General features: G+C 69.6%; 61 protein-coding genes and 1 pseudogene (1 of these 62 running past the window's edge). 29 read left to right on the top strand and 33 right to left on the bottom strand.

Features of this window, described 5'->3' with window-relative positions; translation table 11 throughout:
* Nucleotides 1-968, top strand: partial view of an AMP-dependent synthetase/ligase gene (locus H7F49_RS13005; protein ID WP_185684029.1) — the 3' portion only. 838 nt of this gene lie to the left of the window's left edge; only the last 968 of its 1,806 coding nucleotides appear in the window; the start codon falls outside the window, past its left edge; its stop codon occupies nt 966-968.
* 163 nt (nt 969-1,131) lie between these two features.
* Here the strand turns inward: H7F49_RS13005 and H7F49_RS13000 are convergent, their stop codons facing one another.
* From H7F49_RS13000 to H7F49_RS12990, 3 genes are all read right to left on the bottom strand, one after another.
* The gene (locus H7F49_RS13000) at nt 1,132-1,659 is read right to left on the bottom strand and encodes a hypothetical protein (protein WP_185684028.1); all 528 of its coding nucleotides are present in this window, start codon (nt 1,657-1,659) and stop codon (nt 1,132-1,134) included.
* Between the two features lie 293 nt (nt 1,660-1,952).
* Nucleotides 1,953-2,948, bottom strand: a complete 996-nt coding sequence (gene thiS / locus H7F49_RS12995; RefSeq protein WP_185684027.1) for a sulfur carrier protein ThiS — start codon at nt 2,946-2,948, stop codon at nt 1,953-1,955.
* Between the two features lie 18 nt (nt 2,949-2,966).
* A complete protein-coding gene (locus H7F49_RS12990; RefSeq protein WP_185684026.1) occupies nt 2,967-3,338 on the bottom strand; it encodes a MerC domain-containing protein in 372 nt (123 codons plus the stop codon).
* Between the two features lie 231 nt (nt 3,339-3,569).
* Between H7F49_RS12990 and H7F49_RS12985 the strand changes: the two genes are divergently transcribed.
* From H7F49_RS12985 to H7F49_RS12960, 6 genes are all read left to right on the top strand, one after another.
* On the top strand, nt 3,570-4,643 hold the full coding sequence (locus H7F49_RS12985; protein ID WP_185684025.1) for a COX15/CtaA family protein: 1,074 nt from the start codon (nt 3,570-3,572) through the stop codon (nt 4,641-4,643).
* Between the two features lie 5 nt (nt 4,644-4,648).
* Nucleotides 4,649-4,966: a divalent-cation tolerance protein CutA gene (cutA, locus tag H7F49_RS12980; protein ID WP_185684024.1), complete on the top strand. Its 318-nt coding sequence runs from the start codon at nt 4,649-4,651 to the stop codon at nt 4,964-4,966.
* Between the two features lie 182 nt (nt 4,967-5,148).
* Nucleotides 5,149-5,628 (top strand): 50S ribosomal protein L13, encoded by a 480-nt coding sequence (gene rplM / locus H7F49_RS12975; RefSeq protein WP_185684023.1) that lies wholly within the window; start codon nt 5,149-5,151, stop codon nt 5,626-5,628.
* Nucleotides 5,628-6,161 carry a 30S ribosomal protein S9 gene (gene rpsI, locus H7F49_RS12970; protein WP_185684022.1) on the top strand — a complete coding sequence of 178 codons (534 nt, stop codon included), beginning with the start codon at nt 5,628-5,630 and terminating at the stop codon, nt 6,159-6,161. Before rplM ends, rpsI begins: the two co-directional genes overlap by 1 nt.
* A gap of 118 nt (nt 6,162-6,279) precedes the next feature.
* Nucleotides 6,280-6,768, top strand: a complete 489-nt coding sequence (locus H7F49_RS12965; protein ID WP_185684021.1) for a GNAT family N-acetyltransferase — start codon at nt 6,280-6,282, stop codon at nt 6,766-6,768.
* 59 nt (nt 6,769-6,827) lie between these two features.
* Nucleotides 6,828-7,478, top strand: coding sequence for an HPP family protein (locus tag H7F49_RS12960; RefSeq protein WP_185684020.1), 651 nt, complete (start codon nt 6,828-6,830; stop codon nt 7,476-7,478).
* 9 nt (nt 7,479-7,487) lie between these two features.
* Here H7F49_RS12960 and H7F49_RS12955 read toward each other — a convergent pair whose 3' ends face one another.
* The 4 genes from H7F49_RS12955 to H7F49_RS12940 all read right to left on the bottom strand — a co-directional run bounded on the left by H7F49_RS12955 (nt 7,488) and on the right by H7F49_RS12940 (nt 11,144).
* Nucleotides 7,488-8,345 carry a metallophosphoesterase family protein gene (locus tag H7F49_RS12955; RefSeq protein WP_185684019.1) on the bottom strand — a complete coding sequence of 286 codons (858 nt, stop codon included), beginning with the start codon at nt 8,343-8,345 and terminating at the stop codon, nt 7,488-7,490.
* Nucleotides 8,342-9,199: a diacylglycerol kinase family protein gene (locus H7F49_RS12950; RefSeq protein ID WP_185684018.1), complete on the bottom strand. Its 858-nt coding sequence runs from the start codon at nt 9,197-9,199 to the stop codon at nt 8,342-8,344. Before H7F49_RS12950 ends, H7F49_RS12955 begins: the two co-directional genes overlap by 4 nt.
* A 61-nt stretch (nt 9,200-9,260) precedes the next feature.
* A complete protein-coding gene (locus tag H7F49_RS12945) occupies nt 9,261-9,527 on the bottom strand; it encodes a hypothetical protein (RefSeq protein WP_185684017.1) in 267 nt (88 codons plus the stop codon).
* 93 nt (nt 9,528-9,620) lie between these two features.
* On the bottom strand, nt 9,621-11,144 hold the full coding sequence (locus H7F49_RS12940; RefSeq protein WP_185684016.1) for a fumarate hydratase: 1,524 nt from the start codon (nt 11,142-11,144) through the stop codon (nt 9,621-9,623).
* Nucleotides 11,145-11,463: 319 nt separating this feature from the next.
* Between H7F49_RS12940 and H7F49_RS12935 the strand changes: the two genes are divergently transcribed.
* The 4 genes from H7F49_RS12935 to H7F49_RS12920 all read left to right on the top strand — a co-directional run bounded on the left by H7F49_RS12935 (nt 11,464) and on the right by H7F49_RS12920 (nt 14,477).
* Nucleotides 11,464-12,063, top strand: a complete 600-nt coding sequence (locus tag H7F49_RS12935; RefSeq protein ID WP_185684015.1) for a protein-L-isoaspartate O-methyltransferase family protein — start codon at nt 11,464-11,466, stop codon at nt 12,061-12,063.
* The gene (locus tag H7F49_RS12930; protein WP_185684014.1) at nt 12,063-13,529 is read left to right on the top strand and encodes a TolC family outer membrane protein; all 1,467 of its coding nucleotides are present in this window, start codon (nt 12,063-12,065) and stop codon (nt 13,527-13,529) included. Before H7F49_RS12935 ends, H7F49_RS12930 begins: the two co-directional genes overlap by 1 nt.
* A gap of 78 nt (nt 13,530-13,607) precedes the next feature.
* Nucleotides 13,608-14,063, top strand: coding sequence for a DUF2497 domain-containing protein (locus H7F49_RS12925; RefSeq protein ID WP_185684013.1), 456 nt, complete (start codon nt 13,608-13,610; stop codon nt 14,061-14,063).
* Between the two features lie 6 nt (nt 14,064-14,069).
* On the top strand, nt 14,070-14,477 hold the full coding sequence (locus H7F49_RS12920) for a (2Fe-2S) ferredoxin domain-containing protein (protein ID WP_235982140.1): 408 nt from the start codon (nt 14,070-14,072) through the stop codon (nt 14,475-14,477).
* A 65-nt stretch (nt 14,478-14,542) separates the two neighbouring features.
* Here the strand turns inward: H7F49_RS12920 and H7F49_RS12915 are convergent, their stop codons facing one another.
* Nucleotides 14,543-15,742, bottom strand: a complete 1,200-nt coding sequence (locus H7F49_RS12915; protein ID WP_185684012.1) for a M20 metallopeptidase family protein — start codon at nt 15,740-15,742, stop codon at nt 14,543-14,545.
* 82 nt (nt 15,743-15,824) lie between these two features.
* Nucleotides 15,825-16,751: a CDP-alcohol phosphatidyltransferase family protein gene (locus H7F49_RS12910; protein WP_185684011.1), complete on the bottom strand. Its 927-nt coding sequence runs from the start codon at nt 16,749-16,751 to the stop codon at nt 15,825-15,827.
* A gap of 370 nt (nt 16,752-17,121) precedes the next feature.
* Here H7F49_RS12910 and H7F49_RS12905 point away from each other — a divergent pair, with 370 nt between their 5' ends.
* Together H7F49_RS12905 and H7F49_RS12900 are read left to right on the top strand one after the other, a co-directional pair.
* Nucleotides 17,122-18,222 carry an inositol-3-phosphate synthase gene (locus H7F49_RS12905; RefSeq protein WP_185684010.1) on the top strand — a complete coding sequence of 367 codons (1,101 nt, stop codon included), beginning with the start codon at nt 17,122-17,124 and terminating at the stop codon, nt 18,220-18,222.
* A 34-nt stretch (nt 18,223-18,256) separates the two neighbouring features.
* Nucleotides 18,257-19,003 (top strand): phosphocholine cytidylyltransferase family protein, encoded by a 747-nt coding sequence (locus tag H7F49_RS12900; RefSeq protein ID WP_185684009.1) that lies wholly within the window; start codon nt 18,257-18,259, stop codon nt 19,001-19,003.
* Between the two features lie 43 nt (nt 19,004-19,046).
* Here the strand turns inward: H7F49_RS12900 and H7F49_RS12895 are convergent, their stop codons facing one another.
* Nucleotides 19,047-19,541, bottom strand: coding sequence for a DUF2141 domain-containing protein (locus tag H7F49_RS12895; RefSeq protein WP_185684008.1), 495 nt, complete (start codon nt 19,539-19,541; stop codon nt 19,047-19,049).
* Between the two features lie 202 nt (nt 19,542-19,743).
* Between H7F49_RS12895 and rpe the strand changes: the two genes are divergently transcribed.
* A complete protein-coding gene (gene rpe, locus H7F49_RS12890) occupies nt 19,744-20,406 on the top strand; it encodes a ribulose-phosphate 3-epimerase (protein ID WP_185684007.1) in 663 nt (220 codons plus the stop codon).
* A gap of 3 nt (nt 20,407-20,409) precedes the next feature.
* Nucleotides 20,410-22,308, top strand: coding sequence for a heparinase II/III family protein (locus H7F49_RS12885; protein WP_185684006.1), 1,899 nt, complete (start codon nt 20,410-20,412; stop codon nt 22,306-22,308).
* Between the two features lie 214 nt (nt 22,309-22,522).
* Here the strand turns inward: H7F49_RS12885 and H7F49_RS12880 are convergent, their stop codons facing one another.
* Genes H7F49_RS12880 through H7F49_RS12860 form a run of 5 tightly spaced genes read right to left on the bottom strand, consistent with a single transcriptional unit; the run spans nt 22,523 to nt 25,871 of the window.
* Nucleotides 22,523-23,644, bottom strand: coding sequence for a GNAT family N-acetyltransferase (locus H7F49_RS12880; protein WP_185684034.1), 1,122 nt, complete (start codon nt 23,642-23,644; stop codon nt 22,523-22,525).
* A gap of 35 nt (nt 23,645-23,679) precedes the next feature.
* Nucleotides 23,680-24,381, bottom strand: coding sequence for a glycerophosphodiester phosphodiesterase family protein (locus H7F49_RS12875; RefSeq protein WP_235982139.1), 702 nt, complete (start codon nt 24,379-24,381; stop codon nt 23,680-23,682).
* A gap of 43 nt (nt 24,382-24,424) precedes the next feature.
* Nucleotides 24,425-24,910: a RidA family protein gene (locus H7F49_RS12870; protein WP_185684004.1), complete on the bottom strand. Its 486-nt coding sequence runs from the start codon at nt 24,908-24,910 to the stop codon at nt 24,425-24,427.
* Entirely contained in the window at nt 24,907-25,551 is a 645-nt protein-coding gene (locus H7F49_RS12865) for an HAD family hydrolase (RefSeq protein ID WP_185684003.1), read from the bottom strand. Before H7F49_RS12865 ends, H7F49_RS12870 begins: the two co-directional genes overlap by 4 nt.
* The gene (locus tag H7F49_RS12860) at nt 25,548-25,871 is read right to left on the bottom strand and encodes a DUF3572 family protein (protein WP_407940308.1); all 324 of its coding nucleotides are present in this window, start codon (nt 25,869-25,871) and stop codon (nt 25,548-25,550) included. The genes H7F49_RS12865 and H7F49_RS12860 overlap by 4 nt, the downstream gene beginning before the upstream one ends.
* A 24-nt stretch (nt 25,872-25,895) precedes the next feature.
* On the opposite strand from H7F49_RS12860, the gene H7F49_RS12855 reads away from it, so the two are divergent.
* The 4 genes from H7F49_RS12855 (at nt 25,896) to H7F49_RS12840 (ending at nt 29,019) form a co-directional block, all read left to right on the top strand.
* Nucleotides 25,896-26,273, top strand: a complete 378-nt coding sequence (locus H7F49_RS12855; protein ID WP_185684002.1) for a response regulator — start codon at nt 25,896-25,898, stop codon at nt 26,271-26,273.
* An 85-nt stretch (nt 26,274-26,358) separates the two neighbouring features.
* Entirely contained in the window at nt 26,359-26,598 is a 240-nt protein-coding gene (locus tag H7F49_RS12850; RefSeq protein WP_185684001.1) for an acyl carrier protein, read from the top strand.
* Between the two features lie 180 nt (nt 26,599-26,778).
* Complete coding sequence (spt, locus tag H7F49_RS12845) at nt 26,779-27,978, top strand: serine palmitoyltransferase (protein ID WP_185684000.1); 1,200 nt, start codon at nt 26,779-26,781, stop codon at nt 27,976-27,978.
* A 168-nt stretch (nt 27,979-28,146) separates the two neighbouring features.
* Complete coding sequence (locus H7F49_RS12840) at nt 28,147-29,019, top strand: MipA/OmpV family protein (RefSeq protein WP_185683999.1); 873 nt, start codon at nt 28,147-28,149, stop codon at nt 29,017-29,019.
* 21 nt (nt 29,020-29,040) lie between these two features.
* Here the strand turns inward: H7F49_RS12840 and H7F49_RS12835 are convergent, their stop codons facing one another.
* Together H7F49_RS12835 and H7F49_RS12830 are read right to left on the bottom strand one after the other, a co-directional pair.
* Nucleotides 29,041-29,493, bottom strand: coding sequence for a cytochrome c (locus tag H7F49_RS12835; RefSeq protein ID WP_185683998.1), 453 nt, complete (start codon nt 29,491-29,493; stop codon nt 29,041-29,043).
* Between the two features lie 90 nt (nt 29,494-29,583).
* A complete protein-coding gene (locus H7F49_RS12830) occupies nt 29,584-30,234 on the bottom strand; it encodes a YqaA family protein (RefSeq protein ID WP_185683997.1) in 651 nt (216 codons plus the stop codon).
* A gap of 215 nt (nt 30,235-30,449) precedes the next feature.
* Between H7F49_RS12830 and H7F49_RS12825 the strand changes: the two genes are divergently transcribed.
* The 4 genes and pseudogenes from H7F49_RS12825 (at nt 30,450) to H7F49_RS12810 (ending at nt 33,144) form a co-directional block, all read left to right on the top strand.
* On the top strand, nt 30,450-30,959 hold the full coding sequence (locus H7F49_RS12825; RefSeq protein ID WP_185683996.1) for a hypothetical protein: 510 nt from the start codon (nt 30,450-30,452) through the stop codon (nt 30,957-30,959).
* Between the two features lie 31 nt (nt 30,960-30,990).
* Nucleotides 30,991-31,455: pseudogene (locus tag H7F49_RS12820) on the top strand (terminase large subunit domain-containing protein); the annotation flags it as partial.
* Between the two features lie 76 nt (nt 31,456-31,531).
* Nucleotides 31,532-31,870: a DUF2793 domain-containing protein gene (locus H7F49_RS12815; RefSeq protein WP_328806731.1), complete on the top strand. Its 339-nt coding sequence runs from the start codon at nt 31,532-31,534 to the stop codon at nt 31,868-31,870.
* 173 nt (nt 31,871-32,043) lie between these two features.
* Nucleotides 32,044-33,144, top strand: coding sequence for an OmpA family protein (locus H7F49_RS12810; RefSeq protein ID WP_185683995.1), 1,101 nt, complete (start codon nt 32,044-32,046; stop codon nt 33,142-33,144).
* Between the two features lie 66 nt (nt 33,145-33,210).
* Here the strand turns inward: H7F49_RS12810 and queC are convergent, their stop codons facing one another.
* The 6 genes from queC to H7F49_RS19905 all read right to left on the bottom strand — a co-directional run bounded on the left by queC (nt 33,211) and on the right by H7F49_RS19905 (nt 38,429).
* Nucleotides 33,211-33,906, bottom strand: coding sequence for a 7-cyano-7-deazaguanine synthase QueC (gene queC / locus H7F49_RS12805; RefSeq protein ID WP_185683994.1), 696 nt, complete (start codon nt 33,904-33,906; stop codon nt 33,211-33,213).
* A 9-nt stretch (nt 33,907-33,915) separates the two neighbouring features.
* Nucleotides 33,916-34,326 (bottom strand): DUF3617 domain-containing protein, encoded by a 411-nt coding sequence (locus tag H7F49_RS12800; protein ID WP_235982138.1) that lies wholly within the window; start codon nt 34,324-34,326, stop codon nt 33,916-33,918.
* Between the two features lie 129 nt (nt 34,327-34,455).
* The gene (hslO, locus tag H7F49_RS12795) at nt 34,456-35,361 is read right to left on the bottom strand and encodes an Hsp33 family molecular chaperone HslO (RefSeq protein WP_235982137.1); all 906 of its coding nucleotides are present in this window, start codon (nt 35,359-35,361) and stop codon (nt 34,456-34,458) included.
* A 5-nt stretch (nt 35,362-35,366) separates the two neighbouring features.
* On the bottom strand, nt 35,367-36,296 hold the full coding sequence (gene argF / locus H7F49_RS12790; protein WP_185683992.1) for an ornithine carbamoyltransferase: 930 nt from the start codon (nt 36,294-36,296) through the stop codon (nt 35,367-35,369).
* Complete coding sequence (locus H7F49_RS12785; protein WP_185683991.1) at nt 36,293-37,483, bottom strand: aspartate aminotransferase family protein; 1,191 nt, start codon at nt 37,481-37,483, stop codon at nt 36,293-36,295. Before H7F49_RS12785 ends, argF begins: the two co-directional genes overlap by 4 nt.
* 169 nt (nt 37,484-37,652) lie before the next feature.
* A complete protein-coding gene (locus tag H7F49_RS19905; RefSeq protein WP_185683990.1) occupies nt 37,653-38,429 on the bottom strand; it encodes a cold-shock protein in 777 nt (258 codons plus the stop codon).
* 236 nt (nt 38,430-38,665) lie between these two features.
* Between H7F49_RS19905 and H7F49_RS12775 the strand changes: the two genes are divergently transcribed.
* The 4 genes from H7F49_RS12775 to H7F49_RS12760 are packed head-to-tail and all read left to right on the top strand — an operon-like array spanning nt 38,666 to nt 41,257.
* A complete protein-coding gene (locus tag H7F49_RS12775; RefSeq protein WP_185683989.1) occupies nt 38,666-39,466 on the top strand; it encodes a TerC family protein in 801 nt (266 codons plus the stop codon).
* Nucleotides 39,467-39,476: 10 nt separating this feature from the next.
* Nucleotides 39,477-39,920, top strand: coding sequence for a TIGR01244 family sulfur transferase (locus tag H7F49_RS12770; RefSeq protein ID WP_185683988.1), 444 nt, complete (start codon nt 39,477-39,479; stop codon nt 39,918-39,920).
* Between the two features lie 15 nt (nt 39,921-39,935).
* Nucleotides 39,936-40,379, top strand: a complete 444-nt coding sequence (locus tag H7F49_RS12765) for a hypothetical protein (RefSeq protein ID WP_328806730.1) — start codon at nt 39,936-39,938, stop codon at nt 40,377-40,379.
* Nucleotides 40,376-41,257 carry a sterol desaturase family protein gene (locus H7F49_RS12760; protein WP_185683986.1) on the top strand — a complete coding sequence of 294 codons (882 nt, stop codon included), beginning with the start codon at nt 40,376-40,378 and terminating at the stop codon, nt 41,255-41,257. The genes H7F49_RS12765 and H7F49_RS12760 overlap by 4 nt, the downstream gene beginning before the upstream one ends.
* Here the strand turns inward: H7F49_RS12760 and H7F49_RS12755 are convergent.
* From H7F49_RS12755 to H7F49_RS12710, 10 genes are all read right to left on the bottom strand, one after another.
* On the bottom strand, nt 41,254-41,670 hold the full coding sequence (locus H7F49_RS12755) for a hypothetical protein (protein ID WP_185683985.1): 417 nt from the start codon (nt 41,668-41,670) through the stop codon (nt 41,254-41,256). The genes H7F49_RS12760 and H7F49_RS12755 overlap by 4 nt on opposite strands.
* A gap of 156 nt (nt 41,671-41,826) precedes the next feature.
* Nucleotides 41,827-43,323, bottom strand: a complete 1,497-nt coding sequence (locus tag H7F49_RS12750) for an ammonium transporter (protein ID WP_185683984.1) — start codon at nt 43,321-43,323, stop codon at nt 41,827-41,829.
* Nucleotides 43,324-43,352: 29 nt separating this feature from the next.
* Nucleotides 43,353-43,691, bottom strand: coding sequence for a P-II family nitrogen regulator (locus tag H7F49_RS12745; RefSeq protein ID WP_185680705.1), 339 nt, complete (start codon nt 43,689-43,691; stop codon nt 43,353-43,355).
* Between the two features lie 169 nt (nt 43,692-43,860).
* The gene (locus H7F49_RS12740) at nt 43,861-44,577 is read right to left on the bottom strand and encodes an endonuclease/exonuclease/phosphatase family protein (protein WP_185683983.1); all 717 of its coding nucleotides are present in this window, start codon (nt 44,575-44,577) and stop codon (nt 43,861-43,863) included.
* Nucleotides 44,578-44,743: 166 nt separating this feature from the next.
* Nucleotides 44,744-46,285 carry a peptide chain release factor 3 gene (locus H7F49_RS12735; RefSeq protein WP_185683982.1) on the bottom strand — a complete coding sequence of 514 codons (1,542 nt, stop codon included), beginning with the start codon at nt 46,283-46,285 and terminating at the stop codon, nt 44,744-44,746.
* Between the two features lie 260 nt (nt 46,286-46,545).
* Entirely contained in the window at nt 46,546-49,038 is a 2,493-nt protein-coding gene (gene pheT, locus H7F49_RS12730) for a phenylalanine--tRNA ligase subunit beta (protein ID WP_185683981.1), read from the bottom strand.
* Nucleotides 49,039-49,051: 13 nt separating this feature from the next.
* Entirely contained in the window at nt 49,052-50,164 is a 1,113-nt protein-coding gene (gene pheS, locus H7F49_RS12725) for a phenylalanine--tRNA ligase subunit alpha (protein WP_185683980.1), read from the bottom strand.
* A gap of 144 nt (nt 50,165-50,308) precedes the next feature.
* Nucleotides 50,309-50,668: a 50S ribosomal protein L20 gene (rplT, locus tag H7F49_RS12720; protein WP_185680710.1), complete on the bottom strand. Its 360-nt coding sequence runs from the start codon at nt 50,666-50,668 to the stop codon at nt 50,309-50,311.
* Between the two features lie 13 nt (nt 50,669-50,681).
* On the bottom strand, nt 50,682-50,885 hold the full coding sequence (gene rpmI / locus H7F49_RS12715) for a 50S ribosomal protein L35 (protein ID WP_054531242.1): 204 nt from the start codon (nt 50,883-50,885) through the stop codon (nt 50,682-50,684).
* A 167-nt stretch (nt 50,886-51,052) separates the two neighbouring features.
* Entirely contained in the window at nt 51,053-51,835 is a 783-nt protein-coding gene (locus H7F49_RS12710; RefSeq protein WP_185683979.1) for an inositol monophosphatase family protein, read from the bottom strand.
* A 167-nt stretch (nt 51,836-52,002) separates the two neighbouring features.
* Between H7F49_RS12710 and H7F49_RS12705 the strand changes: the two genes are divergently transcribed.
* Nucleotides 52,003-52,947 carry a helix-turn-helix domain-containing protein gene (locus H7F49_RS12705; protein ID WP_185683978.1) on the top strand — a complete coding sequence of 315 codons (945 nt, stop codon included), beginning with the start codon at nt 52,003-52,005 and terminating at the stop codon, nt 52,945-52,947.
* 305 nt (nt 52,948-53,252) lie between these two features.
* Nucleotides 53,253-53,990: outer membrane protein (locus H7F49_RS12700; protein WP_185683977.1), on the top strand; the 738-nt coding region annotated here is incomplete at its 3' end.

The raw sequence follows: 53,990 nt of genomic DNA, 5'->3' as shown, positions 1-53,990 counted from the left end.
CGGTGATGGTGGTGGTGCCGCGCCTGTTCGAGGTGCTGCGCACCCGGATCATGAAGCAGGTGGAAAAGCAGGGCCGCGTGGCCAACTACCTGATGGACCGCGCCCTGACCATCGCCACCCGCGGCCGGCGCCTCACCGACCTGCCGATCGACCTGGTCATCGACAAGCTGCTGCGCCCCAAGATCCGCCAGCGCTTCGGCGGCCGCGTGAAGGCGATGGTTTCGGGCGGGGCGCCGCTCAACCCCGAGATCGGCACCTTCTTCCAGGCCATGGGGCTGACCCTGCTGCAGGGCTATGGCCAGACCGAGAGCGGCCCCATCGTCAGTTGCAACCGACCGAAGGTGGGGCTGAAGATGGATACCGTCGGCCCGCCGATGGCGGGCGTGACGGTGAAGATCGCCGCCGATGGCGAGATCCTGGTCCAGGGCGAGCTGGTGATGCAGGGCTACTGGCGCAATCCCGAGGAAACCGCGCGGACCATCATCGATGGCTGGCTCCACACCGGGGACATCGGCCATATCGACGACAAGGGTCGGATCGTCATCACCGATCGCAAGAAGGACATGATCGTCAACGACAAGGGCGACAATGTCTCGCCCCAGAAGGTCGAGGGCATGCTGACCCTGCAGCCCGAGATCGCCCAGGCCATGGTGGTGGGCGACAAGCGGCCCTACATCGCCGGGCTGATCGTGCCCGACGCGGAATGGGCGCTCGCCTGGGCGCGGGACAACGGCGAAAAGTACGACATGGCCGCGCTGCAGGACCTGCCGGCCTTCCGCTCGGCGGTGCGCGAGGCGGTCGACCGGGTGAACCGCGACCTCTCGGTGATCGAGAAGGTCCGCCAGTTCGCCTTCGCCGACGAACCGTTCACGATCGAGAACGAGGAAATGACCCCCAGCCTCAAGATCCGCCGGCACAAGCTGAAGGCGCGCTACGGGGATCGCCTGGACGCGCTGTACAAGGGGTAGGGTGGGAGCCTGAAGGCATGCGCTGGGCACACATGGCGAGGTTCGTCATCCTGAACTCGTTTCAGGATCCATCGTCCGGCTGGGCTCAGTTGTGTGGAGGCGCCTGAGGCGAAGCCGCGGCATGGTGGCGCCAAGGCGGGAGCGATTGCGCCGGGGTTCGCCCTCAGGCCGCTTCCTTCTCCACCCACTCCGGATAGAAGCTGGGTGCGGTGTCGGACCAGCCCGGCGCCGTGGCGGCGGCTTCGCTGATCGACTGGAGCAGTTCCTTGCGCAGACCCGGGCGGATCTGCGGCAGGGCCGCGGCGCCGCAGAACGCGGCCGGCAGCCAGGGGCGCACCTCGGGGCCGAGCAGGCGTTCGTACAGGAACCGGTAGGCCGAGAAACAGGCCAGCCGCTCCTGCGCCAGATCGAAGGCCGAAACCCGGATCAGCTTGCCGACAAAGGCCTCGATCCCTTCGAAGGCGGTTTCGTCGGGCATGTCGCGGCGGAGCGTCTTGAGTTCCTGGTACGCGATGTACTGGCTGCGGATCGAGGCCGATTCCTCGGCATCGCGGGCCCACAGCTTGAACGCGTCCTGGCGGCCCAGCCCGATATCGAGGCTGCGCTTGATGTAGCGCTGTTCGCAGGGGGAAAAGCCCGCGAACTCGCGGAACTCCGCGATGGCAAGCGACGTGGTGCGGCCGTAGCGCATGGGCATGATCCTGTTGCCGGTGGACTGTTCCACGCCGGCAGGATGGCACCGGCTGGTAAGGATCGGGTTAACCATGCCCCCGGGAGCGCACCCGCTGGCAAGGTAAGGTTCAAGCGGCGGGACTTTGTCTTCACGCACCCGTCATCCCAGCGAAGGCTGGGACCTTTGGCGGCTGGGTGGTGCCCCTGTTTGAGGCGCCGTTCGCCGGCGTTCGACAATCCGGAGAGAGATCCCAGCCTTCGCTGGGATGACGGGTTTGCGCGCCGCGCCAGCCGTGTCGCGGATTGGCTACCTCAGATCAGCCCGGCCAGCGGGCTCGACGGATCGGCATAGCGGCGGGTTGGCATGCGTCCGGCGCGATAGGCGGCGCGGCCGCTTTCGACCGCCAGCTTCATGGCATGGGCCATCAGCACCGGGTCCTTCGCCTCGGCGATGGCGGTGTTCATCAGCACGCCCTCGCAGCCCAGCTCCATCGCCACGGCCGCGTCCGAGGCCGTGCCCACGCCCGCGTCGACCAGCACCGGCACCTTGGCCCCTTCCACGATCAGGCGGATCATCACCCTGTTCTGGATGCCCAGCCCCGACCCGATCGGCGCGCCCAGCGGCATGATCGCCACGGCCCCGGCCTCTTCCAGCTGGCGCGCGGCGATCGGATCGTCGGCGCAATAGACCATCGGCAGGAAACCTTCCTTGGCCAGGATCTCGGTCGCGCGCAGGGTCTCGCGCATGTCGGGGTAGAGCGTGCGCGCCTCGCCCAGGACTTCCAGCTTGACCAGGTCCCAGCCGCCGGCCTCGCGGGCCAGGCGCAGCGTGCGGATCGCGTCCTCGGCGGTGAAGCAGCCGGCGGTGTTGGGCAGGTAGGTGATCTTGGCCGGATCGATGAAGTCGGTCAGCATCGGCGCGGTCGGGTCGGAGATGTTGACCCGGCGCACCGCCACGGTGACGATCTCGGCCCCCGATGCGGCGACCGCGGCGGCGTTCTGGGCGAAGTCCTTGTACTTGCCGGTGCCGACGATCAGGCGCGAACGGAAGGTCCGCCCGGCCACGGTCCAGGTGTCCTGGTCGGCCGGCGCGTCCTCGCCGCCGCCGACGAAGTGGACGATCTCCAGATGGTCCCCGTCACCCAGCAGGACCTGGGCCAGAGTGGCGCGCGGGACGATATCGCCGTTGCGTTCGACCGCGACCTTGGCCGGGTTGAGCCCGAGGCCGGTGACAAGGTCGGCGATCGACTGGCCGGCGGACGCGCGACGCGGCTCGCCGTTGACGATGAGGGACAGGTGCGTGGTCATGGCAAGCGCAGATAGCGCTCAGACGGCGGCGCGCAAGTTCTGCAAATGGGCAGTTGCGACCAGCGCCACCCCGGCGATGGTCAGGACGGCCTCGCGCGTGCCGTGGCCCACGCCGAGCGCCAGGGCCATCAGGACGATGCCGAGCGCGCCGATCAGGGCCGGCTGGAGGCGCCCGTGGCGCAGGGCCGACAGGCCCAGCGTGACCACGCCGACCGTGATCGCCAGGGCCAGCCCGGCCTCGTGAATCCGCGGCGACAGCAGCACCCCGCCGCCCAGCCCGATCAGCGGGACCAGGATCAGCCCCAGCAGGCAATGGACCGCGCAGAGCCCGGAGAGGAACACCCCGAACCCGTCGAGCCGGTCGCGAATCGAGAGGATGGCATCACGCATCGTGCCGCCCATGTATGTTATATTGTAACATCAATCAAGGTGGGGTCGCACACCGTCATGCCGCCCGCTGCAGCCCGCCCCCTCCGTCAGCCCTCTGCGGCGGCCGCCGTACGCGCCCGACGGAGGGGGCCTTGCCGGGCACGCGTCCGGCCACCCCGCCCGGCGCACCTCCGCCGCACCCTACCCCACAAGACGCTTGAACTCGCGCGGGTGGGGGCGCATCGGGGCGCCATGTCTGACGCCCTTGCCGCCGGCCCGTCCGCCACGCTCTCTCCCCGCTCCTCCCCCGCTGCGGATCGCGCCCGCCCGCTGCCGCTCGGCCGCTGGCTGCTGCTGGTGGCGGCGCTGGTGGTGGGGATCGTCGCGGTCGGCGGGATCACCCGGCTGACCGAATCGGGGGTCTCGATCACCGAATGGAAGCCGGTCACCGGCACTCTGCCGCCGCTGAGCGAGGCCGCCTGGCAGGCCGAATTCGACGCTTACCGCCAGACCCCGCAGTATCTGCAGGTCAACGGCCCGGCGGGGATGACGCTGGCGACCTACAAGTTCATCTACTTCTGGGAATGGGTCCACCGGCTGATTGCGCGGCTGATCGGCACCGTGCTGATCGCGGTGACCGCGTGGTTCTGGCTGCGCGGGCAGGTCCCGGCCGGCTACAAGCCCCGGCTGCTGGCGCTGATCGCGCTGATCGGGCTGCAGGGGGCGATCGGCTGGTGGATGGTCCAGTCGGGCATCGTCAACGATGTGCGGGTCAGCCATTTCCGCCTCGCCACGCACCTGCTCACCGCCCTGCTCACCCTGGGCGGGCTGGTCTGGACCGCGCTCGACCTGTTTGCCGAGGCGCGGGGCGAATCGCCGCACCGCCTGACCGGGTTCGGCCTGCTCGCGCTCGGCACCCTGGCGCTGCAACTGTTCATGGGCGCGCTGGTCGCCGGCATGCGCGCCGGGCATGTCGCCAGCGACTGGCCGTTGATGCAGGGCGAAGCCTTTCCCGCGGGCGTGGACTGGGGCCGCGGGCCGCTCCACGCCGCGCTCAACGATCCGTTCCTGACCCATTTCGATCACCGCTGGTTTGCCTGGGTGGTGGTGGCCGTGCTGGTGGTGATGGGCCGCAAGTTGCGCCGGATCGGCGCCCGGCCAGTGTCTGTCGCGGTGCACAGCGCCTTCGGGGTCCAGGTGCTGCTGGGCATCGCCACGGTGATGAGCGGGATCGCGCTGTGGCTCGCCGTGCTGCACCAACTGGGCGGCGCGCTGCTGGTCGCCGCGACGACCTGGGGGGCGCACGCCCTGGGGCGCCGGGCGTGAATGCGGTGACGGCTGCCTTGATCTGGTGCCCGTTCCCCGATGGCGCCAGTGCGGAGCAGGCGGCGGGCGTCCTCCTCGACGAGGGCCTGATCGCCTGCGCCAATATCCTGCCCGCCATCCGCTCGCTCTATGTCTGGCAGGGTGAACGGCAGGCGGGGGACGAGGTCGGCGTGCTGTTCAAGACCACGGCCGACCGGCTTGACCGCGCGGTTGCGCGGCTGGGCGAGGTCCACCCCTATGACACGCCCGCGATCCTCGGCTGGCGCTGCGATGCGGCAGCGCCGGGGACGCTGGCGTGGCTGGCGGGGGTGGGGTCGGCCTGATTCTCCCCTGTTGTACGGCGCAAAACGTGGGAGGATCGTCGCGCCCACCCTTCACGGTATTATTTTACCTCTCCGCAAACCCCCGCAAACCTTGACTCTGCGCGGCACTTTCGCCATTGGCGCGCCTTCCTGACCGTCGGGCCCCGTCCGGCGATCAACGAATCATAGGGATAGACCAAGCCATGAAGGCGCTCAGCACGGTCACCCGGTCGATCAAGCCGGCCGAGGTGGAGAAGAACTGGCATCTGATCGATGCCGAAGGCCTGGTGGTCGGCCGCCTCGCGGTGATCATCGCCAACATCCTGCGCGGCAAGCACAAGCCGAGCTACACCCCGCACGTTGATTGCGGCGATCACGTCGTCGTGATCAACGCCGGCAAGGTGCGCCTGACCGGCAACAAGCTGAAGCAGAAGGTGTACTACAAGCACACCGGCTATGCGGGCGGGATCAAGGAAGTGACCGCCGCCAAGGTGCTGGAAGGCCGCTTCCCCGAGCGCGTGCTGGAAAAGGCCGTGGAGCGCATGATTCCCCGTGGTCCGCTCGGCCGCGCCCAGATGCGCGCCCTGCACCTCTACGCCGGGGCCGAACACCCCCATGCCGGCACCCAGCCCGTCGCGCTCGACGTGGCCAGCCGCAACCGCAAGAACAAGGTGGGCGCCTGATGTCCGATAACACCGTTACCGATCTCGCCGATCTCGGCGCGCTCGCCGCCGGCGCTCCGGTTGCCGCCACCGGCGCGGCCGATGCCGCCGCCCCGCTGGCTCCGGCCGCTCCGACCATGCCGCTGCGCGAGAAGGAAATCGACGCGCAGGGCCGTTCCTATGCCACCGGCCGCCGCAAGGACGCCGTGGCCCGCGTGTGGATCAAGCCCGGTTCGGGCAAGATCACCGTCAACGGCCGTGACCAGGACGTGTACTTCGCCCGTCCGACCCTGCGTCTGGTGATCAACCAGCCGTTCCAGGTCGCCGATCGCCTCGGCCAGTACGATGTGGTCTGCACCGTCAAGGGCGGCGGGCTCTCGGGCCAGGCCGGCGCGGTCAAGCACGGCATCGCCCAGGCGCTGACCAAGTTCGAGCCGGCGCTGCGCAGCACGGTCAAGGCCGCCGGGTTCCTCACCCGCGACCCCCGCGTGGTCGAGCGCAAGAAGTACGGCCGGGCCAAGGCCCGCCGCAGCTTCCAGTTCTCGAAGCGCTAATCGCGCCTCGGCTGGCAGTTCTCGAAGCGCTGATCTCCCGGACGGCCCACGCGGCCGGACAGGATACGGAACAGGGGTCGGCTTGCCGGCCCCTTTTTCGTTGTGGCATCCGGGCGCGATGATCCGCACCGACCGCCTGATCCTGCGCCGTCCAACCCCGGCCGACCTGCCGGACATCCACGCCGTGTTCCGCGATCCGGCGACAATGACCTACTGGTCCGGCCCGGCGCATGGTTCGCTGGAGGAGACCGCCGCTTGGCTGCAGCCGGTGTTCGACGATCCGGCGGGCAGCGCCTTCGACCTGTTCATTGAGCATGATGGCCGGATCGTCGGCAAGCTCGGCTGCTGGCGCCTGCCGCAGATCGGCTATGCCCTCCACCCGGACTGCCGCGGGCAGGGGATCGCCACCGAGGCGCTGCGTGGCTTCATCGCCCACATGCGGGACGTGCGGGCCTGCGATCACCTGCTGGCCGATGTCGATCCGCGCAATGCCCCGTCGCGGCGGCTGCTGGAGCGGTGCGGGTTCCGCCATGTCGAAACGGTCCGCAACACCATGCAGACCCATATCGGCTGGTGCGACAGCGCCTGGTACCGGCTCGATCTCTGACCGTTCCGCCGGCGGCATGGGCGCTTGCCATTTGCCGCCGGGCGCCCGATGGCGCGGCCATGCCTTACCGCCTCCTTGTCCATCCCCTGGCCCGCGCCGCCTCGCGCGCCACCGGCCGCCTTGGCTACCTGCGTGGCGCCCTGGGGGGTGCCCTGGGGATCGCCCTGGCGCTGCTCGCGGCGCGCCTGCTCCCGCCCGGCTGGCAGGGCGCCCTGCTGGTCGCGCCGGTCGGCGCCTCGGCCGTGCTGGTCCTGGCCCTGCCGGCCAGCCCGCTGGCCCAGCCCTGGCCGGTGCTCGGCGGATCGCTGCTCGCCATGCTGGTCGGGCTGCTGGTCCATGGCCTGGTCCCGGCGCCCGCGCTCGCCGCGCCGCTCGCGCTCGGCCTCGCGCTGGTGGCGATGAGCCTGGCGCGCTGCCTCCATCCGCCGGGCGGTGCCTGCGCGCTGATCGGGGCTCTGGGCCATCCCGCAATGTTGCCCTTGCTCGCGGTGAATCTCGCCGGACTGCTCGTGGCCGGCTGGCTGTGGAACAATGCCACCGGGCACCGCTATCCCCACCGCGCCGCCCCGGCCCCCGTGGGGCCGGCCCGCTACTCCCCGGCCGATCTCGACGCCGTGCTGGAGGAATGGGACGAAGTGCTCGACGTCAGCCGCGAGGACCTGGACGCCCTGTTCCGGGCCGTGGAGGCAAGGGTGCTGGGGCGGGGTTGAACCTGCCGCTCAGGGTTGCGGTCGATCGCTGGCCGACCCCGCCGCGACCGGGGCCACCGGCTCGCCCGCCTCGTGGGGCGGGAGGACCGAGGCGGGGACCGTGTCCACCTGCATCGCCTCGGTCGGCACGGAGGCCCGGTTGCGCACCCGGACATGCACCTCACGCCCGTCGACCAGGATCTCGTTGAAGCTCGGCGGGGTCGAGCGGACGCGCTGCGACAGCGTGCCCGCGCCGATCATCCGCAGCGGCCCCGCAGCGGTCTCGGCCACCAGGTCGAACGGGTCGTGGACATGGCCGGTCAGCACGCCCAGCACCCCGCGCCGGGCGAGTTCGGCCATGGCCCGGGTGCCGTTGATGGTGAGCACGCGGCCCCGGGCGTCGCGTTCGGGCAGGGGGTGATGCGCGGTGACCAGCACCCGGGCGCCGGACGGCAGGGCGTCGATTGCCGCCAGGGTGGCAGCCAGCGCCGGCTCGCGCACCCAGCCATCGACCCAGGGAAAGCGCCATTGCGCCCGCGTCACGGTCTGCAGCGGGACGATGTGCAGATCGTCCAGGTCGAGCGGACGCTCCAGCAGGCGCTGGATCGCGCGAAACCGGCGATAGGGGGCGACGAAGCGCTCGACCAGGTTGACATAGGGCATGTCGTGATTGCCCGGCTCGACCGTGACCGGGACGGGCAGGGCGCCGATCCACGCATTGGCGGCGCGGAACTCGGCGTGGCGCGCGCGCATGGTGAGATCGCCCGTCACCGCGACCGCCGCCGGCCGCTCCGCGGCGATCGCCCCGGCCACCCAGTCGAGCGCGCCGCGGTCTTCCCGGCCGAAGTGCAGATCGCTGATGTGGAACAGGGTGATCGGGCGGCTCATGCCCCGCTGCCAAGCAGATCGAGCGCGAAGGGCGCAAGCGAAAAGCGCTCCGTGGGGCTGCCGTCGCGCCGTTCGCCGTCGATCATCAAGGGGATCGGAGCCGCTTCCAGCGATCGGCAGGTGACCCGGGCGTGTTCGCCCAGGGGCTCGTGCGGACCCTCGCGGAAGTTGCGGCGCAGCAGGGCGAGGCCCTGGGCTAGATAGTCGCCGATGCTCTCGGCCCCATAGCCCGCGACGATCAGGCCGCGCGGGCCGGGGGCCAGGCGGATGCCGGCATAGCCCTCGGCCTTGCCCAGCGACGGATCGTCCAGCGCAACCATCGGCCCGACCGTGCTTTGCCGGATCGCGCTGACCGCCGCCCCCGCGATGTCCGCCACCGCCCCGTCGCGCAGCCCCTCGCGCACGTCGCTCCAGGTCGCCCCCGGCCCGGCGAGGACTTCGGCCAGGGCCGGGCCGTGCCCGGTGCGCACGCAGGTCCGGCGGGTGGGAACCAGCCGCGGCAGGCGCGCCGCGATCGTGTCGGCCGGATCATCGCCGTGGAGGGCGCGGGCGAGGAGGTTGGCGGTGCCGCCCGGCAGCGGCAGCAGCGCGCCACCCCAGCCCTCCAGCGCCGCGGCGACGGCGTTGATCGTGCCGTCGCCGGTGAAGACGGCCAGCACCCCGACCCCGGCGGCCTCGAGCGCGGCGCGGTCGGGCAGGCCTGCGGCGGCATCGATCACCCGGGCGGGAGGACAGCCGGCTGCGGCCAGGGCTGCGCTCACCGCGCGGGTCGCCGCCGGCGAATTGCTGCCGCTGGCCGGATTGGTCACCAGCCACAGCGGGGCTGACGGGAGGGCGGGGGTTGCAGCGGTCATGGCGTGCCAACCCGTGGCCCGGGCCGCCTGTTCCGGTCCGGAGCGGCCCCTTCGGGCCGGCTCACACCCGCCGGGACAGGATCAGCCAGGCCGAGACCGCATTGCTCAGGCTGTAGAGGCCATAGCCCCAGGCCCACGATCCGGTCCCGCTGGCCACCAGCAGCATCGACCCGAGCAGCAGGGCGAATTCGACGACCAGGCTCCCGCGCCCGCCGAACGATCCGAACAGCCAGCCGAGCTGGGCCAGCACCGGATGCCCGCTGTCGAGCACCGCGCGGTGCAGGGCGAAATTGGCGATGCCGAGCAGGAAGCAGACGAACAGGGCCATGCCCTTAGCATAGCCGGACGGCGGACCATGGCCATACGCGCTGCCCCGCAGCCCGACCGGCCGAGGCCGGGCTGCGGCCATCCGTGCCGCGTCTTATCGGGCCAGCAGGCCTTCCTCGGCGATCTTCTTCTGCCAGACCAGCGGGGCGAGCTTGTGGACGTTCTGCCCGGTCGAATCGACCGCCACGGTCACCGGCATGTCGACCACGTCGAACTCGTAGATCGCCTCCATGCCGAGGTCCTCGAAGCCGACCACCTTGGCCCCCTTGATCGCGCGGGCGACCAGATAGGCGGCGCCGCCCACGGCCATCAGATAGGCGCTTTCATGGCGGGCGATCGATTCGGTCGCCGCCGGGCCGCGCTCGGCCTTGCCGACGCAGGCGAGCAGGCCCTGGTCCAGCATCATGTCCATGAAGCTGTCCATCCGGGTGGCCGTGGTCGGGCCGGCCGGGCCGACCACCTCGTCGCGCACCGGATCGACCGGACCGACATAGTAGATCACCCGGCCCTTGAAATCGACCGGCAGCGCCTCACCCCTGGCCAGCATGTCCTTGATCCGCTTGTGCGCGGCATCGCGGCCGGTGAGCATCTTGCCGTTGAGCAGGATGCGGTCGCCCTGCTTCCAGCCCTTCACCTCCTCGGCGGTCAGCGTGTCGAGGTTGACCCGCTTGGCGGCGGCGTCGGGCGCCCATTCCACCTGCGGCCATTCGTCCAGTTTGGGCGCCTCGAGGAAGGTCGGGCCCGAGCCGTCGAGCGTGAAGTGCGCATGGCGGGTGGCGGCGCAGTTGGGGATCATCGCCACTGGCTTCGAGGCGGCATGGCACGGCGCGTCGAGAATCTTGACGTCGAGGATGGTCGACAGCCCGCCCAGCCCCTGGGCGCCGATGCCCAGCGCGTTGACCTTGTCGAAGATCTCGATCCGCATCGCCTCGATATCGTTGCTGGGCCCGCGCTGCTTGAGCTGGGCCATGTCGATCGGCTCCATCAGCGCCTGCTTGGCCAAGAGCATGCAGTGCTCGGCCGTGCCGCCGATGCCGATCCCGAGCATGCCCGGCGGGCACCAGCCGGCACCCATCTGCGGCAGCATCTCCACCACCCAGTCGACGATGTTCTCGCTGGGGTTCATCATCTTGAACTTGGTCTTGTTTTCCGACCCGCCCCCCTTGGCCGCGACATCGACCGAAATCGTGTCGCCCGGCACCATGGTGACGTGCAGCACGCTGGGCGTGTTGTCGCGGGTGTTGCGGCGGGTGAAGGCCGGGTCGGCCAGGACCGAGGCGCGCAGCTTGTTGTCGGCGTTGAGGTAGGCCCGGCGCACGCCCTCGTCGACGACCTCCTGCAGTGAACGGTCGCTCTCCAGCCGGCAGTTCTGGCCCCATGCGATGAAGACGTTGACGATCCCGGTGTCCTGGCAGATCGGGCGGTGCCCTTCGGCGCACATCCGGCTGTTGGTCAGGATCTGGGCGATCGCGTCCTTGGCGGCCGGGCCCTGTTCGGCCTCATAGGCGTCGCCCAGCGCGCGGATATAGTCCATCGGGTGGAAATAGCTGATGTACTGCAGCGCGTCGGCGACGCTCTCGATCAGGTCAGCCTCGCGAATCGTGACCATGTCCGCCATGCCTGCCGTGCTCCTTGGGGCCGTGGGTGATGCAATGCGGCGCCCATAGGACCAACCCCGCGCCGCCGTAAAGCGGCTTCGCGCGCGCGCCCGGACGGGCCCGGGACAAAGGCCGGGGCCCCGGGCCCCGGGTGAGACAGGACCTGCGGCGATACGCCATTCGGCGCATCGTCTTGCGCCCGCGAAAGCGCTTGGCGGAAAAAGGGCCTTGTCCTAGAAGGCGGAACATTGCAGTGGTGTATTGCTGCCGTAGGACACCACCGCGAACGCATGGCAGCGGCAGGCCGACAGGACCAGATACGGGCAGGACGAAGACCGGATGACGATTGTGCAGGCCAATGTGCTGGATCAAGCCAGCACCGCCCGGCGGGCGATGATCGACAGCCAACTGCGGGTCAGCGGCGTCAACGATCCCGCCGTGCTCGCCGCGATCGAGCGGGTCGCGCGTGAGGACCACGTGCCGGCGGCACAGCGGGACCTCGCCTACATCGATCGGGCGATTCCCCTTGGCGATGGGCACGCGCTGCCCGCACCGCTGTTCCACGGCCTGGCCCTGACCGAGGCCCGCATCCGCCCGGGCGAGCCGGTTCTGGTGGTGTCCGCCTCGGGCTACCTGGCCGCGCTGGCCACCGCGCTCGGCGCCCAGGTCGCCACGGCAACTCCGGCCGAAGCCGCCGCGGCTCCGGCGGGCGGACCCTATGCCCTGATCCTGGTCGACGGTGCGATCGAGCACCTGCCGGACGGTCTGGCGGGGCTGCTGGCGGAAGGCGGCCGGATCGTCACCGGGTCGGTCGAGCGCGGGGTCACCCGGCTGGCGGTCGGCACCCGTGCCGGGGGCTCGGTGGCGCTGCTGCCGCTGCTCGAGATCGGCATCCCGGTCCTGGCCGAATTCGCCGCGCCCAAGCGCTGGAGCTTCTGATGGCGCCGACGCGCAGACCGCGTCCGATGCGGCTGGCCCTGCTCGCGGGGCTGGCACTGGTGGCCGCTCCGCTGCGGGCCGATGACCTGCGCGATGCCCTGACCAGCGCCTATGCCACCAACCCGACGATCCAGGCGGCCCGCGCCAACCAGCGCGCGCTGGATGAGACCGTGCCCCTGGCGCGCGCCAATGGCCTCCCCAGCCTGTCGGGCCAGGCCACCCTCATCGAGTTCGTGAAGCGCAATCCGGTCGCCTTCACCGCGCCGATGCGGACCCTTGCCGGTCAGGTCAACCTGGGCGTGCCGGTCTATTCGGGCGGGGCGGTGCGCAACGCGGTCGAGGCGGCGGAAACCCGCGTCGGGGCCGGTCAGCAGGACCTGCGCGGGACCGAGGCCGGCCTGTTCAGCCAGGTCGTGGCGGTCTACATGGACGTGATCCGCGATGCCGCCATCGTCGGCCTCAATCGCCACACGGTCGAGGTGCTCGAGGTCAACCTCAAGGCCACGACCGACCGTTACGAGATCGGCGACCTGACCCGCACCGACGTCGCCCAGTCACAGTCGCGTCTGGCCCTGGCCCGGGGCGATCTGCGCAATGCCGAGGTCGGCCTGGTGTCCAGCCGCGAACGCTATATCCAGATCGTCGGCAAGGCCCCGGCCGATCTGGCGCCCCCGCCCCCGCTGCCCGGCATGCCGGCGACGCCCGACGAGGCGGTCGACTTCGCGCTGGAGCACAACCCCGATCTGCTGGCCGCGCGCGAACGGAGCAAGGCGGCCAAGATCGACGTGCGCGTGGCCGAAGCGGCCAAGCTGCCGACGGTTTCGGTGAACACCCAGGGCGCTTACCAGAACACGCTGGGGACGCTTGGCACCATTCCCGGCGGGCTCACCCCGCTGCAGCAGTTCACCACCGCCCAGGCCAGCGTCAGCCTGTCGGTTCCGCTGTTCCAGGGCGGACGCCCGGCGGCCCAGACCCGCCAGGCCCAGGCCCGCGAAGGCGCCGCGCTGGAGAGCGAGATCGCCGCCGAGCGCGCGGTGATCTCCGGGGTGCGGTCGGCCTTCGCGCAGTGGCGCGCGGCGAACGAGATCATCGCGATGAACCAGACCGCGGTCGATGCCGCGGCGCTCAGCCTCGAAGGGGTCAAGGCCGAGAACTCGGTCGGCAACCGCACGATCCTCAACATCCTCGATGCCGAACAGGAACTGCTGCGCGCCCAGGTCCAGTTGGTCGCCGCGCGGCGCAATGCCTATGTCGCCGGGTTCAACCTGCTTTCGGCGATGGGCAAGGCCGATGCCGATGATCTCGGGCTCGACGGCGGCGCGCTCTACGATCCGCAGACCAATTACGAGCGGGTCCGCCACCGGATCTTCGACTGGGACAAGGATCCCGAGCCGGTGGCCCATTCCACCCGCACCGCCGATACGCCGGCGCAGGACGCGACGAGCCCGGTGAAATCGCAGCCTTGAGCGGGCCTGCGGTGAGCGTGTAAGCCGGACCGGCCGCGATTCGGCACGCGGCATGAAGGAATGTGGGGGACAAGGGCAATGCGTCAGGCGGGCGAACCAACCGTCGAGGAGATCCTCGATTCGATCAAGAAGGTGATCGCGCGCGATAGCCGGCTGCCCGCGTCCGAGGATCGGCGTCCGGCCGCCGCATCGGCGCCCGCCGCGAGCCGGACCCCGCGCGCCCCGGTGATCGCGGACGAGGTGCTCGACCTGGCCGAGGCTGAAGCCTTCGATCTGGACGACGACGACGCGGACGCCCCGCTGCTGCCGGACCAGGCGGTTCACGCCATGCGCGATTCGCTTGCGGCCCTGGCCACCATGGCCGCGCCCGGCGCCGCGCCGCAGATCGTCCGTTCGGGCGAGACCTCGCTCGAAGGGCTGGTGCGCGACATGCTGCGGCCGATGCTGGCCGAATGGCTCGACAAGAACCTGCCGCCGATGGTCGAGCGACTGGTCGCGGCCGAGATCGCGCGGATCGTCGGCAAGAAGGGCTGAACGGGCTTGACCGACCGCGAGGACGATCGCGGAGGTGGGGGCGCGTCCGAACTGGCCCAGGCGCGGGCGGCGCTCGCCAAGACGGTGGGTGATGGTCCGCGGCGCCAGATCTTTCTCTGCGCCGAACCCCAGAAGGGCGAATGCTGCGCGCCCGAGGTGGGCAGCGCCGCGTGGAAGTACCTGAAGAAGCGGGTCAGGCAGCTCGGGCTCGACGGTCCGGGCGGGGTGGCGCGGACCAAGGCGGACTGCCTGCGCATCTGCGCGGCCGGCCCGGTCGCCGTGGTCTGGCCCGACGGGGTCTGGTACCACTCCTGCACCGAACCCGTGCTGGAACGGATCCTCCAGGAACACCTGATCGGGGGCGTGCCGGTGGAGGCATTCCGGCTGCGTCCGGGGGATGCGGCCGGCGACTGACCGTCACCTGAAGGCTGGTCTCTGCAGGCTGGCTTGTTTCGCCCGATCGCGCCTTGGCGCGTGCCTCAGCCGAACCCTTCCGCCAGAAACCGCGCGCCCAGTGCGGCGAGCAACGCGGCGCCATGCGGCAGGACGGTCTCGTCCAGCACCATCCGGGTCGAATGGATCCCGCAGCACTGGCGCCAGTCGTCGTCGGCATGGGCCATGCCGAGGAAGAACATCGCCCCGGGGACCTTTTCCAGCAGGTAGGCGAAGTCCTCGGCGCCCATGATCGGATCGGCCAGGCGCTGGAAGGCGCCGGTCCCCAGCAGGTCCCGCGTCACCCGCTCACCGAAATCGACCGCGCGGGAATCGCAGATCGTCACCGGGAAGCCCTCGGTCACGGTCACCCGGGCGGTGAGCCCGTGCGCGGCGGCGATGCCTTCGGCAACCAGGACCACGCTCTCGCGGATGCGCGCGCGGCTGGTGGTCGAGAGGGTGCGCATGGTGCCCCGCATCGCGACGCGATCGGCGATCACGTTGTGGGCGGTGCCGCCCTCGATCCGGGCGATGGTCAGCACCACCGGATCGTGCACGCTGAACCTGCGGGTGACCATGGCCTGCAGCGCCATGACGATCTCGCAGGCCACCGGCATCGGGTCGAGCGTCTCATGGGGGAGCGAGGCGTGACCGCCCCGGCCTTCGACCACGATGTCGATCTGGTCGGCCCCGGCCAGCAGCGGCCCGGCGCGGCCGCCGACCAGGCCGTGCGGGGCATTGGGCATGACATGCAGGGCGAAGGCCGCTTCGGGCAGGGGATCGATCAGGCCGTCCTCCAGCATGAAGCGCGCGCCGTGATGGCCCTCCTCGCCCGGCTGGAACATGAACTGGACCTCGCCGGCCAGCTCGGCCTGGCGCGCGCAGAGCAGGCGCGCGGCGCCGGCCAGCATGGCGGTATGGGCATCGTGGCCGCAGGCGTGCATGGTGCCGGGGATGGTCGAGGCGAAGTCCAGCCCGGTCTCCTCGGGCATCGGCAGGGCGTCCATGTCGCCGCGCAGCAGGACCCGGCGTCCGGCGCCCGCCCCGCCCTTCAGGGTGGCGACCAGCCCGGTGGTCGAAGGCCCCTCGCGCCAGTCGAGCGGCAGGCCGGCCAGCGCGGCGCGCACCTTGTCGCGGGTGCGCGGGGTGTGCAGCCCCAGTTCGGGTTCGGCATGGATCGCGCGGCGCAGGCCGACGATCTCGTCGGCCAGGCCGGTGGCGGCGGTCAGCAGGTCGGCGTGGAGCATGGCGCGCATCTTACCCCGGCGCGAACGCCTGTCGAGGGCGTCGCGGGGGCAGGGCTGCAGGGAACGCCCCGGGGAAAGGTGGTCAGGCGCCGATGCGCGTGGCGATGCGCTGGGCGGCGCGGTTATGGGCGATCACCGAGACCACCAGCAGCGCGTTGAGCACCAGCGACTGGTACAGGAAGTACCAGAGCGGGCTGCCCGCCAGCATGGCCAGCCCCAGCACGATCGCGCGGGGATTGGGCCCCAGGATCTTGCACAGCAGCAGCAGCGGCGGAGCCTCGGCGCGCACCGCGCTGCGGATCGCGGCCAGCCGGGCGGGATCATCCTGCGCGGCGGCGACGGCGGCATCGATCCGCAGGGCATGGGGGGTCAGCCCGGTGGCCAGGGCCAGGTAGGCCGAGACGAGCCGGCCGAAGGGGCTGCGCCCGGTGGCCGAATCCGCCGAATGGCTGTTGCGGATCCAGGGGGTGCCGTGGACCCACCACTGGTACTGCCGCCGTTGCACCTCGACATGGTTGGACTGGACGATGTGGCTCAGCCCGGCCGCCCACATCCACGTCCAGGCGATCCAGCGCGCGCCGGGGTCGCCCATCCCAGCCAGCAGCCAGCCGAGCACCAGGTAGAGCACGATGTGGCTGCAATAGTCGCACAGCCCGTCGACCATCTCGCCGATCGGGCTCGACCGGCCGGTGAGCCGGGCCAGATCGCCGTCGGCGCCGTCGACCACGTGCCAGGTCATGTGCAGCGCCATGCCCAGCAGGGCCGACAGCGGCCAGGCCAGCAGTCCCAGCGCCGGCGCGGCATAAGCGAAGGCTGCGGCGACCACGCAACACCCCCCGATCACCGACACCATGTTGGGCGTCAGCGGAGTCGGGGCGAGCAGACGCGCGAGCTGCCAGGCCAGCGGATGGTACAGGTAGTGATTCAGCGGATCCTGCAGCTCACGCGGGCGCTGCGGCCGTTTCCGGGAACCTGACGTTACGGCAACTGCGCCTTCCTGGCTGCTCAACCTGTACCTACCCTTCGTAAGGTGCGCCACCGGGCGGTCCGGCGGCGGTCGTGAATGCGTCTTACTGCAACCGAACCGTCATATAGGCTTGCGGGGGCCGTGAAGCCAACTATAGTCCCGGCCCGTCGGGCGCACCAGTGCTGCCCCTCGGCCATGGTGCAGGACCGGACAGGTCTGCAAAGGATTGGCCGATGGGCGGCATTTGTCGTGCAACGTCGGAAGTCCGGTGGACGAAGGGCGTATCCCGCGCGTCGAGGAGGTGAGGGACGGCAAGGTGCCGGTCCGGATGGCCTGCTCGAAGCGATGTTCTAACCAGGGCGCCGGAGCCGGAAGGGTTCTCCAGATCGTCCGCCTGAAGGGGTTCCAGTTAATGAAGTCTATCAAGGTTGCCGTGATCGGTGTGGGCAACTGTGCGAGCTCGCTGGTGCAGGGCGTGGCCTATTATCGCCAGAACAACTCGTCGCAGGGTCTGATCCATGACGTGATCGGCGGCTATGGCGCCGGCGATGTCGATTTCGTCCTGGGCATCGACGTCGATCAGCGCAAGGTCGGCAAGGACATTGCCGAGGCGATCTTCGCCGCCCCGAACTGCACCGCGGTGTTCCAGCCCGAGGTCCCCGCCACGGGGGCCAAGGTGATCATGGGCAAGATCCTCGACGGCGTGGCCGATCACATGACCGGCATGGGCGACAAGGGCTTCATCCTGGCCGACGCACCCGAGGCGACCAAGGAATCGATCGTCGCCGCGATCAAGGACAGCGGGGCCGAGGTGCTGGTCAACTTCCTGCCGGTGGGCAGCGAGACCGCGACCGAATTCTACATGGAATGCGCGCTGGAAGCGGGCGTCGCGGTGGTCAACTGCATGCCGGTGTTCATCGCCAGCCGTCCCGAGTGGGAAGCCAAGTTCCGCGAGAAGCGCATCCCGATCGTGGGGGATGACATCAAGGCCCAGGTCGGTGCGACGATCGTCCACCGCGTCCTGTCGAGCCTGTTCGCCGCCCGCGGCGTCACGGTCGAGCGGACCTACCAGCTCAACACCGGCGGCAACACCGATTTCATGAACATGCTCGACCGCCAGCGGCTGGGCAGCAAGAAGGAATCGAAGACCGAGGCGGTGCAGGCCATGCTCGCCCAGCGGCTCGAGGATGAGAACATCCACGTCGGCCCGTCCGACTATGTGCCGTGGCAGAAGGACAACAAGCTGTGCTTCCTCCGCCTGGAAGGCGCGCAGTGGGGCAACGTGCCGATGAACCTCGAGCTGCGCCTCTCGGTCGAGGACAGCCCGAATTCGGCCGCCTGCGTGATGGACGCGATCCGCTGCTGCAAGGTCGCGCTCGATCGCGGCGAGGGCGGGGCGCTGGTCGGCCCGTCGGCCTACTTCTGCAAGCACCCGCCGCAGCAGTTCAGCGACGATACCGCGGCCCACATGGTCGAGGAATACATCGCGGCCACGGCGATCGCCGCCGAGTAACCGGCGCCGGGGACGGGGCACGAACGGGCGCGGCATGGATGCGGTGATCATCGCCGCCGGCTATGGCAGCCGGCTGCGCGACTTGTCCGATTCCAAGCCGCTCACCCCGGTCTGCGGCGTCCCCCTGATCGAACTCGGCGTGCGCCAGGCTCATGCCGCCGGCGCCCGCCGTGTCACCGTGGTGACCGGGCACGAGGCGGCCCGGGTCGAGTCCTTCCTGGCCGACCTGGCCCAGCGCAGCGGGATCCCGATCCTGGCCGAACGGGTGAGCGACTGGTCCAGACCCAACGGCTTTTCGGTGATCGCCGGAGCCGCGCGGGTGGCCCAGGCAGGCGGACGTGACTTCCTGCTGATGATGGCCGACCACATCTTCTCGGCCGAGATCCTCCATCGCCTCGCCCGGGAGGGTGGCAGTGACCGGGGGGTGACGCTGGCGATCGATCGCCGCGTCGACAACCCGCTGGTCGATCCCGACGACGCCACCTGGGTCCGCACCGACGAACAGGGGCGGATCCGCGCGATCGGCAAGACCATCAGCCCTTATGACGCGGTCGACTGCGGGGCCTTCCTGTGCACCCCCGAACTGCCCGAGGCGATTGCCGAGGCGATCGCCGCCGGGGCCGCCGGCAGCCTGTCCGACGGGATGCAGCGCCTGGCCGACAAGGGTCGCGCCGCGACGATGGAGATCGCCGGAGCCTGGTGGCTCGACGTGGACGACCCGCGGGCCCATGCCCTGGCCGAAGCCCAGGCGCCGGGGCAGCTCGCGGCGCTGTACGGCTGACCGGGGGCGGTGCCGCGCCGCTTTCCTGCAATGGAACCGGGGTCTACGGATACTTGATCCGGATGCGGGTCAGCAGCCCCGAGCGCGGGATCGACAGGCGTACCGAACGGAACGAGGGCAGCCCGGCCAGGGTGCTGGGATTGTTCGAGAAGCCATAGCCTTCCGCCGGCAGGCCCAGCCCGGTGCGATCGAAGGTCTGGCTGGCGTTCTCGTCATGATAGATCGCGATGGCGTAGACCCCCGGTTCGGGCACGTAGATGCACCCGGTGGTGGTCCCGGCCCGGGCGGGCACGCGGCCGACGTAAAGCGAGCCGTGCTTGACCAGGAACTTGCGCGGATTGTCGGCATAGAGCGTGATCGCGATCAGCCCGTTGCCGTTCGCCACGCCCTCCACCGCGACATCGATCCAGGTGGCGCTGGGGGTGCCGGTGCATCCTGCCGGCGCCGCCTCGGCCCGCGCTGGCGCCGTGCCTCCCGCCAGGGCCGCCAGCGCGGCAACAAGCGGCAGGGCCCGGTGACCGGGCTTGCATGGGATCATCGAGCGGCTCCTGCGGACGGCATCAATGTGCGTTCTGGCACCAACCGTGGCCGGGCCGCGACCGCGAATCAAGCCCCGACGTCATGGCGCTCCGTTCGCTGTCAAATCGGTGTGTCGCGAACGGTGTGGAAAACGGCGCGCCGCGTGGTTGTGGGCCGCGTCCGCGCTGTCTAACCCCGCAGGGCAAGGACCATTCCCGACCATGACCGCGCCGCTCATTTCGCCCTCGCTGCTCTCGGCCGACTTCGCGCGCCTGGGCGAAGAGGTGCGCGCGATCGACGCGGCGGGAGCGGACTGGATCCATGTCGACGTGATGGACGGACACTTCGTGCCCAACCTCACGATCGGGCCGATGGTGGTCAAGGCGCTGCGCCCGCACACCGCCAAGCCGTTCGACGTCCACCTGATGATCAGCCCGGTCGACGCCTATGTCGAAGCCTTCGCCGCCGCCGGGGCCGACATCATCACGGTCCACCCCGAAGCCGGCCCCCACGTGCACCGCACGGTCCAGCTGATCCGCTCGCTCGGCAAGAAGGCGGGCATTTCGCTCAACCCCGCCACGCCCGCCAAGATGCTGGACTACCTGATCGACGATATCGACCTGGTCCTGGTGATGAGCGTCAACCCCGGGTTCGGCGGGCAGAGCTTCATCGCCAGCCAGTTGCGCAAGATCGAGGCGGTGCGCAAGATGATCGACAAGTCCGGCCGCGACATCCGGCTGGAGGTGGATGGCGGGGTCGATCGGGCCACGGCACCGCAATGCGTGGCCGCCGGGGCCGATGTGCTGGTGGCCGGCACGGCCACCTTCCGCGGCGGCGCCGAACACTATGCCGCGAACATCGCCGCGCTCAAGGGACAAGGCTGAACCATGGTCGACGTCGCCTCCCGCTCCGCCGCCCCGACAGGTGCCGGTGCTCGCGGCGGCGGTACTCGCGACGGGGGCGTTCGGGAGGGGGAAGCCCTGGCCGTGCCGCTGCCGGTCGGTCGGCCGGAACCCCATGCGCTGAGCGGGGATGACCTGACCGCCGCGGCCGTGGGCAGCGAGGTGATCGAGCCGGGCCGGATGCTGGCCCTGGCCGACTTCTCGCCGCCATCGCTGTCTCCGGCCGAGCGGCTGGTCCGCCTGGCCTATGGCCTGGGTCTGCGCGGCAGCGTGATGGGCGCCTTCCGCAAGCCGGCCAAGCGGCGCCTGCTGGCCACCGTGGCCAACCCGCTGCCCGGCGACCGCGTGGCGGGGACCGCGCTGCGCGCCGGACATTTCCTGCTCCACGGCGTCAAGCTGCCGATCGCCCAGGCCGAGCTGGCCGGCGTGGCGCGGATGACGCCGCCGATGGAGCGCTATGTCCACGGCTTCACCTGGCTGGCCGATCTCGAGGCGGCCAGCAGCCGCGATCAGGCGGCGCCGCTGGCCGAACGCATCCTGGCGGCCTGGATCGAGGCCAATGCCGAGCCTCCGGCCCGCGCCGCCAAGGCCGGTAGCTGGACCGTGTCGCTCACCGGCACCCGCCTGCTGTCGTGGTTGGTCCACGCTCCGCTGATCCTGTCGGGCGGCCTGCGCACCCGCATGCTGGGCATGATCGACGGCCATGCCCGCTGGCTGGACCGCAACGTCGGCCGCGGCGAGGACCTGCTGGCCCAGCTCGCCGGCTGGTGCGGCCTGGTCGCGGCCGGGCTGCTCCTGCCCGACGGCAAGGGCCGCCGCCTGTATGGCGAGGCCGGACTGGTGCGCTGCCTGGGCGAGCTGGTCGGCGACGATGGCGGCACCCTGGCCCGCAGCCCGCTGGCGCAGATGGAGGCGATCGCGCTGCTGGTCCGCCTGTCGGCCTGCTACCGCGCGCTGCGCAACGATCCGCCGCAGGTGATCCAGGGCACGCTGGGCCTGCTGGTGCCACCGCTGCTGGCGCTGACTCACGGGGACGGCTCGCTGGGCTCGTGGCAGGGCGGCTGGGCGATCAGCGCCGACGAGGTGGCCCGGCTGATCGAGGCCTCGGGCGTGCGCACCCGGCCGCTGCGCGATGCGCGCCAGTGGGGTTATCAGCGGGCCGTGGCGCAGAAGACGATCCTGCAGTTCGACGCGGCGCCCCCGCCGATGGCACGGCACGCGCGCACCGGCTGCGCCTCGACCCTCGCCTTCGAGCTGAGCCATGCGGGCCAGCGCATCATTGTCAACTGCGGCGGGGCCGCGGCGGCGGGCGGGCTGATCCCGGCGCGGCTCGAACAGGGCCTGCGCGCCACGGCAGCCCATTCCACGCTGGTGCTGGATGACGCCAATTCGACCGCGGTCCTGATCAACGGCAAGATCGGCGCCGGCGTGGCCGAGGTCGAGGTGGACCGGCGCGCCCTGATGGGCGAGCGCAACGGCGGCGCGACCCGGATCGAGGCCAGCCATGACGGCTATGTGGCGCGCTATGGCCTGGTCCATCGCCGCATCCTGATCCTGCGCGACGATGGCACCGAGCTGCGCGGCGAGGACCTGCTGGTGCCGACCCGTGGCAAGGGCGCCAAGGGCAAGGTCGCCTTCGCGATCCGCTTCCACCTTGGCCCGGGGATCGAGGTTGGCCAGTCGCCCGATGGTCAGGGCGTCGGCCTGGCCCTGCCGGACGGGTCCTACTGGCAGTTCCGCGTCGGCGGTGGCGAGGTCGTCATCGAGGAATCGCTGTGGGCCGATGGCAATGCCCGGCCGGTGGCGATCCAGCAGATCGTGGTCCAGGGCCTCGTCAGCCGCGGGGGCGGCAACTTCGCCTGGCTGTTCAAGCGGATGGGCTGAGGCCTTCGCCGGGCCTCGCATTGGGCAAACCTTGCTGGGTTTTGTTCGCGCAGAGACGCAGAGGCGCAGAGAGCCTGTGCACCACTCGCGCGCAGCGAGCCTTTTTGACCGCCAAGGCCTGGCGATCGTTCGGCATTACCGGGCGACTTCGTCGCGGGCGCAACCTCTCTGCGCCTCTGCGTCTCTGCGCGAACCCAAGACCCTGCCCCCGCGCTCACCCCTTCCGGAACGGCGTCCGCTCGCCCAGCAGCAGCTGTTCCTGCTCGATCCCGGCGCGTTCGCGTTCGAGGAAGTCGGCGATCGCGGCGCGCAAGCCCGGGTGGACGATGTGGTGGGCCGACACGGTCTGCACCGGCTCATAGCCGCGCGCCAGCTTGTGCCCGCCCTGGGCCCCGGCCTCGACGCGGGCGAGGCCCAGCTCGATCGCGGCGTCGATCGCCTGATAGTAGCACAGCTCGAAGTGGAGGAACGGCTTGTCGACCACCGCGCCCCAGTAGCGCCCGTAAAGCGCCTCGGCGCCGATGAAGTTGAGCGCGCCGGCGACCGGGGTGCCATCATGGAAGGCCAGCACCAGCAGGATGCGGTCGGCCATGCGTTCGCCCAGCAGGGTGAAGGCCTCGCGCGTCAGGTAGGGGCGGCCCCATTTGCGCGCGCCGGTGTCCTGGTAGAACTGCCAGAAGGCGTCCCAGTGCGCGGGCCGGATCCCGGCACCGGTCAGCCGGCGGATCTCGACCCCCTCCTGCGCGGCGGCGCGTTCCTTGCGCAGCGTCTTGCGCTTGGCCGAGGACAGGGTGGCGAGGAAATCGTCGAACCGGGCATAGCCGCGATTGGTCCAGTGGAACTGGATGTCGCTGCGCGGCAGCCAGCCCGCGGCCTCGAACAGCGGGACCTGGGCCGGTTCGATGAAGGTGGCATGGGCCGAGGACCACCCCTGCGCCGCGACCAGCGCCTCGGCCCCGCGCAGCAGGGCCAGGCCCAGCGCCGGGTCGCGGGTCAGCACGCGGGGGCCGGTGGCCGGGGTGAACGGCACGGCGATCTGCAGCTTGGGGTAGTAATCGCCCCCGGCCCGGTGCCAGGCATCGGCCCAGGCGTGATCGAACACGTATTCGCCCTGACTGTGGGTCTTGCGGTAGGCCGGGAGGGCCGCCACCAGGGTCCCTGCCGCATCGCGGATCGCCAGCGGCACCGGGTCCCAGCCGGAGCGGCCGCCGACGCTGCCCGAATCCTCCAGCGCGGTCAGGAAGGCGTGGCTGACGAAGGGATTGCCGCCATCGGTCAGGGCGTCCCATTCCGCCGCCCCGAACGATCCGACGCCCGGGGCGATCGCGACCGTGATCCCTTCATCCCCCGCGGCCTGCGGATCGTTCGGGCTCACGGCACGCCCGCTCCTTCCACGGTGGGGGCATCGGCATGATCCAGCGCCCGCTCCAGCTGGTCGGCCGTGCGGATCGTCCAGGTGGCGATCGGCAGGCCGCGCAGACGCTGGGCGCGGGGGAACCGGCCGGGCAGGTCACGGATGTCGTAGGACAGGAAATCGGGCTTGGCCTGCCACAGCATCCGGTGCCGCCGCCAGCGCCCGGTCAGCGCCTTGTCGTCCTGTTCGCTGATCACCAGCCCGCGCACCGTGTGCGGCGAATGGAGCAGGAACCAGCGGACGATCCGGGCATCGAAGCTCATCACCGCGTGCGGGCCGCGATAGCCTTCCAGTACGCGGCGCACCGCCAGGCACAAGGCCCCGCTGCGCCCGTCCTCCGGGGCCTTGATCTCGATCAGCAGGGGCACCTCGCCCGCGATCCGGTCAAGCAGCGCGCGCAACGTGGGGATCGTGTCGGTGCTGCCCAGCAGCGCGATCGTGCCCAAATCGGCGGCGGTACGCTCACCGATCCGGCCGCTCAGCCCGGTCAGCCGGTCCAGGGTATCATCGTGGAACACCATCGGCTGGCCGTCGCCGGACTTGTGGACATCGCACTCGATCCCCAGGCCCCGGTCGATCGCCGCCATGGCGGCCGACAGGCTGTTCTCGGGCACCCCCGGCCCGTGCAGGCCGCGGTGGGCAAAAGTTGCGCCGCGCAACCACGCGACGCGCTCCGGCTTCGGGGCCGGGGCCAGCCAGCGATCAAGCGGGCTTAACAGCGACAATGGCGTCAACCTCCACCGCGGCGCCGAGCGGAAGGGTGGGTACGCCCACCGCACTGCGGGCGTGCTTGCCGGCCTCGCCGAACACCACCGCCATCAGCTCCGAGGCGCCGTTGGCCACCTTGGGCTGGTCGGTGAAGGCCCCGGTCGAATTGACGAAGGCCCCCAGCTTGACCACCCGCTCGACCCGGTCGAGCGATCCCAGCGCTGCCTTGAGCTGGGCCAGGATCATCAAGCCGCAGGCCTGCGCCGCCGCCGTGCCCTGATCGACCGACACATCCTCGCCCAGTCGGCCGGTGACGAGCTTGCCGTCGATGAACGGCAACTGGCCCGAGACATGGGCCAGGCCCGCGGCCACCACCACCGGGACATAGGCTGCAACCGGAGCGGCGGGGGCGGGCAGGGCCAGGCCCAGTTCGGCCAGCCGGGCCTCGATGGCGCCGGCTTCGCTTGCGGTATCGGTCATTCAGGGTCTCCGTTGATCCGGCCGAGCAGCCAGGGCAGTGCCTGGGGCCAGGCGTCGATCCGGGCGTGGGCATGGCCGGCACTGTGGGCGCAGGCAATCAGCGGGGCAAGCTCGGGCTCGCCGCAGAAATGCAGGCGGCCCAGCTCGGGGGCGTGCTCGGCCGCCGAATTGTGGTGGTGGGCGATGTCGTCGATGAACACCGCGCGGCTCGGCCGGTACTCGTCGAGGATGCGGCGCAGCGCCGGACCCTTGGGGCCGAGATTGGTGTAGACCTTCAGGTTGAGCCCGTGGTCCAGCAACTGGGCCGTGCGGCGCTGCTGGTGCTCGTCGCCGAGGTTGGTCAGCACGACCACGTCGGCCACTTCGCCCAGGGCGCCCATCGCCTCGACCGCGCCGGCGATCGGGTACTGGCGATCCATCGCCTCGCAGAAGAACAGGTTGAGCAGCCGCCAGATCTCGCTCGGCTCGACCGGCTCGGCCGTGTCGGTCCAGGTCATCGATCGGGCGAAGTCGTTGCCCTTCATGCTGAAGGTCACGCCCTGGGTCTCGTCCAGCCAGGCGCGGAACGGCGCGATCATGTGCAGCAGCACCTCGTCGCAGTCGCTGATCACCAGCGGGCGGGCGGCGTCGGGGCGGCTCATCGGGGCAGCCTGTCCGCGGCATGGGCCAGCACCTCGGGCGCGACCCCGAGATGATCGGCCGCGTCGACCAGATCGGGCTCGTGCGCGGCAAGGAAATCCAGCACGGCGCCCAGCACCGCCGGATCGCCCAGCCCGGCGCGCAGCGCATCCGGTGTCAGTCCGGTCAGCGCCAGCAGGCGTTCGGCCCGGCTTTCGCTCTGCAGCAGCCAGCCGAGCGCGCCGAGCGCCAGTGCCTGGGGATCCGTTGCGGGATCGGCGGGGGATGAGGGCGCGCGGAGAATTGTCAGGGTCTTCCCTTGGGCATAGAGGTGAACCAGCAAGGCATTCGCTGGGCGGGATTGCAAGTGGCAAAGAGAATTCTCGTTGTCGAGGACAACGATCTCAACCGAAAGCTGTTCTGCGACGTGCTGAAGAGCCAGGGCTTCGCCGTCGAGCCGGTGGCGGACGGCACGCAGGCGCTGGCCCGCGCGCGGGACTTCGTGCCGAACCTGATCATCATGGACATCCAACTGGCCGACGTGTCCGGTGTCGAGCTGATCGAACGGGCCAAGGCCGATCCCGCGCTGCGTCCGATCCCGGTGCTGGCGGTCACCGCCTATGCCGGGCGAGGCGACGAGGAGCGCATCCGCGACGCCGGGGCCGAGGGCTATCTGGCCAAGCCGGTGTCGATCGGGCCATTCCTGGCTGCGGTGCGCGGGCTCCTGGACAAGGCGACGGCTTGACTTCGCCCGCCGCCCCGGCTTTGGCCTAGGGACATGCCGCAGGCTGCGGCCGGGGCCAGCCGGGCCCCGTTTCTGGAGATGGACCATGGATCGCGCCGCCACTGCCGACCGGATCGCCGCCCTGATCGCCCCTTTCAACAAGAAGGGCGTCGCGATCACGGATGCCACGACCTTTGCCGGTGACCTGGAGTTCGACAGCCTGACCGTGATGGACTTCGTGGCGGCGATCGAGGACGAGTTCGACATCATCATCTCGATGAACCAGCAGGCCGAGATCGAGACTTACGGCCAGCTGGTCGATGCGGTGGTGAAGCTGCAGGGGTAACGGCGTCCAGCCCGCCCTGCCCCGTCCGCTCGTGCTGAGCCTGTCGAAGCACGCGCGCGGCGTTTGGTCTTGGGGCGGGGGTGGGCGCGTGGCCTTCGACAAGCTCAGGCTGAGCGGACCTGGGCATTATGGGTCCGGGGGCAAGGTGGCAGACGACGTAAACGGTTTACGGGACAGACAATGACCGATCTCTTCTCCAAATTCGATGCCCTGATCGCCCAGCGCGAGGGCCTGCTGGCGACCGGGGTGACCGACCCGTTCGGCCTGGTCATGGAGCGGGTGATCTCGCCCACCGTGGCGGTGTGCAACGGGCGGGAGACGATTCTCCTCGGCACATACAACTACATGGGCATGACCTTCGATCCCGACGTGATCGCGGCAGGCAAGCAGGCGCTCGACGATTTCGGCTCGGGCACGACGGGCAGCCGCGTCCTCAACGGCACCTATGCCGGGCACCGCGCGGTCGAGGATGCGCTGAAAGAATTCTATGGCATGGACCATGCCATGGTGTTCTCCACCGGCTACCAGGCCAACCTGGGCATCATCAGCACGATCGCCGGCAAGGGCGACTACATCGTGCTCGACATCGACAGCCACGCCTCGATCTGGGACGGCTGCAAGATGGGCGACGCCGAGGTCGTGCCGTTCAAGCACAACGATATCGTCGCGATGGAAAAGCGCCTGAAGCGGATTCCCGAGGGCGCGGGCAAGCTGGTCATCCTGGAGGGCGTCTATTCGATGCTGGGCGACATCGCCCCGCTCAAGGAGATGATCGCGGTCGCCAGGGAGAACGGAGCGATGGTCCTGGTCGACGAGGCGCACTCGATGGGCTTCATCGGCCCCAACGGGCGCGGCGTGGCGGAAGAGCAGGGCGTGCTCGACCAGGTCGATTTCGTGATCGGCACCTTCTCCAAGTCGGTCGGCACGGTCGGCGGCTTCTGCGTGTCGAACCACCCCAAGTTCGAGATCATGCGGCTGGTCTGCCGGCCCTATGTCTTCACCGCCAGCCTGCCGCCCAGCGTGGTCGCCACCGCAGCAACCTCGATCCGCAAGCTGATGCACGGCGCGGATAAGCGGGCGCACCTGTGGGAGAACAGCCGCACCCTGCACAAGGGGCTGAAGGACCTGGGCTTCCAGCTCGGCACCGACGAGCCGCAGAGCGCGATCATCTCGGTGATCATGCCCGATCTGGAGCGCGGCGCCGGGATGTGGGAAGCGCTCCTCCACGAAGGGCTCTATGTCAACCTGGCCCGTCCGCCCGCCACGCCGGCGGGGATGACCCTGCTGCGCTGCTCGCTCTGCGCCGAACACACCGCGGAACAGGTGCAGACGATCATCGGCATGTTCGCCCGCGCCGGCAAGGCCGCCGGGATTCTCTGACCCCCGGCCCCGCCAGGCCAGCCTCCCGGCCCCGCCAGGCCAGCCTTCCGGAACGGCCTGTCTCCGGGGGTAGGGGTACGCTCAGCCATGTTTCGACACATCCGGGACATGCTGTGAATGCAGGACCTCGGGCATAGCGCCGCACCGAACACCTTGCGGAGGTCTGCGATGCGTGCCCGTTCCGTCATTCTTGTTGCCCTGACCCTGGCGGCGGCGCCCGCGCTGGCGCAGCCTGTCCCGCCGGGAGCCGCTGCTCCGGCCGGCGCGCCCGGGATGGGCGCGCGCCCGGCCGGGCCGCCGGTGCCGCAGGGCTGGACCATGTCGGTCGGCGTCGGCACCATGTTCGGCACGGCCTGGCAAGGCTCGCGCGATACGGCGCTGGGCGTCATCCCGGACCTGCGGATCAACTACAAGGACCGCCTGTTCTTCTCGATCCCGGAAGGGCTCGGCTGGAACGCGGTCAACACCCGCGAATGGAAGGCCGGTCCGCTGATCAAGCCGCGCTTCGGGCGCAATGCCGAAAACGGCGGCTCGCCCTTCCAGGTCCTGGGCGGCAGCACGGCGCTGCGCGGGATGGGCGACATCGGCATAGCCGGCGAGGCCGGCGCCTTTGTCGAGCGGCGCTTCGGCCGGATGGGCAGCTGGCGCGCCCGCGCCGAGCTGCGCCAGGGCTTCGGGGCGCACGAGGGCCTGGTGGGCGACCTGTCGCTGTCCTACGCTGGCCGCTCCGGGCGCCTGCTTTACTCGGTCGGCCCGCGCGCGACCTTGGCCAGCCGCGACTATATGCAGACCTACTTCGGGGTCGATGCCGCGCAGGCGGCGCGCACCGGGCTGGCCGTGTCGCGGCCGCAGGGTGGGCTCGTGTCCTATGGTCTGGGCGGCACGCTGATCCGCCCGCTGGACCGCAGCCGCACGGTCTCGCTGTTCGGCGGGATCGACCAGTTGGGCGATCGTCCGGCCAGCTCGTCGCTGATCCGTCAGCGCGGGCAGCGCGCCGCGTTCAACCTGGGCGTGGTCTATTCCTACCGCTTCCGGCTGTGACCGGACACCGGAGTACAGGTTCTAGTCCGTCTTGAACGCGTCGTGGCAGTTCTTGCAGGCCGCGCCGACGTTCTTGACTGCGGCCCGGACCATGGCCGCATCCCCGCCTTCGACCGCGGCCTTGAGCGCGACCGCGGCCGCTTCCAGCCGGGTCGCCGCGGTGCCGAAATCGGCATTGCGGGTCCAGACCTCGGCCTTGGCGTCGGTGCGCTTGCCGTCCTGCGGGCCCGATCCTGCGGGGAACCAGGTCTTCACCCGGGGCGCCAGTTCGGCGATCTTGTCCGCCGCGACCCGCACCGTGGCCGAGGTCGGGGTGTCGGCCTTGAGCTGGCCGTCGATCTCCTTCATCGCCTTGCCCAGCTCCTCGAAATGCTCGTGCCGGGCCCGCACGGCCTGGCCGCCGGGGCTGGTGTCGGTGCAGCCGCCGAGCAGCAGGGCCGACAGGGCGGCGACGGCGAGCAGACGGGTGTTCATCGGGATTCCCCTTGGTGATGGGCTGACCCCATCTCGGGCGAGGCAGGCCTTCCTGTCAATCCGTGGCGGGTCCCGCCGGTTCCGGAGAGGCTAGCGGGACGGGGGCACCAGGCTGATCGCGGTCACGCTGTCGCACTTCGATCCGGGGCGATGGGTGCCGCCTTCCAGCAGGGTGACCGCCGCGAAGCCGGCCAGCACCAGTGCCACGAAGCCGATGGTGACCAGGGCCAGGTACTTGTCGATGAAAGCCTTGATCGGCGCACCGAACAGGCGGAACAGCACGCCCACGATCATGAAGCTGATCGCCCGGCTGGCCAGGCTGGCGAGCAGGAAGGTGCCCAGCGGCATGGCGATGAAGCCGGCGGTGATGGTCAGCAGCTTGAACGGGATCGGGGTCGCCCCCTTGACCACGAAGATCCAGAAGCCCGTCTCGCGCAGGTAGCAGGCCGCCTTGGGAAAGCTCCGCTCCAGGCCCAGCCAGTGCAGCAGTTGCGCGCCGATGGCCTCGTAGAGGAAGTGGCCGATGGCATAGCCGAGCAGGCCCCCCGCGACCGAGGCGAGGGTGGCGATCGCCGCGAAGCGCAGGGCCTTGCGCGGCTCGGCCAGGCACATCACGCCGAGCAGCGGGTGCGGCGGGACCGGGAAGAAGCTCGCCTCGACAAAGGCGAACAGCGCCAGCCATGCCTCGGCCCGGCGATCGGCGGCCTTGGCCAGGGTCCAGTCGTAGAGGCGGCGCAGCATTCCCGGGCTCCCGTGATGATCGCCTCCGCCATAGGGGCGCGGCAGGAACCCCGCAAGCCGGCACAATATAACCTATTTGGTGAAATGGCTTGACATCGTCACGCTGTTTCGGTACATAAACGGAACATCGCGATAGTCCGAGTCGCTCCGGCCTCTCCCGGCCCTTCCGCCTGTCGCCTCCCGCATCACCCCACCCCGGCTATGGGACCCCCAGCATGACGCACCCCGTCGGTGACGCGCCGCGTCGCCCGTTTCGCCCTGGCGCGCCGCGCAACTGGCGCAGCCAGTTCCTGGCCGCCCTGGCGCAGACGTCGAATGTCACCGCGGCCGCGCAGCAGGCCCAGGTCAGCGTAAGCTGGGTCTACAAGACCAAGCGCGAGGATCGCGATTTCGCCCAGGACTGGCTGGCGGCCCTGTGCGAGGGTTACGACCAGCTCGAGGTCGAGCTGCTGGCCCGCCTGCGCGAGGGCGAGCCGCGGGACGCGACCCGACGCTATGACAATGCCACCGCCCTGCGGCTGCTTCTTGCCCATCGCGACAGCCGCGCCCGGTACATGGCGCAGCAGGATCATGTCTCGGCCGAGGCGGTGCGCGCCTCGATCGAGGAGAAGCTGGCGCGGCTGCGCGACGAAGTGCTCGAACGGGAAGCGATGGAACGGGTGCCGCCGGTGACCCCCTCCGCGGTGCCCGGCAGCCCGGCTGACCGTGAGGCGGCCGGTGCCTGAGCCTGCCTCCGGGGCCGCAAGCCGCGAGGGCATGGGCCCGGTTACCCTCCCCGAGGCGGCGACTCCCGCCTGGTTCCAGTGGCTGAACCGGGCCACCGATGCGGAGAAGTCCAGTCTGGTCGCGCGCATGGACCGGGCCGAGCGCAATCGCTGGCGACGAACCTGGCCGGTCTGGGCGCGGCGGGCGCAGCTGCCTCCGGAGGGGGACTGGCTGCGCTGGCTGATCCTGGCCGGGCGCGGCTTCGGCAAGACCCGGGCCGGGGCCGAATGGGTCCAGGCCATCGCCAGCGCCGATGGCGCGGCGCGGATCGCCCTTATCGGCGCCAGCCTGGGCGAGGCGCGGGCGATCATGGTCGAGGGCGAGAGCGGCCTGCGCCGGATCGCTCCTCCGGGACAGGAACCGCATTACGAAAGCTCGCTGCGCCGGCTGACCTGGCCCAGCGGGGCGCAGGCCACGCTGTTCTCGGCCGGCGAACCCGAATCGCTGCGCGGGCCCCAACACAGTCACGCCTGCGGGCCAGGCGCAGAAGGAGGTCTTCGTCAACCAGGCGCTGTCCGCCCTGGATGGCCTGGTGCACTGCGCCATCGAGGGCGAGGCGGTCGCGCCGCCGGCCGCGGCGGCCGACGGCACCGCCTGGCTCGTGGCCACCGGGGCGAGCGGCGACTGGGCGGGCTGCGATGGCCTGCTGGCGTTGCGCCAGACGGGACAGTGGCTGTTCGCGCCCCCGCGTGACGGGATGCAGGTGCTCGATCGCGGGCGCCGCCAGATGCTGCATCGGGTGGCGGGGACCTGGCGGGCTCCGGCCCGGCCACCGGCCCCGGTCGGCGGCGCCGTGATCGATGTCGAGGCGCGGGCCGCGATCGCCGCGCTTGTTGCGGCCCTGCAACAGTGGGCCGTCTTCCCGGCCTGATTCACGGAACCATTCCCGGACCGACCGGTTTGAGCGGCACACGAGGTCTCTCGTGGCGTTCCGGACAGCCGATGGCCGATTCCGGCGCGTGTCCAGCGTGCCTGCCAGGCATGCGTTCGAACCGACGACTTTTCCGGCCGCGCCCGACGCGGGCGGCAAAAAGGGGAACCATGATGCGTAAACTTGTTCTTGGTCTGGCCATGGCCACCACCGCTCTGGCGGTGCCGGCGCATGCCCGCGACAAGCAGTGGTATGTCGAAGCCGATGCCGGGGCGGTGAAAGCGGAGAACATCTTCAACCTGACCGGTGCCAACAACGACGGCACGCTGGAAACCAAGATCGGCTACGACTTCGGTGGTATCGTCGGCTACGATTTCGGCGGCTTCCGCCTCGAGGCCGAGGCGAGCTATCGCCGGGTCGAGGAAAAGGCCTATCGCAGCCAGGCGTTCAGCTATGCCGACAATCAGGTCGGGGGCGGAGCCGAGGCGCTCAGCTTCATGGCCAACGGCCTGCTCGACTTCGGTCCGGACGACGGCCTGCAGGGCTTCGTTGGCGGTGGCGCCGGGATCGGTCGGGTCAAGAACGCGCTGCTCACGCCCACTGCGGCGATCAATCTGGTCGACAGCGATACCGGCTTCGCGTGGCAGGCCCTGGCGGGGGTGCGTGCGCCGCTGACCAGCAACATCGACGTCGGCCTGAAGTACCGCTTCTACAACCAGGACCACAACGATCTGGTCAACAACGTCGGGCAGAACGTGCGGACCCGCTTCCGCTCGCACTCGCTGCTGGCCACGCTGTCCTTCAATTTCGGGGGTGCGCCGGCCCCGGTCGAGCAGGTCGCCCCGCCGCCGCCGCCGCCTCCGCCTCCCCCTCCGCCGCCGCCGCCGCCCCCACCGCCGCCTCCTCCTCCGCCGGCGCCGGTGTGCAACAAGGGGCCGTACATCGTGTTCTTCGACTGGAACAAGGCTGACGTCACGCCCGAGGCCGCGACGATCCTCGACAGCGCCATCACGGCCTATGGCAACTGCCAGAGTGTCCCGATCATGCTGGCCGGCTATGCCGACCGTTCGGGTTCCACCCAGTACAATGTCGCGCTGTCAGGCCGGCGCAACGAGGCGGTGCAGGCCTATCTGACCGGTCACGGGGTGCCTGCCGCGGCAATCTCGGCCCAGGCGTTCGGCGAAGCCAATCCCCGCGTACCCACGGCGGATGGGGTCCGCGAGCTGCAGAATCGCCGTGTCGAGATCACTTACGGTCCGGGTTCGGGGATGTAGGGACCATCCCAAGATTGGCCACCCACGCGAAAGGGGCCGGAGCGATCCGGCCCCTTTTTCGCAGGGTCAGGCGGCGTACTCGGTCGGATCGACCAGCCCGGCGCGGGCGAAACCGTCCCGGCGCAGCCGGCAACTGTCGCAGACCCCGCAGGCCCGCCCATCCGGCTGAGGATCGTAGCACGACCAGCTCATTCCGGCGTCGAGCCCGAGCCGGGCGGCCTCGGCGGCGATGGCATCCTTGCCCATGTGCTGCAGGGGAGCATGGATGCGGATGGCCGTGCCTTCATCTCCGGCCTTGGTGGCGAGAGTGGCCAGGTGCTGGAACCCGGCGATGAACTCGGGCCGGCAATCGGGATAGCCTGAATAGTCGAGTGCGTTGACCCCGATGACAATGTCCTGCGCACCCAGGGTCTCGGCCCAGGCGAGGGTCAGCGAGAGGAACACCAGGTTCCGGGCGGGCACATAGGTTACCGGAATGCCGGGCCCGACCCCGTCCTTGGGCACCGGAATGTCGTCGGTCAGGGCCGACCCGCCGAACTGGCGCAAGTCCAGTGGCAGCACGACATGGCGGACCACGCCCAGATGCCCGGCGATCCGCGCTGCGGCGTCGAGCTCGCAGCGGTGGCGCTGGTTGTAGTCGATAGTCAGCGCATGGATGCGATAGCCGGCCTCCCGGGCGAGCCCCGCGGCGACCATCGAATCGAGCCCGCCCGACAGGAGGACGACGGCATCGCGCGAGGTTGTTTGTGGCAGCTTGGTCATGCCCCCGGGCTAGTCAGGCCGGCTGGTGCTGGCAACCACTTGTGGTCGGGCCGTCGTCGGGCAATCGCCCACCCGACGCCCCTCGCCGGTCATCACGAAGGGCAGCCCGCCAGCCACACCCTGCGTTTCAAGCTGCAAAAGCTGGCTGCTCTCGCGGCGGATCGTCGTCCGGCCGTAGCCCTTGCCGCGGCAGGTGTACTGCACGCTCGCCGCATCGGGGCTGTTTTCGATCACCAGCCGGTCGCAGGCCAGATCGGGATGCTCCAACTGGATCAGTCGCCAGGGATCGTGCCAGCAGACCCGCCGGCCCGGGCTGCCGTCGCGAAAGCGCAGCTCCCAAAGCCCATCCTGCAGCCTGCCCAGCACCGGCACGTCGGGGGCCACGGCCACCGTGGGTACGGCGGCACCCAGGGCCGCCAAGGTCAGGCTTCCCGGAACCAGCCATCGTGCATGCCAAGTCCCCATCGCGCGGCTCCCGCTCCGACCCACCGCACCCCATATAGGAGCGCACGGCCCTGCGACCAACCGTGTGATGATAGCCGTGAAGCGTTAAACCGGAATTGCGAAGACCTTCGAGCAGAATGCGCAGTCCACGCTGATCGTGCCGGTCTCGTCGCGCATCTCGTCCAGATCGGCGGCGGCGAAGCGCGACAGGACACCCTGGTAATAGTCGACCGAGCAGCGGCAGCCGCGTTCCAGCACGGCGCCGGGATCGATCCGCACCTCGCGCTCATCGTGGAACAGGCGCCAGAGCACCGCCTCCAGCGACAGGTCGGAATCGACCAGCTCGTCGTGGCGCAGCGAACCCGCGATGACGGCGACATGCTCCCAGTCCGGATGATCCATCCGCACGTGCAGACGTTCGCGGCCCTCCTCGCCATCGGGAAGGTGCTGGACCAGCAGGCCGCCGGCCACCGAGGCCTGCGCGGTCGACCGGATTCCGACGCGGATCAGGGTGGGAACCTGCTCGGACTGCGCGAAGTAGCTTTCACAGGCCGCCGCCAGCGAATCTCCCTCCAGCGGAACGATGCCCTGGTACCGTTGGCCGGTCGCCGCCAGATCGAAGGTGATCGCCAGGTAGCCCTTGCCGAACAGGGCATAAAGCGACGGGTTTGCTCCCAGGGCGCTCAACCGCTCGGCGTCGTGGCGGACATAGCCGCGCACTTCACCTGCACGATAGTCGCACACCAGCAAGTCGACGATCCCGCCCTCGGTCTGGGCCTGGACCGTCAGTTGGCTCTCCTCGTCCTTGAGCAGCGAGCCCATCAGCACGGTGAGCACCAGCGCTTCGGCCAGCAGGTGGCGGATGGCCGCGGGATAGGCGTGGGCGCCGAGAATGCGTTCGAGCACGGGGCCCATCCGCACCACCCGGCCCCGGGCATTGCGGCCCGGAACCGTGAAGCCGAGGACCTGATCGTGGCCGGTCTCGGCACTCTCCGGGCTGGCTGGCATCATGTCGCTCACAGTTGGCCAAAGACCCAGCGCAGCACGCTCTTCTGGGCATGGACGCGGTTCTCCGCCTCGTCCCAGACCACGGACTGCGGCCCGTCGATGACCGCATCGGTCACCTCTTCGCCGCGGTGCGCGGGCAGGCAATGCAGGAACAGGGCATCGGCCTTGGCCCGCGCCATCAAGGCCGGGTTGACCTGAAACGGCGTCATGGCGGCCAGCTTGGCCTCGGCATGGGCCTGGCCCATCGAAATCCATGTGTCGGTGACCACCACGTCGGCCCCCGAAACGGCCTCCGCAGCGTCGCGATGGGTGGTCACCCGGGCCCCGGCCGTTGCCGCCGCGGCGGCGAACCGCGGATCGGGATCGTAGCCTTCCGGCACGCCCACCCGGACGTTGAACTTCATCAGGCCGGCGGCCTCGATGATCGAATGCAGCACGTTGTTGCCGTCGCCCACCCAGGCGACTTCAAGCCCGGGCAGCGCCTTGCCGTGTTCGATCACGGTCAGCAGATCGGCCATGATCTGGCACGGATGGGACAGGTCGGTGAGGCCATTGATCACCGGAACGGAGGCCTGGGCCGCCAGTTCCTCGATCTTGGCATGGTCGTCGGTCCGGATCATGACGGCATCGACCATCCGGCTGAGCACCCGGGCCGTATCGGCGATCGATTCGCCCCGCCCCAGTTGCATCCCGCCGGCGTCCATCACGATGGCCGTGCCGCCCAGCTGGCGCATCGCCATGTCGAAGGAAACGCGGGTGCGGGTCGAGTTCTTCTCGAAGATCATGGCCAGCACCCGCCCCGCCAGGGGGGCGTCGGCATCGCTGCAGCCCTTGGGCCAGGCCGCCCGGGCGGCCTTGCGATCGAGCGCGTCGTTCAGCATCGCGGCGACGGCGTCGCCACCGGCGTCGGTCAGGTTGAGGAAGTGCCGGACCGTCATGCCGGTTGCTCCACCTGGTAGCTCGCCGCCGCGGCCGAGAGCTTGTCCATGAACTCGTCGATGTGGCTTTCGTCGATCACCAGCGGCGGCACCAGCCGCAGGGTGTTGTCCCCGGCGGCCACGGTCAAAAGCTGATGATTGTCACGCAGATGGGCGACGAAGGGGCGGGGTTCGCCCTTCATCTTCACGCCCAGCATCAGGCCGCGTCCGCGGACCAGCTCGAACAGCTCCGGATAATTGCCGATGAACTGCTCCAGCCGCGCTCGCAACCGTTCCCCCATGGTGCGAACGTGCTCGAGGAATGCGGGGTTGGCCGCGGCATCAAGCACAGCCTCGCCCGCCGCCATGGCCAGCGGATTGCCGCCATAGGTCGATCCGTGAGTCCCTGCGACCATGCCGCGCGCGGCCTTCTCGGTCGCCAGGCAGGCGCCGAGCGGAAAGCCGCCGCCGATCCCCTTGGCCGTGGCCAGCACGTCGGGCGTGATGCCGTACTGTTCATAGGCATAGAAGCTGCCGGTGCGGCACACCCCGCATTGCACTTCGTCGAGCACGAGCAGCAGGTCATGCTCGTCGCACAGCGCGCGCAGGCCCTGCATGAAGGCGTCGCTGGCCGGGCGGATGCCGCCTTCGCCCTGGACCGGTTCCACGAGGAAGCCGGCGGTGTTGGGCCCGATCAGCGCCCTGGCCGCTTCCAGATCGTCAAACGGAGCATACTTGAAGCCGGGCAGCAGGGGGAGGAAGCCCTTGTGCATCTTCTCCTGGCTCGACGCGCTGATCGTGGCGAGCGTGCGGCCGTGGAAGGCGTTGTTGAAGGTGATCAGTTCGAACTTGTGATCGTTGCCGACGTGCTGGTGATAGGCCCGCGCGGTCTTGATCGCGCATTCCACCGCCTCGGCCCCCGAATTGGTGAAGAACACCGTGTCGGCAAAGGTCAGGTCGACCAGCCGCTGCGCCAGATGCTCGCCCTGCGGGCTGCCGTAGAGGTTGGAGACGTGCATCAGCGTTTCGGCCTGCCGCTGGATCGCGCCGATCAGCCCCGGATGCGAATGGCCCAGGATGTTTACGGCGATGCCCGCGGCGAAGTCCAGGTAGCGGCGGCCGTCCTCGCCGATCAGGTGACAGTGGTCGCCACGAACCGGCCGGAAGCCGCACCGGGGGTACACGGGCATCAGCGGAGAGATCGACATCGAACGGGTCCTTTGCATGCGGGCCAGGCCTGTGGCGCGTGCCTGCCTGGCGAATCGAAAGACGGGAAAGACGCAAACGACAAATGGCGGCCCCGGGTAGGGCCGCCACTTGCGCGCGTTATGTTGTCGCGTGCCTTCGGTCAAATGTCCGAAGGGCGTGCGGGCTGGGTCAACCCTGACGCGGCACGAGGTTGACCGCCGAGTACTTGCCTCGTCGATCGACTTCGATGTCGAACTCCAGTCGGTCGCCCTCGTTCAGGCCCTGCATGCCCGAGCGCTCCACCGCACTGATGTGAACGAAGGCATCGGGCTGCCCGTCGTCACGGGTGATGAAGCCGAAGCCCTTCATCGAGTTGAAGAACTTGACCGTGCCGGTGGCCTTTTCGCCGGTCAGCTGGCGCTGCGGCGCAGCCGGTTCGCGCTTGGCGACCGGGATCACGTCACCCACCACGACCAGATCGGCCGCCGAAATCTTGCCGCCGCGATCGACCAGCGAGAACTCCAGGCCCTGACCCTCGGCCAGGCCTTCGAGGCCGGCCCGCTCGACCGCGCTGATGTGGACGAACACGTCCTCGCCGCCGTCTTCGCGCTGGATGAAGCCGAAGCCCTTCTGGCCGTTGAAGAACTTGACGACGCCCTTGCCCTGGCCAACGACCTGGGCCGGCATTCCGCCGCGATCGCCGCCGCCGAAGCCGCCGCGACCACCGCCGCCGCCACCGCCGCCAAACCCGCGGCCGCCGCCACCGCCGCCGAAGCCGCCGCGATCACCACCGCCGAAGCCGCCACGGCCGCCGCCGCCGCCATATCCGCCGCGGTCGCCACCGAAGCGATCACCGCCGCCGAAACCGCCACGATCACCGCCGCCGTAGAAGGGGTCGAAGCCTTCTTCCCCGAAACCGTCCCGCTTGTCGCGGCCCCTGCCGCGACGTCCTCTATCGAAACCCATAAACCCGAACTTACCTTCGCTTCGCCCCAATCACGATGCCCGGACGGCGCGGACGAAACCCGCCAGGCAACAGGGCCAGCGATTGCGGCTGGCCGCAACCCTCTCCTCTGCATCTTCGGGCATAGCCGAAAATATCCACAAGGGCGAATGGAATCGGACTCACCGAAACAATCGTCTCCGGCGCGGTGCGGGGCTTCTGCTTGTCACGCCGGCATGACCTTGGCAAAAGCCGGGGCATGACCATCATGTCGCTTATTGCCGATCCTTCTGCCTGGGCCGCGCTGGTCACACTGGTCACTCTCGAGATCGTTCTCGGCATCGACAATCTGGTGTTCATCGCCATCCTTTCCAACAAGTTGCCGCCGGAACAGCAGAACAAGGCGCGGCGCCTCGGGCTGGCCCTGGCGCTGGTCATGCGGATTGGCCTGCTCACCCTGATCGGCTGGATCGTGACCCTGCAGGCCCCGCTCTTCGACCTCGGCTTCAGCGGCGCACCGGGTCCTTACGGCGAACCCACCTTCGAGACCGCCTTCTCCGGGCGTGACCTGATCCTGATTGCCGGTGGACTGTTCCTGCTGTGGAAGGCGACCAAGGAGATTCACCACAACATCGACTCGGAGCCGACCAGCGGCGAGCTGCTCGACCATGACAAGGGTGTCGCCCAGATCGCCTTCGGCGCCGCGATTGCCCAGATCATCGCGCTCGACCTGGTGTTCTCGATCGATTCGATCCTGACCGCGGTCGGGATGACCGACGAGGTCCCGATCATGATCACTGCCGTGGTGATCACGGTGGGTCTGATGATGGTCGCCGCCGATCCGCTGTCGCGCTTCATCGAGCGCAACCCCACCCTTGTGATGCTGGCCCTGGCCTTCCTGGTGATGATCGGGCTGGTCCTGATCGCCGACGGCTTCGGGGTGCATATCCCGAAGGGCTATGTCTATGCGGCCATGGGCTTCTCGGCCGGGGTCGAGACGCTGAACATCATCAGCCGCAACCGCCGCGCGAAGGCGCGCGAACGGGCGGCCCAATCGTGAGAACTGCCCGATGACCGGATCCGACTTCCGCGCCCTTGGCGAAGGCATCTACGCCAGCCCCCAGATCGACCTGGCCGATGTCGCCGCGGCGAAGGACCTGGGCATCGCGCTGATCATAAACAACCGCCCGGAGGGCGAGAGCCCGGACCAGATCGCCGGCCCCGACATCGCGGCCGCCGCGCACGCCGCCGGGATCGACTACGTGGCGATCCCGGTGACCCATGCGGGCTTCAGCGAGCCTCAGGTCCAGGCCATGGCGGCCGCGCTCGACGGCGCGCCCGGGCCGGTGCTGGCCTATTGCCGGTCGGGCACGCGGTCGACCCTGCTGTGGGCCCTGGCCCGCGCCGCGCAGGGCGATAGCCCCGACGACCTCGCCATGGCGGCCGCCCGCGCGGGCTATGATCTTGGCCCGATCCGCAGCCTGCTCGACATGCTTGCCGCGCGCTCGGCCTGATCCGTCCAGCCCATGGTGCCAGGCCCGCTCGTTCTTGCCGTGCTGGTCCCGCTCGGCTCGCTGGTCGCGATCGTCGCGCTCAGCCTGCTGGCGCGGAGCCTGGGCCTTGGGGCCGACGTGCGGTTGCGCGATCCCAACGAGGCGCGGGCCCTGGCCCAGGCCGCGGACTGCGCCTTCCGGCCGACCGCGATCAGCCTGGACCGGGCGGGCCTGGGGGCCCTGCTGGCCGATGACGGGGGGCAGGTCATCCTGCTGCGGCGCCACGGGGCCCGGTTCGTCGCCCGCCTGCTGACCAGCCACCAGGGCATCCAACTGGAACGCCAGTTCCTCCGCTTCGCCCTGCCCGAGCCGGGCTTCGAGCCGATCACGCTCGATCTGGGCGCCGAGGCGCAACACTGGGCGGCCAGTCTGCGACGGCTGGGCGATCACGCCGGGGCCCGCAACGAGGGCCTGGCATGACCGGTTTCGATCCCATTCCCTTCGCCATTCCAGGCTTCGTCCTGCTGATCGCGCTGGAGATGGCCTGGGCGCGGCGGCGCGATCCGCTGGCTTACGAGCCGCGCGATACCTTTGTCTCGCTGATGCTCGGACTGGGCAGCGTGGTCGCCGGATTGCTTACTGCCGGGATCGTGCTGGACCTTGGCACCTGGCTTTACGGGTTCCGGTTCGCGACGCTCGGCTGGGTCTGGTGGACCTGGCTGGCCTGCTTCCTGCTGGATGACCTGGCCTATTACCTGTGGCACCGGGCCGCGCACCGGGTGCGGTGGTTCTGGGCTGCCCATGTCAACCACCACTCCAGCCAGCACTACAACCTGTCGACCGCGCTGCGCCAGCCATGGACCGGGTTCCTGTCCGCCTCGTTCGCCTTCCGCCTGCCGATCGTGCTGCTAGGCTTCCCGCCGGCGATGCTGATCACCTGCGGCGCGCTCAACCTGATCTACCAGTTCTGGATCCACACCACGGCGATCGGACGGATGCCCCGCTGGTTCGAAGCGGTGTTCAACACCCCCTCGCACCACCGCGTGCACCATGCGGTCGAGGCGCCTTATCTGGATCGCAACTACGCCGGGGTCCTGATCGTGTGGGACCGCCTGTTCGGCACGTTCCAGCGCGAGCGTGACGATCTGACGATCCATTTCGGGATCGTGCGCCAGCTCGGCACCTTCAATCTCCTGCTGGCCGCCTTCCACGAATGGCTGGCGATCGCCGCCGATGTCTGGCGGGCGCCGTGGCGGGCCAAGCTGGGTTATGTCTTCGGGCCGCCGGGCTGGAGCCATGACGGCAGCCGCCGCTCGTCCGCCGATATCAAGCGCCTGTGGCGTGAGCCCGGGCCTTAGCGCGCCGCGCCCGCTCCGGTCGTGAACACCTCGACCCGCGTCGTCCCGTCGGCGGCACGGGTCACGATCCGGATCAGGGCGAGACGGTCCCCGCGGAACTCCAGATCCTCGATCGCCGCGGCATGCCGGTGCCAGGCCGAGGCGCGGCGCTCTCCATCGGCGCCGATGCGCATCGGCCAGCAGTGCAGGGCTTCCGTCGCGGCTGAAGGGGCCGCGCCCAGCCCGGCCGGAGCGCCCACGTCTCCGGCGCAGCGCAGCACCCATGTGCCGCGGGTCTCGCCGGGCGGGACCACCTGGCGGGATTCGGCCAGGGGCTGACCCAGGGCATAGCCGGGCAGGGGCCGCGCGGCTTGCGGCGGGTCTTCGGTGGCCGGAGCCGTGGCGGACAGCAGCAGGGGGAGAAGCGGCACCATCCTGCAATCATTGCGGATGGCCGGCGATCCCATCAACGAAAATCGGGTCCGGAGCGGCTGGCTCCGGACCCTAGGTGGCGTTCGCAGGAGGAACGTCGGATGGCGGGGTCGAAGGGGAGGAGAGGAGGAACCTCCGACCCCGCCAAGCTCAGCAGATCAGTAGTTGTAGGCGCGCTCGCCGTGCTCGGAGATGTCGAGCCCTTCGCGCTCGGCCTCTTCGGTCGGACGCAGGCCGAACACCTTGTCGACGATGAAGTAGAGCACCGCCGAACCCACACCCGACCAGACGATGGTCAGGAGGACGGCCTTGATCTGGGTCATGACCTGGGCACCCATGTCATAGACACCGGTCGCGGCGGGGAACTGGGTGTAGTCGAAGAAGCCCTGACCCCCCAGCGCCGGGTCGGCGACGATGCCGGTGGCGATCGCCCCGAAGATCCCGCCGACGCAGTGGACGCCGAACACGTCCAGGGTGTCGTCGTACTTCAGCTTGTTCTTCACCACGGCGACGAACAGGTAGCAGACCGGCGAGACGAGCAGGCCCATCACGATCGAGGTCATCGGCGCGGCCAGGCCCGAGGCCGGGGTGATCGCGACCAGACCGGCCACGGCACCCGTCGCGGCGCCCAGCATCGAGGGCTTGCCGTGGTGCAGTTGTTCGATGATCGACCACGAGACCGCTGCGGCGCAGGTGGCGACCATGGTGTTGATGAAGGCCACCGCGGTCACGCCATTGGCTTCCAGGTTGGAGCCGGCGTTGAAGCCGAACCAGCCCACCCACAGCAGGGCGGCGCCGATCATGGTCATGGTCAGCGAGTGCGGCGGGGTGGCTTCCTTGCCGAAGCCGACGCGCTTGCCGATCATGAGGCAGCCGACCAGGCCCGCGATCCCGGCGTTGATGTGCACCACGGTGCCGCCGGCGAAGTCGAGCGCGCCCATGCCCCACAGCAGACCCGTGTCGGTCGGAGCATCCGGCAGGAAGTCCGGACCGGCCCAGTACCAGACCATGTGGGCGATCGGGAAGTAGACCACGGTGAGCCACAGCACCACGAACACGATCAGCGGGGTGAACTTGATGCGTTCGGCGAAGGCGCCGACGATCAACGCCGGGGTGATCATCGCGAAGGTCATCTGGAAGACCACGAAGGCCAGCTCGGGGATGTAGACGTTGTTGGAGAACGTCGCCGCGTAGCTGCTCGAGGTGACGCCCGCGAGGAAGGCCTTCGACAGGCCGCCGATGTAGGGCGAGCCGCCGGTGAACGACAGCGAGTAGCCCCAGCTGGCCCAGACGAGGCCGGCGACGGACACGATCATGAACACCTGCATGCAGACGCTCAGCATGTTCTTGGTGCGCACCAGGCCGCCATAGAACAGGGCGAGGCCGGGGATGCTCATCATCAGCACCAGGGCGGACGAGACCAGCATCCAGGCGGTGTCGCCCTTGTTCGACATGGCGGCGAGCTGGTCGGCCGCGGGGGCCTTGATCAGCGTGGTGGCCGCGGCAGTGGTGGCCGCCTGGGCGGCGGCAGTGGCCGCTTCGGTCGCGGCTTCGGTAGCGTCCTGGGCAAATGCGGCGGTGGCGGCGAAGAGCGAGGCTCCCATCGCGCCGAGGCCCGCGCACAGCTTGCCGATCTTGGCAGTCTTGCGGTTCATGGTGGTTTCCCTCCTGTCGGACACGCCGGTCACAGCGCGGTGTCGCCGGCCTCGCCGGTGCGGATGCGGACCGCTTCGGCCAGGTCGAGCACGAAGATCTTGCCGTCACCGATCGCTTCGGTGCTGGCGACCTGCTGGATCGTTTCGACGATCTGCGGGGCCAGGCTGTCGGCGGCGGCAATCTCGAGCTTCACCTTGGGCAGCATGTTCGTGGAATATTCGGCGCCGCGGTAAATCTCCGTCTGGCCCTTCTGGCGTCCAAAGCCCTTGACCTCGGACACGGTCATCCCTGCGACGCCAATGGCGCCGAGGGCTTCACGCACCTCGTCGAGCTTGAACGGCTTGATGATGGCGATGATGAATTTCATCGGTGCCCCCTGGAAGCCTACCGGTCCCGTCGCCGGCAAAACCCCTACAGCAAGGCCCGTGCCAATTTACCGTTTGCTTGGAATCCTTGCCAAGTTCCAAACGGGCGTGAGGGCGCGGCCGAGTCGTTCCGCCCCGTCGCGCTCGAATCCTGTGCAGCCTGCCTAAAATTCAGGCAGCAGTATCGGTCGGGAGCAACAGGCGCGCGGTCACCGGCAGGTGATCCGATGCGCGGGCCGCCAGCGCGCTGTGATGGACCCGGCTCTCCAGCGTCTGCCACTCGCCCGATGCCACGATCCGGTCGAGCATCGCGATCGGGCGGCGGCTGGGAAAGCTGCGGCCCGGGGCCAGCACCTGCCAGTCGGGGCCGGCGAATTCCCTCAGGCTGCCGCCATGCCGGGACCACTCGTTGAAGTCCCCCATCAGCACGGCCGGGCAGGGCTGGGGGCAGGACCCGACATGGCCGAGCAGCGTGCGCAACTGCTGCCGCCGTCGCAATCCGCTGAGGTCCAGGTGCATGCCGATCACGCGCACCCGCCGCCCGCCCGCCAGCAGGTCGGCGCGCACCGCCCCGCGTGGCTCCAGCGTGGGCAGGGGCACGATCGCCGCGTCCACCACCTCGATCCCGCGGCGGACCAGCAGCGCATTGCCATGCCACCCGATGCTGTCGGGCCGCTGGTTGAGCGGCACGGCCCGCCACGGCGTGTAGTCGTCCAGGGTCTGGCGTGGAATCACGCTGGTGCGCGGCCCGAAGCGCAGGTCCGCCTCCTGCAGCGCGATGACATCGGCGTCGATCTCGCGCAGCACCGCCAGGATCCGGTCCGGATCGCGCCGGCGGTCCAGTCCGACCGCCTTGTGGATGTTGTAGCTGGCGAAGGTGAGCTGCATGGGGCGGGAGAGTAGCGTGGGCGGACCGGGGCCGTCACCCCTCTCCAGGCTTCGCCAGTCGCTTCGCGACAAGCTGCGCCATCCTCTCCCCCGGCGGGGGAGAGGATACGGAGGCTTGGCCGTGCAGCGGCCTAGCCGCAGTTGGAGAGGGGCATCTGCGCTCTCCTCATCGCTCCTTGGTCGCGCTGAACACCAGCTCCGGATTGCGTTCCTGCTGATAGCCCACGTCCCAGGACGATCGCGCCATGAACACCGGGTCGCCGTCGCGGTCCTTGGCCAGGTTGCTCTTGTTGAAATCGGCGAAGGCCTTCAGCGCGGCATCGCTGCCCTTGAGCCAGCGCGCCGTGTCGAACGGCGATTCCTCGAGCACGGCCTCGACCTTGTATTCCGCCTCGAGCCGGCTGATCAGCACGTCGAGCTGGAGCTGGCCGACCACTCCGACGATCCACTGCGCGCCGATCTCCGGGTAGAACACCTGGATCACGCCCTCTTCCGACAGGTCGTCGAGCGCCTTGCGCAGCTGCTTGGTCTTGGTCGGATCCTTCAGCGCGACGCGGCGCAGGATTTCGGGCGCGAAGTTGGGCAGCCCGGTGAAGCGCACGTCGTTCTTCTCGGACAGGGTATCGCCCACCCGCAGGGTGCCGTGGTTGGGGATGCCGATGATGTCGCCGGCCTCGGCGGTGTCGGCAATCTCGCGGTCCTGCGCGAAGAACAGGATCGGCGAATGGACCGCGATCGGCTTGCCCAGCCCCGAGGGGGTGAGCTTCATGCCCCGCTTGAACGTGCCCGAAACCATCCGCATGAAGGCGATCCGGTCCCGGTGCTGGGGGTCCATGTTGGCCTGGACCTTGAACACGAAGCCGGTCACGTCGGCCCGCTCGGGGCTGATCGTGCCCTGGTCCGACGATTGCGGTCGCGGCGGCGGGGCGAAGCGGGCGATCGCGTCGATCAGTTCGGCCACGCCGAAGTTCTTGAGCGCGGAACCGAAGTAGACCGGGGTCAGATCGCCATGGCGATAGGCCTCCAGATCGAATTCGGGATAGCCGGCCTGGCCCAGCTCGATCTCCTCGGCGATCTCCGGCGGGATCTCCATCGCCTCGCGCTTGCCCAGGAACTCGCGGCTGTCGCCCTCGGGCCGGCTGACCAGACCGGTGGCGAAATCGAGCACGCCCTGGAAGGTGCCGCCCATGCCCACCGGCCAGGACATCGGCACCACGTCGAGCGCGAGGGCATCGGCCACCTCGTCCAGCGTCTCGAACACCGCGCGGCCTTCGCGGTCGACCTTGTTGACGAAGGTGATGATCGGCACCGAGCGCATCCGGCAGACCTCGAACAGCTTGCGGGTCTGCGGCTCGATGCCCTTGGCCGCGTCGATCACCATGATCGCCGAATCGACCGCGGTGAGCGTGCGGTAGGTGTCCTCCGAGAAGTCCTCGTGGCCCGGGGTGTCGAGCAGGTTGAAGGTGATGTCGCGCCCGTCGTCGAACACCTTGCGGAAGGTCATGACCGAGCTGGTCACGGAGATGCCGCGCTGCTGTTCGATCTTCATCCAGTCCGACCGGGCGCGCCGGGCCTGCCCACGCGCCTTGACCTCGCCGGCCAGATGGATCGCGCCGCCCTGCAGCAGCAGCTTCTCGGTCAGCGTGGTCTTGCCCGCGTCCGGGTGGGAGATGATCGCGAAGGTGCGGCGCGAGGATGGGGTGGTCATGGCCGCGCCGTTAGGGGGATTCGGACGGAAAAGCGAGGGGGTGGGCAGGGCGGGTGCCAGGAACTGGCACTCCGGGCCGCCCGCCATGCACGAAACTCTCGTCACCCTGAACTCGTGTCAGGGTCCATGTCGCCCCAAGCGCGAAGCTTGCACGCTTCGGACCGGGTCTCGCGATCTTGCCCAGCCTGGCGCCCCGCCGCCCGACGGATCCTGAAACACGTTCAGGATGACGCCGTCTTGAGGGTGAAGAGCGACCGGCCTCAGCCGCGCAGCACGGCTCCAAGCTTGGCCGCCGCCGCCGTCACCTTGTCGGCGATGGCCTTGAGGTCGGCCTCGGCATAGCTTTTCTCGACGGGCTGCAACGTCACCTCGACCGCCAGCGACTTCTGCCCCTCGGGCACGCCCTGGCCGCGGAAATCGTCGAACAGGCGCGCGCTGACGATGTTGGCCTTGTCGGCCCCCTTGACCGCACGGACCAGGTCACCGGCCGGCTTGTCGGCCGCGACCAGGAAGGCGAAGTCGCGGGTCACGGGCTGCAGCGCCGGCGGGGCGTAGCCGGGGCGGGCGAAGCCGACCGCACCGCGCTTCGCCGGGATGGCATCCAGGAACAGCTCGGCTACGGCGATCGGACCGGACAGGTCGAAGGCCCTGGCCGTGGCCGGATGGAGCAGGCCGAAGCGGGCGAGCACGGTCTTGGGGCCCAGCCGCAGCGTGGCCGACTGACCCGGGTGGAACTGCGGCCCGGCCTCGCCCATGACCTGCAGGTTGTCGACCGGCGCACCGGCCTCGGCCAGCAGGGCCAGGGCCTCGGCCTTGGCGTCGAAGGCATCGAAGGGCTGGGCCTTGCCCGTTGCCCAGCCGCGTACGGTGCGCTCGCCAGCCAGCACCACGCCCAGCGTCAGGCGCTCGTCGCTCGTCCCCTCGGCGCCGCGCAGATAGCGGCGGCCGATCTCGAACAGCCGCAGCGATCCTGCGCCGCGATCAAGATTGCGCCGCGCGGCCGAGAGCAGCCCGGGTAGCAGCGAGGGGCGCATCGCCTTCATGTCCTCGCTGATCGGGTTGTCGAGCACCCACAGCGGCGATTCCCGCTCATCCTGGGCCTGTCGAAGGACAAAGGCCTGCGCCTCGCTCACCGGCAGGAAGGACCAGGTCACGGCCTCGTTCAGCCCGCGCGCGGCGGCGGCGCGGCGCACGCGCCGTTCCAGCTTCTGCGCCGGGGTCGCGGTCGGCCGGGCCACGCCATCGGCGCGCGGCAGGGGGACGGACTCGATGTTGTCGAGCCCCCAGATCCGGACAACCTCCTCGACCAGGTCGGGCGCGCCGACCACGTCGGGGCGCCAGCCGGGCGCGGTGACGGTCCAGTCCTCGCCCACACTGAAGCCCAGCGCTTCCAGAATGCGACGCTGCTCTCCGGCGGGGATCGCCACCCCGCCCAGGGTCTCGGCCAGCGCGGGGTCATAAGCCACCACGGCGGTGTCGCGCGGCGCGGTGCCGGCGCGGACCACGTCCGACGCTTCGCCCCCGCAGGTCTCGAGGATCAGCCGGGTGAGCAGTTCCAACCCCGTATCGAGGAACAGCGGATCGACCCCGCGCTCGAACCGGCTGCGTGCATCCGAGGTGAGGTTGAGTGCGCGGCCCGTCGCCCCGATCCGCTCGGGATCGAAATAGGCCACCTCCAGCAGCACGTCGGTGGTCGTGTCCGAACAGCCCGAATGCTCGCCGCCCATGATCCCGGCGATGTCGTGCACCCCGGCCGCGTCGGCGATCACGGTCATCTCGGGGGTGAGGGCATAGGTCTTGCCATTGAGCGCCAGGCAGGTCTCGCCCTCGCGCGCACGGCGGGCGACGACCGCGCCGGTGAGCTTCGCGAGGTCATAGGCATGGGCCGGGCGGCCGAAGCCCAGCATCACGTAGTTGGTCAGATCGACCAGCGCCGAGATCGGGCGCTGCCCCGCGCTCTTCAGCCGGTCCTGCAGCCACTGCGGCGAGGGGCCGTTGGTCACGCCCTTGATGACGCGGCCATGGAAGGCGGGGCAGCCTTCGGGATCGTCGGTGCGGATCTCGGTGGGGCAGGGGAAGCTTGGCGCGTGGCCTTCGACAGGCTCAGGCTGAGCGGAGGTTGTGTTTGTTTCAATCCCCAGACCCGCTCGGGCTGAGCCTGTCGAAGCCCGCGCACCGACCTCGACCGACCGCAGCGCCCCAAGCCCCGCCGCCGCGAGGTCGCGGGCGATGCCGTAGACGCCCATGCAGTCGGGCCGGTTGGGGGTGATCGCCACGTCGAACACCGGATCGGCGCCATGGTATTGGGCGAAGGGTGTGCCGATCGGGGCGTCCGCGGGCAGTTCGATGATCCCGTCGTGATCCTCGCCCAGCTCCAGCTCGCGGGTCGAGCACATCATCCCGTTGGATTCGACCCCACGCACCGCGGCAACCTTCAGCACCATGCCGTTCACCGGCACGGTCGCGCCCGGCAGGCCGAGCACGCCGACCAGACCGGCGCGGGCATTGGGCGCGCCGCAGACCACCTGCAGCGGATCGCCTTCCCCGGTGTCGACGGTCAGCACCTGCAGCTTGTCGGCATTGGGGTGCGGCGCGGCGGTGAGCACCCTGGCGACGCGGAAGCCGGCCAGCTTCGCGGCGGGATCCTCGATCCCCTCCACTTCCAGCCCGATGGCGTTCAGCGCGGCGGCGATCTCGGCAACGGAAGCCTCGGTATCGAGGTAGTCCTTGAGCCAGGTGAGCGAGAACTTCATGAAACCTTGCTCCTTACGCCGGAGTGCCGACGCCGCCCGACAGGGTCGGCACGTCGAGCGCGGAGAAACCGTAGTGCGCCAGCCAGCGCTGGTCGCCGTCGAAGAAGGCGCGCAGATCGTCCATGCCGTACTTGAGCATGGCGAGCCGATCGACGCCGATGCCGAAGGCGAAGCCCTGCCATTCGTCCGGGTCGAGCCCGCCGAATTCGATCACCTTGCGGTTGACCATCCCGCTGCCGAGCAGCTCCATCCAGCCGTGGCCGGGGGCATCGCCCGAACCGCCCAGCACCCGCCGACTCTTGCCGTCCGGCCCGCTGAGCAGCGCGAAGCCCACGTCGACCTCGACCGATGGCTCGGTGAAGGGGAAGTAGCTGGGGCGCAGGCGCAGGACGATATCGTCGCGCTCGAAGAAGGCCTTGAGGAAGGTCTCCAGCGTCCACTTCAGGTGGCCGAGGTGGATCCCCTTGTCGATCACGATGCCTTCCACCTGGTGGAACATCGGGGTGTGGGTGGCGTCGCTGTCCGAGCGGTAGACGCGGCCTGGGGCGATGATCCGCAGCGGGGCGCCATGCTGCAGCATCGACCGGATCTGCACCGGCGAGGTGTGGGTGCGCAGCAGCATCTTCCCGCCGGCGGGCGAGGCGTCGGGGAAGTAGAAGGTGTCATGCATCGCCCGCGCCGGATGGCTTTCCGGCATGTTGAGCGCGGTGAAGTTGTGCCAGTCGTCCTCGATCTCGGGCCCGGTCGCCACGGCGAAGCCCAGGTCGGCGAAGATCTCGGCCAGTTCGTCCATGACCTGGCTGACCGGGTGGACCGTGCCGCGCGGCGCCTCGGGCGCGGGCAGGGTCAGGTCGACCGTCTCGGCGGCGAGCCGGGCCTCGAGCGCGGCGCTCTCCAGCGCGGCCTTGCGTTCGGCCAGCGCCGTGGTGACGCTCTCGCGCAGGGCGTGAATCTGCGGGCCGACGCTCTGGCGTTCCTCGGGGCTCATCGCACCCAGCGTCTTGAGCAGGCCGGAAATCGACCCCTGCTTGCCCAGGAAGGCGACACGCAGCCGTTCGACGCTGTCTAGGTCCTCGGCGGCGGCGATCTGCGCCAGCGCGTCCTGTCCGGTTGCTGCGGTGTTCACGGGGTTCCCATCTCTTGCGGATACCTGGTCAGGCGTGGGCCTTTAGTGCGTCCGGCGCGGGGGGGCAACCGCGCCGCCCGCCCATGAGAAAGGGCGCGGACATCGCTGCCCGCGCCCTTCCGGTCTCGTGGCTCTGGCGCGGGCTCAGGCCGGCAGCGCGGCCTTGGCCTGGGCGATCACGGCGCTGAACACCCCGCCTTCGTTCATCGCCAGATCGGCCATGGCCTTGCGGTCGAGCTCGATGCCCGCCAGCTTGGTGCCGTGGATGAACTGCGAATAGGTCAGGCCCTCGGCCCGGACCGCCGCGTTGATGCGCTGGATCCACAGGGCGCGGAAGCTGCGCTTCTTAACCTTGCGATCGCGGTAGGCATACTGGCCGGCCTTTTCGACCGCCTGACGGGCAACGCGAATCGTGTTCTTGCGACGGCCGCGATAGCCCTTCGCCTGATCCAGAATGCGCTTGTGCTTGGCACGGGTGGTAACACCCCGCTTGATACGGCTCATAAGTCAGCGCTCCTCAGTTCAGCCCGTAGGGCGCCCACTTCTTGATCACCTTCGCGTCAGCGTCGGAGATCACGTCGGTGCCGCGATTCTGGCGGATATACTTGCCATTGTGGCTGATCAGGCGGTGGCGCTTGCCAGCCACACCGTGCTTCACCTTGCCGGTGGCGGTGAGCTTGAAGCGCTTCTTCACGCCGCTCTTCGTCTTGAGCTTGGGCATTTTCGTCTCCTTGGTTCGAGACACGTCCGATCCGCCATGGCAGCCCTAGATAGCCAGGCGGACCATCGATTCCGTGTCAATGAAGGGCGGCCCCTTAGGCGGGAACGCAGCACAAGGCAAGGGTTTCGGGCCAACGGCTTCGCCCGGATGCCGCATGGCCAGCCGGGTCAGTGGTTGCAACCGAGCGCCTCGACCACGTCCTCCAGCCGGGCCGGATCGCCCAGTGCCAGGACATGGCCGCTCGATCCGGCGTGGAGCGGCTCGCCGGTCCAGTCGCACATGGTGCCGCCGGCGCCTTCGACCACCGGCACCAGCGCGGCCCAGTCATGCAGCTTGAGATTGGCCTCGCAGACCAGATCGACCTGCCCGCTGGCGAGCATCGCGTAGTTGTAGCAGTCCCCGCCCATGACCATCCGGCGATGGTCGGTCCGCGCCGCCAGGGCCATGAAGTGGGCGCCGTCATGATCGTCGAAATAGTGCGGCCCGGTGGTGGCGATCGTCGCATCGCCCAGGGCCCGGCACGCTCTGGTGCGCACCTCCCGGCCGTTGAGCGTCGTGGGCCGGCCGCTGGCCCCGATCCAGCGTTCGCCCAGGATCGGCTGGTCGATGATCCCCAGCACCGGCCAGCCTTCGATCACCAGGGCGATCAGGGTGCCGAAGATCGGCCGTCCGGCGAGGAACCCGGCCGTGCCGTCGATCGGATCGAGCACCCAACTGCGGCCGGACGTCCCGGCCGTGGCGCCGAACTCCTCGCCGATGATCGTGTCGCGCGGGACCTCGGCGGTCAGGATGCGGCGCATCGCCTCCTCGGCGGCGCGGTCGGCCAGGGTCACCGGCGAGGCGTCGGGTTTGCGTTCGGCCCCCGATTCGGTCCGGAAATAGGGGCGGATGGCAGCGCCGGCGGCCTCGGCGAGGCGGATGGCGAGAGCGATGTCGGCGTCGAGCTTCATGGGGGCGGTTGTGCCGCCGCAGCAGGTCCGCGGTCAAGCGCGCCATTAACCACAACGAATGGCGGATATCCGCGGGTTTGGGCTTGTCAGCCGGTCTATCGCGGGTAGGTTGCGCTGATCGAAAGTAAGGGTCGCAGCCAGGCAGGGCTTGCACCTGGTGGGGGGCTATGCGCAAACGGACACTCCCGGCAGTCGACACGGCGATCGCGCCTGCCCATGGGGTGACCCGCGGGGGGCAGCCCTTGTCCTACAACCGGGCTCCGGCGCCGGACCTGGCGCCGTGGATCGGCCGGCTCTATGCCACCGTGGTCGAAGCGCCCGAGGGTCATCACACCGTCTGCGGCCTGTTCAACGATGTGGCCACCATCCGCATCCAGTTGCGCGGGCAGTGGACCGCCGAGACCGCCGAAGGGCCGAAGGCCTATGGCCGGGCGGCGCTGTTCTTCGGCCCGCAATCGCGGCGCATGCCAGTGACGGTGACGGGCAGCTTCGTCAGCATCGGCCTCGCCCTGCGTCCCGGCAGCGGCTATGCGGTGCGCGGCGTCAACGCGGTCGATTATGTCGACAAGCTGTTGTTCTGCGATGAACTGCGCCTGCCCGGCGAACAGGCCCTGGCGCAGTTGGACCCGCAGGCCGACCCCGAAACCTGGCTGCTTCAGCTTGAAAGCGTGATCCGGGCCGTGGTCAATGAGCCGGGGGTGCAGCGACCCGATCCGGTCAGCGCCCGCTTCGAGGCGCTGGCCTTCACCGATCCGGCCGCGAGCGTCGCCGACTTCGCGCAGGAGTGCGGCATTACCCAGCGCCAGTTGGAGCGGATCGTGCGGCGCGATTTCGGCATGCCGCCCAAGCAGGTCCTGCGCCGGGCGCGGGCGCTGGACATGGCCAGTCACCTGCGCGGCGTGGCCGACCAGGCCGAGGCCGAGGAACTGGCGCTGCGCTATTACGATCAGAGCCACCTGATTCGAGAGTTCACCGCCCTGTTCGGCATGTCGCCGACCCAGTTCGTCGCCAGGCCCCAGCCGATCCTGACCCTCACGCTCGAATCACGGCAGGCGCGGCGGCTCGAACTGATGAACCGCCTGGAGCCGGGCGCGCCCCGACCCTGGGAGTAACCCGCCCAGGGACCGGGAACTGCTGTTGCGCTTTTGCAACTTGCCGGTACCAATCATGGTAAATTCTGCATTCACGGATCGCGTCGCGATCGGCTGGTGGCATCCGTGCGAGCCGTGAGCCAGGGGGGTAGGAGCCAAGAATAGCGCCGTTCCCGCGAAATCATGACGGCGTGCTGATCGTTTTTGCTGGTCTCGCCGTGTCCATTTGGACATGCCTCAGAACCGATGCGCAACACATATGGCATTGCAACCAAATTGTAGGACCGCTAGTGAGGTGCCAGATTCCTTAGTCTCATGAGGGGACCATGAAAAAACTCGCATTGCTTTCCGCCGTTGCTGCAGCGGCTCTCGTCACTCCCGCCCAGGCTCGCGACAAGCAGTGGTATGTCGAAGCCGATGCCGGCGCCATGAAGGCTGAAGACATCTTCAACCTGACCGGCCGGAACAACGACGGCACCCTGAAGATCAAGGGCGGCTACGACTTCGGCGGCATCGTCGGCTACGACTTCGGCGGGTTCCGTCTCGAAGCCGAGGCGAGCTATCGCCGCGGCGAAGAAGGCAGCTACAGCAGCAATGCCATCAGCTACACCAGCGCTCAAATCGGCGGCGGCGCCGAGGCGCTGAGCTTCATGACCAACGGCCTGCTCGATTTCGGGCCGGACAATGGTCTGCAGGGCTTCATCGGTGCCGGTATCGGCGTGGGTCGCGTCAAGAATGCGCTGCTCACCCCGAACCCGTCGCTCAGCCTGGTTGACAGCGACACCGGTCTCGCCTGGCAGGCCCTCGCTGGTATCCGCGCGCCGATCAGCGATCACTTCGACGTCGGTCTGAAGTATCGCTTCTTCAACCAGAACGGCAACGATCTGGTGAACAACGCCGGCCGCAACGTCCGCACCCGGTTCCGCTCGCACTCGCTGCTGGCGACCATCGCGTACAACTTCGGTGGCGCTCCGGCCCCGGTCGAGCCGGCTCCGCCGCCGCCGCCCCCGCCGCCGCCCCCGCCGCCGCCGCCTCCGCCCCCGCCGCCTCCGCCGCCGCCGGCT

Origin of the sequence: Novosphingobium aerophilum, assembly GCF_014230305.1 — a bacterium.
Taxonomy (GTDB): domain Bacteria; phylum Pseudomonadota; class Alphaproteobacteria; order Sphingomonadales; family Sphingomonadaceae; genus Novosphingobium; species Novosphingobium aerophilum.
The sequence above is the reverse complement of the archived record's forward strand: the minus strand, read 5'-3'. Positions and strand labels throughout refer to the sequence as shown.

Excerpts from the sequence above, each read along its gene's own strand:
- H7F49_RS13000 (WP_185684028.1), bottom strand. The coding sequence starts at position 1,659 with ATGCGCTACGGCCGCACCACGTCGCTTGCCATCGCGGAGTTCCGCGAG.
- thiS (WP_185684027.1), bottom strand. The coding sequence starts at position 2,948 with ATGACCACGCACCTGTCCCTCATCGTCAACGGCGAGCCGCGTCGCGCG.
- H7F49_RS12990 (WP_185684026.1), bottom strand. The coding sequence starts at position 3,338 with ATGCGTGATGCCATCCTCTCGATTCGCGACCGGCTCGACGGGTTCGGG.
- H7F49_RS12985 (WP_185684025.1), top strand. The coding sequence starts at position 3,570 with ATGTCTGACGCCCTTGCCGCCGGCCCGTCCGCCACGCTCTCTCCCCGC.
- rplM (WP_185684023.1), top strand. The coding sequence starts at position 5,149 with ATGAAGGCGCTCAGCACGGTCACCCGGTCGATCAAGCCGGCCGAGGTG.
- rpsI (WP_185684022.1), top strand. The coding sequence starts at position 5,628 with ATGTCCGATAACACCGTTACCGATCTCGCCGATCTCGGCGCGCTCGCC.
- H7F49_RS12965 (WP_185684021.1), top strand. The coding sequence starts at position 6,280 with ATGATCCGCACCGACCGCCTGATCCTGCGCCGTCCAACCCCGGCCGAC.
- H7F49_RS12960 (WP_185684020.1), top strand. The coding sequence starts at position 6,828 with ATGCCTTACCGCCTCCTTGTCCATCCCCTGGCCCGCGCCGCCTCGCGC.
- H7F49_RS12955 (WP_185684019.1), bottom strand. The coding sequence starts at position 8,345 with ATGAGCCGCCCGATCACCCTGTTCCACATCAGCGATCTGCACTTCGGC.
- H7F49_RS12950 (WP_185684018.1), bottom strand. The coding sequence starts at position 9,199 with ATGACCGCTGCAACCCCCGCCCTCCCGTCAGCCCCGCTGTGGCTGGTG.
- H7F49_RS12945 (WP_185684017.1), bottom strand. The coding sequence starts at position 9,527 with ATGGCCCTGTTCGTCTGCTTCCTGCTCGGCATCGCCAATTTCGCCCTG.
- H7F49_RS12940 (WP_185684016.1), bottom strand. The coding sequence starts at position 11,144 with ATGGCGGACATGGTCACGATTCGCGAGGCTGACCTGATCGAGAGCGTC.
- H7F49_RS12935 (WP_185684015.1), top strand. The coding sequence starts at position 11,464 with ATGACGATTGTGCAGGCCAATGTGCTGGATCAAGCCAGCACCGCCCGG.
- H7F49_RS12930 (WP_185684014.1), top strand. The coding sequence starts at position 12,063 with ATGGCGCCGACGCGCAGACCGCGTCCGATGCGGCTGGCCCTGCTCGCG.
- H7F49_RS12925 (WP_185684013.1), top strand. The coding sequence starts at position 13,608 with ATGCGTCAGGCGGGCGAACCAACCGTCGAGGAGATCCTCGATTCGATC.
- H7F49_RS12915 (WP_185684012.1), bottom strand. The coding sequence starts at position 15,742 with ATGCTCCACGCCGACCTGCTGACCGCCGCCACCGGCCTGGCCGACGAG.
- H7F49_RS12905 (WP_185684010.1), top strand. The coding sequence starts at position 17,122 with ATGAAGTCTATCAAGGTTGCCGTGATCGGTGTGGGCAACTGTGCGAGC.
- H7F49_RS12900 (WP_185684009.1), top strand. The coding sequence starts at position 18,257 with ATGGATGCGGTGATCATCGCCGCCGGCTATGGCAGCCGGCTGCGCGAC.
- H7F49_RS12895 (WP_185684008.1), bottom strand. The coding sequence starts at position 19,541 with ATGATCCCATGCAAGCCCGGTCACCGGGCCCTGCCGCTTGTTGCCGCG.
- rpe (WP_185684007.1), top strand. The coding sequence starts at position 19,744 with ATGACCGCGCCGCTCATTTCGCCCTCGCTGCTCTCGGCCGACTTCGCG.
- H7F49_RS12885 (WP_185684006.1), top strand. The coding sequence starts at position 20,410 with ATGGTCGACGTCGCCTCCCGCTCCGCCGCCCCGACAGGTGCCGGTGCT.
- H7F49_RS12870 (WP_185684004.1), bottom strand. The coding sequence starts at position 24,910 with ATGACCGATACCGCAAGCGAAGCCGGCGCCATCGAGGCCCGGCTGGCC.
- H7F49_RS12865 (WP_185684003.1), bottom strand. The coding sequence starts at position 25,551 with ATGAGCCGCCCCGACGCCGCCCGCCCGCTGGTGATCAGCGACTGCGAC.
- H7F49_RS12850 (WP_185684001.1), top strand. The coding sequence starts at position 26,359 with ATGGATCGCGCCGCCACTGCCGACCGGATCGCCGCCCTGATCGCCCCT.
- spt (WP_185684000.1), top strand. The coding sequence starts at position 26,779 with ATGACCGATCTCTTCTCCAAATTCGATGCCCTGATCGCCCAGCGCGAG.
- H7F49_RS12840 (WP_185683999.1), top strand. The coding sequence starts at position 28,147 with ATGCGTGCCCGTTCCGTCATTCTTGTTGCCCTGACCCTGGCGGCGGCG.
- H7F49_RS12835 (WP_185683998.1), bottom strand. The coding sequence starts at position 29,493 with ATGAACACCCGTCTGCTCGCCGTCGCCGCCCTGTCGGCCCTGCTGCTC.
- H7F49_RS12830 (WP_185683997.1), bottom strand. The coding sequence starts at position 30,234 with ATGCTGCGCCGCCTCTACGACTGGACCCTGGCCAAGGCCGCCGATCGC.
- H7F49_RS12825 (WP_185683996.1), top strand. The coding sequence starts at position 30,450 with ATGACGCACCCCGTCGGTGACGCGCCGCGTCGCCCGTTTCGCCCTGGC.
- H7F49_RS12810 (WP_185683995.1), top strand. The coding sequence starts at position 32,044 with ATGCGTAAACTTGTTCTTGGTCTGGCCATGGCCACCACCGCTCTGGCG.
- queC (WP_185683994.1), bottom strand. The coding sequence starts at position 33,906 with ATGACCAAGCTGCCACAAACAACCTCGCGCGATGCCGTCGTCCTCCTG.
- hslO (WP_235982137.1), bottom strand. The coding sequence starts at position 35,361 with ATGATGCCAGCCAGCCCGGAGAGTGCCGAGACCGGCCACGATCAGGTC.
- argF (WP_185683992.1), bottom strand. The coding sequence starts at position 36,296 with ATGACGGTCCGGCACTTCCTCAACCTGACCGACGCCGGTGGCGACGCC.
- H7F49_RS12785 (WP_185683991.1), bottom strand. The coding sequence starts at position 37,483 with ATGTCGATCTCTCCGCTGATGCCCGTGTACCCCCGGTGCGGCTTCCGG.
- H7F49_RS19905 (WP_185683990.1), bottom strand. The coding sequence starts at position 38,429 with ATGGGTTTCGATAGAGGACGTCGCGGCAGGGGCCGCGACAAGCGGGAC.
- H7F49_RS12775 (WP_185683989.1), top strand. The coding sequence starts at position 38,666 with ATGACCATCATGTCGCTTATTGCCGATCCTTCTGCCTGGGCCGCGCTG.
- H7F49_RS12770 (WP_185683988.1), top strand. The coding sequence starts at position 39,477 with ATGACCGGATCCGACTTCCGCGCCCTTGGCGAAGGCATCTACGCCAGC.
- H7F49_RS12760 (WP_185683986.1), top strand. The coding sequence starts at position 40,376 with ATGACCGGTTTCGATCCCATTCCCTTCGCCATTCCAGGCTTCGTCCTG.
- H7F49_RS12755 (WP_185683985.1), bottom strand. The coding sequence starts at position 41,670 with ATGGTGCCGCTTCTCCCCCTGCTGCTGTCCGCCACGGCTCCGGCCACC.
- H7F49_RS12750 (WP_185683984.1), bottom strand. The coding sequence starts at position 43,323 with ATGAACCGCAAGACTGCCAAGATCGGCAAGCTGTGCGCGGGCCTCGGC.
- H7F49_RS12745 (WP_185680705.1), bottom strand. The coding sequence starts at position 43,691 with ATGAAATTCATCATCGCCATCATCAAGCCGTTCAAGCTCGACGAGGTG.
- H7F49_RS12740 (WP_185683983.1), bottom strand. The coding sequence starts at position 44,577 with ATGCAGCTCACCTTCGCCAGCTACAACATCCACAAGGCGGTCGGACTG.
- H7F49_RS12735 (WP_185683982.1), bottom strand. The coding sequence starts at position 46,285 with ATGACCACCCCATCCTCGCGCCGCACCTTCGCGATCATCTCCCACCCG.
- pheT (WP_185683981.1), bottom strand. The coding sequence starts at position 49,038 with ATGAAGTTCTCGCTCACCTGGCTCAAGGACTACCTCGATACCGAGGCT.
- rplT (WP_185680710.1), bottom strand. The coding sequence starts at position 50,668 with ATGAGCCGTATCAAGCGGGGTGTTACCACCCGTGCCAAGCACAAGCGC.
- rpmI (WP_054531242.1), bottom strand. The coding sequence starts at position 50,885 with ATGCCCAAGCTCAAGACGAAGAGCGGCGTGAAGAAGCGCTTCAAGCTC.
- H7F49_RS12710 (WP_185683979.1), bottom strand. The coding sequence starts at position 51,835 with ATGAAGCTCGACGCCGACATCGCTCTCGCCATCCGCCTCGCCGAGGCC.
- H7F49_RS12705 (WP_185683978.1), top strand. The coding sequence starts at position 52,003 with ATGCGCAAACGGACACTCCCGGCAGTCGACACGGCGATCGCGCCTGCC.